At 56.7% G+C, this 54,927-nt stretch carries 59 protein-coding genes and 1 tRNA gene (1 of these 60 only partly in view); 21 read left to right on the top strand and 39 right to left on the bottom strand.

Features of this window, described 5'->3' with window-relative positions; all coding sequences use genetic code 11:
• The 5 genes from clpP to ACIQ3A_RS04065 all read right to left on the bottom strand — a co-directional run.
• Positions 1 to 220, bottom strand: partial view of an ATP-dependent Clp endopeptidase proteolytic subunit ClpP gene (gene clpP / locus ACIQ3A_RS04085; RefSeq protein WP_396430484.1) — the beginning only. It extends 389 nt beyond the left edge of the window; 220 of the gene's 609 nt are visible here — the first part of the coding sequence; it begins with the start codon at positions 218 to 220; its stop codon lies off the left edge, out of view.
• A 122-nt stretch (positions 221 to 342) separates the two neighbouring features.
• Positions 343 to 1,656, bottom strand: a complete 1,314-nt coding sequence (gene tig / locus ACIQ3A_RS04080; RefSeq protein WP_396430483.1) for a trigger factor — start codon at positions 1,654 to 1,656, stop codon at positions 343 to 345.
• 62 nt (positions 1,657 to 1,718) lie between these two features.
• Positions 1,719 to 1,805: transfer RNA gene (locus tag ACIQ3A_RS04075), tRNA-Leu, on the bottom strand.
• Positions 1,806 to 1,920: 115 nt separating this feature from the next.
• Complete coding sequence (locus ACIQ3A_RS04070; RefSeq protein WP_396430482.1) at positions 1,921 to 5,076, bottom strand: efflux RND transporter permease subunit; 3,156 nt, start codon at positions 5,074 to 5,076, stop codon at positions 1,921 to 1,923.
• Between the two features lie 4 nt (positions 5,077 to 5,080).
• The gene (locus tag ACIQ3A_RS04065) at positions 5,081 to 6,184 is read right to left on the bottom strand and encodes an efflux RND transporter periplasmic adaptor subunit (protein WP_396430481.1); all 1,104 of its coding nucleotides are present in this window, start codon (positions 6,182 to 6,184) and stop codon (positions 5,081 to 5,083) included.
• A 177-nt stretch (positions 6,185 to 6,361) separates the two neighbouring features.
• On the opposite strand from ACIQ3A_RS04065, the gene ACIQ3A_RS04060 reads away from it, so the two are divergent.
• Together ACIQ3A_RS04060 and hpnD are read left to right on the top strand one after the other, a co-directional pair.
• On the top strand, positions 6,362 to 7,414 hold the full coding sequence (locus ACIQ3A_RS04060) for a phytoene/squalene synthase family protein (protein WP_396430480.1): 1,053 nt from the start codon (positions 6,362 to 6,364) through the stop codon (positions 7,412 to 7,414).
• Between the two features lie 31 nt (positions 7,415 to 7,445).
• The gene (gene hpnD / locus ACIQ3A_RS04055) at positions 7,446 to 8,285 is read left to right on the top strand and encodes a presqualene diphosphate synthase HpnD (protein ID WP_396430479.1); all 840 of its coding nucleotides are present in this window, start codon (positions 7,446 to 7,448) and stop codon (positions 8,283 to 8,285) included.
• Between the two features lie 39 nt (positions 8,286 to 8,324).
• Here the strand turns inward: hpnD and ACIQ3A_RS04050 are convergent, their stop codons facing one another.
• Entirely contained in the window at positions 8,325 to 8,975 is a 651-nt protein-coding gene (locus tag ACIQ3A_RS04050) for a glutathione S-transferase family protein (RefSeq protein WP_396430478.1), read from the bottom strand.
• On the bottom strand, positions 8,972 to 9,715 hold the full coding sequence (locus ACIQ3A_RS04045; protein ID WP_396430477.1) for an HAD family hydrolase: 744 nt from the start codon (positions 9,713 to 9,715) through the stop codon (positions 8,972 to 8,974). Before ACIQ3A_RS04045 ends, ACIQ3A_RS04050 begins: the two co-directional genes overlap by 4 nt.
• Here ACIQ3A_RS04045 and hemH point away from each other — a divergent pair.
• Positions 9,714 to 10,802 (top strand): ferrochelatase, encoded by a 1,089-nt coding sequence (hemH, locus tag ACIQ3A_RS04040; protein ID WP_396430476.1) that lies wholly within the window; start codon positions 9,714 to 9,716, stop codon positions 10,800 to 10,802. The genes ACIQ3A_RS04045 and hemH overlap by 2 nt on opposite strands.
• A 35-nt stretch (positions 10,803 to 10,837) precedes the next feature.
• On the opposite strand, the gene ACIQ3A_RS04035 is transcribed toward hemH, so the two are convergent.
• The 13 genes from ACIQ3A_RS04035 to ACIQ3A_RS03975 form a co-directional block, all read right to left on the bottom strand.
• A complete protein-coding gene (locus ACIQ3A_RS04035) occupies positions 10,838 to 11,836 on the bottom strand; it encodes an MBL fold metallo-hydrolase (RefSeq protein ID WP_396430475.1) in 999 nt (332 codons plus the stop codon).
• A 102-nt stretch (positions 11,837 to 11,938) separates the two neighbouring features.
• The gene (soxB, locus tag ACIQ3A_RS04030; RefSeq protein ID WP_396430474.1) at positions 11,939 to 13,672 is read right to left on the bottom strand and encodes a thiosulfohydrolase SoxB; all 1,734 of its coding nucleotides are present in this window, start codon (positions 13,670 to 13,672) and stop codon (positions 11,939 to 11,941) included.
• A 60-nt stretch (positions 13,673 to 13,732) separates the two neighbouring features.
• Positions 13,733 to 14,389: a sulfur oxidation c-type cytochrome SoxX gene (gene soxX / locus ACIQ3A_RS04025; protein ID WP_396430473.1), complete on the bottom strand. Its 657-nt coding sequence runs from the start codon at positions 14,387 to 14,389 to the stop codon at positions 13,733 to 13,735.
• Positions 14,390 to 14,407: 18 nt separating this feature from the next.
• Complete coding sequence (soxA, locus tag ACIQ3A_RS04020) at positions 14,408 to 15,211, bottom strand: sulfur oxidation c-type cytochrome SoxA (protein WP_396430472.1); 804 nt, start codon at positions 15,209 to 15,211, stop codon at positions 14,408 to 14,410.
• A gap of 75 nt (positions 15,212 to 15,286) precedes the next feature.
• Positions 15,287 to 15,598, bottom strand: coding sequence for a thiosulfate oxidation carrier complex protein SoxZ (gene soxZ / locus ACIQ3A_RS04015; RefSeq protein WP_396430471.1), 312 nt, complete (start codon positions 15,596 to 15,598; stop codon positions 15,287 to 15,289).
• 56 nt (positions 15,599 to 15,654) lie between these two features.
• On the bottom strand, positions 15,655 to 16,110 hold the full coding sequence (soxY, locus tag ACIQ3A_RS04010; protein ID WP_396430470.1) for a thiosulfate oxidation carrier protein SoxY: 456 nt from the start codon (positions 16,108 to 16,110) through the stop codon (positions 15,655 to 15,657).
• 69 nt (positions 16,111 to 16,179) lie between these two features.
• Positions 16,180 to 17,253, bottom strand: coding sequence for a c-type cytochrome (locus ACIQ3A_RS04005; RefSeq protein ID WP_396430469.1), 1,074 nt, complete (start codon positions 17,251 to 17,253; stop codon positions 16,180 to 16,182).
• Entirely contained in the window at positions 17,237 to 18,601 is a 1,365-nt protein-coding gene (gene soxC, locus ACIQ3A_RS04000; protein ID WP_396430468.1) for a sulfite dehydrogenase, read from the bottom strand. Before soxC ends, ACIQ3A_RS04005 begins: the two co-directional genes overlap by 17 nt.
• Positions 18,602 to 18,623: 22 nt before the next feature.
• Positions 18,624 to 18,929, bottom strand: coding sequence for an ArsR/SmtB family transcription factor (locus ACIQ3A_RS03995; RefSeq protein ID WP_396430467.1), 306 nt, complete (start codon positions 18,927 to 18,929; stop codon positions 18,624 to 18,626).
• A gap of 118 nt (positions 18,930 to 19,047) precedes the next feature.
• Positions 19,048 to 20,370, bottom strand: a complete 1,323-nt coding sequence (locus tag ACIQ3A_RS03990; protein WP_396430466.1) for an OmpP1/FadL family transporter — start codon at positions 20,368 to 20,370, stop codon at positions 19,048 to 19,050.
• 23 nt (positions 20,371 to 20,393) lie between these two features.
• Positions 20,394 to 20,966 carry a DUF302 domain-containing protein gene (locus ACIQ3A_RS03985; RefSeq protein ID WP_396430465.1) on the bottom strand — a complete coding sequence of 191 codons (573 nt, stop codon included), beginning with the start codon at positions 20,964 to 20,966 and terminating at the stop codon, positions 20,394 to 20,396.
• 168 nt (positions 20,967 to 21,134) lie between these two features.
• Positions 21,135 to 21,458, bottom strand: coding sequence for a hypothetical protein (locus ACIQ3A_RS03980; protein WP_396430464.1), 324 nt, complete (start codon positions 21,456 to 21,458; stop codon positions 21,135 to 21,137).
• Positions 21,459 to 21,575: 117 nt separating this feature from the next.
• A complete protein-coding gene (locus ACIQ3A_RS03975; protein ID WP_396430463.1) occupies positions 21,576 to 21,884 on the bottom strand; it encodes a c-type cytochrome in 309 nt (102 codons plus the stop codon).
• A gap of 243 nt (positions 21,885 to 22,127) precedes the next feature.
• Here ACIQ3A_RS03975 and ACIQ3A_RS03970 point away from each other — a divergent pair, with 243 nt between their 5' ends.
• Complete coding sequence (locus ACIQ3A_RS03970; RefSeq protein WP_396430462.1) at positions 22,128 to 22,373, top strand: metal-sensitive transcriptional regulator; 246 nt, start codon at positions 22,128 to 22,130, stop codon at positions 22,371 to 22,373.
• A gap of 30 nt (positions 22,374 to 22,403) precedes the next feature.
• On the opposite strand, the gene ACIQ3A_RS03965 is transcribed toward ACIQ3A_RS03970, so the two are convergent.
• From ACIQ3A_RS03965 to ACIQ3A_RS03955, 3 genes are all read right to left on the bottom strand, one after another.
• A complete protein-coding gene (locus ACIQ3A_RS03965; RefSeq protein ID WP_396430461.1) occupies positions 22,404 to 23,360 on the bottom strand; it encodes an MBL fold metallo-hydrolase in 957 nt (318 codons plus the stop codon).
• Positions 23,360 to 23,809: an OsmC family protein gene (locus ACIQ3A_RS03960; RefSeq protein WP_396430460.1), complete on the bottom strand. Its 450-nt coding sequence runs from the start codon at positions 23,807 to 23,809 to the stop codon at positions 23,360 to 23,362. The genes ACIQ3A_RS03965 and ACIQ3A_RS03960 overlap by 1 nt, the downstream gene beginning before the upstream one ends.
• A gap of 268 nt (positions 23,810 to 24,077) precedes the next feature.
• Entirely contained in the window at positions 24,078 to 24,512 is a 435-nt protein-coding gene (locus ACIQ3A_RS03955; protein ID WP_396430459.1) for a rhodanese-like domain-containing protein, read from the bottom strand.
• Between the two features lie 235 nt (positions 24,513 to 24,747).
• Between ACIQ3A_RS03955 and ACIQ3A_RS03950 the strand changes: the two genes are divergently transcribed.
• From ACIQ3A_RS03950 to ACIQ3A_RS03940, 3 genes are all read left to right on the top strand, one after another.
• Positions 24,748 to 25,677, top strand: coding sequence for a ZIP family metal transporter (locus ACIQ3A_RS03950; protein WP_396430490.1), 930 nt, complete (start codon positions 24,748 to 24,750; stop codon positions 25,675 to 25,677).
• Between the two features lie 27 nt (positions 25,678 to 25,704).
• Positions 25,705 to 26,178 (top strand): Dps family protein, encoded by a 474-nt coding sequence (locus ACIQ3A_RS03945; RefSeq protein WP_396430458.1) that lies wholly within the window; start codon positions 25,705 to 25,707, stop codon positions 26,176 to 26,178.
• A gap of 270 nt (positions 26,179 to 26,448) precedes the next feature.
• A complete protein-coding gene (locus ACIQ3A_RS03940; protein ID WP_396430457.1) occupies positions 26,449 to 26,985 on the top strand; it encodes a class I SAM-dependent methyltransferase in 537 nt (178 codons plus the stop codon).
• Between the two features lie 103 nt (positions 26,986 to 27,088).
• Here the strand turns inward: ACIQ3A_RS03940 and ACIQ3A_RS03935 are convergent, their stop codons facing one another.
• From ACIQ3A_RS03935 to ACIQ3A_RS03925, 3 genes are all read right to left on the bottom strand, one after another.
• Positions 27,089 to 27,982 carry an MBL fold metallo-hydrolase gene (locus ACIQ3A_RS03935; RefSeq protein WP_396430456.1) on the bottom strand — a complete coding sequence of 298 codons (894 nt, stop codon included), beginning with the start codon at positions 27,980 to 27,982 and terminating at the stop codon, positions 27,089 to 27,091.
• A gap of 77 nt (positions 27,983 to 28,059) precedes the next feature.
• Complete coding sequence (locus ACIQ3A_RS03930) at positions 28,060 to 28,686, bottom strand: peroxiredoxin (protein ID WP_396430455.1); 627 nt, start codon at positions 28,684 to 28,686, stop codon at positions 28,060 to 28,062.
• Positions 28,687 to 28,938: 252 nt separating this feature from the next.
• The gene (locus ACIQ3A_RS03925; RefSeq protein WP_396430454.1) at positions 28,939 to 29,211 is read right to left on the bottom strand and encodes a rhodanese-like domain-containing protein; all 273 of its coding nucleotides are present in this window, start codon (positions 29,209 to 29,211) and stop codon (positions 28,939 to 28,941) included.
• 224 nt (positions 29,212 to 29,435) lie between these two features.
• Between ACIQ3A_RS03925 and ACIQ3A_RS03920 the strand changes: the two genes are divergently transcribed.
• Positions 29,436 to 30,287 (top strand): energy transducer TonB, encoded by an 852-nt coding sequence (locus ACIQ3A_RS03920; protein WP_396430453.1) that lies wholly within the window; start codon positions 29,436 to 29,438, stop codon positions 30,285 to 30,287.
• A 47-nt stretch (positions 30,288 to 30,334) separates the two neighbouring features.
• Here ACIQ3A_RS03920 and ACIQ3A_RS03915 read toward each other — a convergent pair whose 3' ends face one another.
• The 7 genes from ACIQ3A_RS03915 to ACIQ3A_RS03885 all read right to left on the bottom strand — a co-directional run bounded on the left by ACIQ3A_RS03915 (position 30,335) and on the right by ACIQ3A_RS03885 (position 34,868).
• Positions 30,335 to 31,087: a DUF4395 domain-containing protein gene (locus ACIQ3A_RS03915; RefSeq protein ID WP_396430452.1), complete on the bottom strand. Its 753-nt coding sequence runs from the start codon at positions 31,085 to 31,087 to the stop codon at positions 30,335 to 30,337.
• Positions 31,088 to 31,228: 141 nt separating this feature from the next.
• The gene (locus ACIQ3A_RS03910) at positions 31,229 to 31,552 is read right to left on the bottom strand and encodes a hypothetical protein (RefSeq protein WP_396430451.1); all 324 of its coding nucleotides are present in this window, start codon (positions 31,550 to 31,552) and stop codon (positions 31,229 to 31,231) included.
• A gap of 28 nt (positions 31,553 to 31,580) precedes the next feature.
• Positions 31,581 to 32,648, bottom strand: coding sequence for an NAD(P)/FAD-dependent oxidoreductase (locus ACIQ3A_RS03905; RefSeq protein ID WP_396430450.1), 1,068 nt, complete (start codon positions 32,646 to 32,648; stop codon positions 31,581 to 31,583).
• A 288-nt stretch (positions 32,649 to 32,936) separates the two neighbouring features.
• Positions 32,937 to 33,218, bottom strand: coding sequence for a hypothetical protein (locus tag ACIQ3A_RS03900; RefSeq protein ID WP_396430449.1), 282 nt, complete (start codon positions 33,216 to 33,218; stop codon positions 32,937 to 32,939).
• A 201-nt stretch (positions 33,219 to 33,419) separates the two neighbouring features.
• Positions 33,420 to 33,587: a hypothetical protein gene (locus ACIQ3A_RS03895; RefSeq protein ID WP_396430448.1), complete on the bottom strand. Its 168-nt coding sequence runs from the start codon at positions 33,585 to 33,587 to the stop codon at positions 33,420 to 33,422.
• A 30-nt stretch (positions 33,588 to 33,617) separates the two neighbouring features.
• A complete protein-coding gene (locus ACIQ3A_RS03890; RefSeq protein WP_396430447.1) occupies positions 33,618 to 34,319 on the bottom strand; it encodes a Crp/Fnr family transcriptional regulator in 702 nt (233 codons plus the stop codon).
• Positions 34,320 to 34,370: 51 nt separating this feature from the next.
• Complete coding sequence (locus ACIQ3A_RS03885) at positions 34,371 to 34,868, bottom strand: thioredoxin fold domain-containing protein (RefSeq protein ID WP_396430446.1); 498 nt, start codon at positions 34,866 to 34,868, stop codon at positions 34,371 to 34,373.
• A 103-nt stretch (positions 34,869 to 34,971) separates the two neighbouring features.
• Between ACIQ3A_RS03885 and ACIQ3A_RS03880 the strand changes: the two genes are divergently transcribed.
• Positions 34,972 to 36,036, top strand: coding sequence for a YeeE/YedE family protein (locus ACIQ3A_RS03880; RefSeq protein ID WP_396430445.1), 1,065 nt, complete (start codon positions 34,972 to 34,974; stop codon positions 36,034 to 36,036).
• Positions 36,037 to 36,148: 112 nt separating this feature from the next.
• On the opposite strand, the gene ACIQ3A_RS03875 is transcribed toward ACIQ3A_RS03880, so the two are convergent.
• The 5 genes from ACIQ3A_RS03875 to ACIQ3A_RS03855 form a co-directional block, all read right to left on the bottom strand.
• Positions 36,149 to 37,423 carry an FCSD flavin-binding domain-containing protein gene (locus ACIQ3A_RS03875; RefSeq protein ID WP_396430444.1) on the bottom strand — a complete coding sequence of 425 codons (1,275 nt, stop codon included), beginning with the start codon at positions 37,421 to 37,423 and terminating at the stop codon, positions 36,149 to 36,151.
• 12 nt (positions 37,424 to 37,435) lie between these two features.
• Positions 37,436 to 37,744, bottom strand: a complete 309-nt coding sequence (locus ACIQ3A_RS03870; protein WP_108405199.1) for a c-type cytochrome — start codon at positions 37,742 to 37,744, stop codon at positions 37,436 to 37,438.
• 49 nt (positions 37,745 to 37,793) lie between these two features.
• Entirely contained in the window at positions 37,794 to 38,204 is a 411-nt protein-coding gene (locus ACIQ3A_RS03865; RefSeq protein ID WP_396430443.1) for a DsrE family protein, read from the bottom strand.
• Positions 38,205 to 38,289: 85 nt separating this feature from the next.
• Positions 38,290 to 38,619 carry an ArsR/SmtB family transcription factor gene (locus ACIQ3A_RS03860; RefSeq protein WP_396430442.1) on the bottom strand — a complete coding sequence of 110 codons (330 nt, stop codon included), beginning with the start codon at positions 38,617 to 38,619 and terminating at the stop codon, positions 38,290 to 38,292.
• 165 nt (positions 38,620 to 38,784) lie between these two features.
• Entirely contained in the window at positions 38,785 to 39,711 is a 927-nt protein-coding gene (locus tag ACIQ3A_RS03855; RefSeq protein WP_396430441.1) for a LysR family transcriptional regulator, read from the bottom strand.
• A gap of 150 nt (positions 39,712 to 39,861) precedes the next feature.
• Between ACIQ3A_RS03855 and ACIQ3A_RS03850 the strand changes: the two genes are divergently transcribed.
• The 10 genes from ACIQ3A_RS03850 to ACIQ3A_RS03805 all read left to right on the top strand — a co-directional run bounded on the left by ACIQ3A_RS03850 (position 39,862) and on the right by ACIQ3A_RS03805 (position 51,138).
• Positions 39,862 to 42,030 (top strand): thiamine pyrophosphate-dependent enzyme, encoded by a 2,169-nt coding sequence (locus ACIQ3A_RS03850; protein ID WP_396430440.1) that lies wholly within the window; start codon positions 39,862 to 39,864, stop codon positions 42,028 to 42,030.
• Between the two features lie 5 nt (positions 42,031 to 42,035).
• Positions 42,036 to 43,601 (top strand): indolepyruvate oxidoreductase subunit beta family protein, encoded by a 1,566-nt coding sequence (locus ACIQ3A_RS03845; RefSeq protein ID WP_396430439.1) that lies wholly within the window; start codon positions 42,036 to 42,038, stop codon positions 43,599 to 43,601.
• Positions 43,602 to 43,662: 61 nt separating this feature from the next.
• Positions 43,663 to 44,631 carry a TRAP transporter substrate-binding protein DctP gene (dctP, locus tag ACIQ3A_RS03840; protein WP_396430438.1) on the top strand — a complete coding sequence of 323 codons (969 nt, stop codon included), beginning with the start codon at positions 43,663 to 43,665 and terminating at the stop codon, positions 44,629 to 44,631.
• Positions 44,628 to 45,158, top strand: coding sequence for a TRAP transporter small permease (locus ACIQ3A_RS03835; protein WP_396430437.1), 531 nt, complete (start codon positions 44,628 to 44,630; stop codon positions 45,156 to 45,158). The genes dctP and ACIQ3A_RS03835 overlap by 4 nt, the downstream gene beginning before the upstream one ends.
• Positions 45,155 to 46,474 (top strand): TRAP transporter large permease subunit, encoded by a 1,320-nt coding sequence (locus ACIQ3A_RS03830; protein WP_396430436.1) that lies wholly within the window; start codon positions 45,155 to 45,157, stop codon positions 46,472 to 46,474. The genes ACIQ3A_RS03835 and ACIQ3A_RS03830 overlap by 4 nt, the downstream gene beginning before the upstream one ends.
• Positions 46,475 to 46,589: 115 nt before the next feature.
• Positions 46,590 to 47,774 carry an ABC transporter substrate-binding protein gene (locus tag ACIQ3A_RS03825; RefSeq protein ID WP_396430435.1) on the top strand — a complete coding sequence of 395 codons (1,185 nt, stop codon included), beginning with the start codon at positions 46,590 to 46,592 and terminating at the stop codon, positions 47,772 to 47,774.
• A gap of 19 nt (positions 47,775 to 47,793) precedes the next feature.
• Positions 47,794 to 48,711 carry a branched-chain amino acid ABC transporter permease gene (locus ACIQ3A_RS03820; protein WP_396430434.1) on the top strand — a complete coding sequence of 306 codons (918 nt, stop codon included), beginning with the start codon at positions 47,794 to 47,796 and terminating at the stop codon, positions 48,709 to 48,711.
• Positions 48,712 to 48,722: 11 nt separating this feature from the next.
• Positions 48,723 to 49,682, top strand: coding sequence for a branched-chain amino acid ABC transporter permease (locus tag ACIQ3A_RS03815; RefSeq protein ID WP_396430433.1), 960 nt, complete (start codon positions 48,723 to 48,725; stop codon positions 49,680 to 49,682).
• Positions 49,679 to 50,434 (top strand): ABC transporter ATP-binding protein, encoded by a 756-nt coding sequence (locus ACIQ3A_RS03810; RefSeq protein WP_396430432.1) that lies wholly within the window; start codon positions 49,679 to 49,681, stop codon positions 50,432 to 50,434. The genes ACIQ3A_RS03815 and ACIQ3A_RS03810 overlap by 4 nt, the downstream gene beginning before the upstream one ends.
• Before the next feature lie 2 nt (positions 50,435 to 50,436).
• Positions 50,437 to 51,138, top strand: a complete 702-nt coding sequence (locus tag ACIQ3A_RS03805) for an ABC transporter ATP-binding protein (protein WP_396430489.1) — start codon at positions 50,437 to 50,439, stop codon at positions 51,136 to 51,138.
• Between the two features lie 2 nt (positions 51,139 to 51,140).
• On the opposite strand, the gene ACIQ3A_RS03800 is transcribed toward ACIQ3A_RS03805, so the two are convergent.
• Positions 51,141 to 52,040, bottom strand: coding sequence for a LysR family transcriptional regulator (locus tag ACIQ3A_RS03800; protein WP_396430431.1), 900 nt, complete (start codon positions 52,038 to 52,040; stop codon positions 51,141 to 51,143).
• Between the two features lie 189 nt (positions 52,041 to 52,229).
• On the opposite strand from ACIQ3A_RS03800, the gene ACIQ3A_RS03795 reads away from it, so the two are divergent.
• The gene (locus ACIQ3A_RS03795; protein ID WP_396430430.1) at positions 52,230 to 53,465 is read left to right on the top strand and encodes a Rieske 2Fe-2S domain-containing protein; all 1,236 of its coding nucleotides are present in this window, start codon (positions 52,230 to 52,232) and stop codon (positions 53,463 to 53,465) included.
• A gap of 16 nt (positions 53,466 to 53,481) precedes the next feature.
• Positions 53,482 to 54,108, top strand: coding sequence for an aromatic-ring-hydroxylating dioxygenase subunit beta (locus tag ACIQ3A_RS03790; RefSeq protein WP_396430429.1), 627 nt, complete (start codon positions 53,482 to 53,484; stop codon positions 54,106 to 54,108).
• Positions 54,109 to 54,927 lie beyond the last annotated feature (819 nt).

The raw sequence follows: 54,927 nt of genomic DNA, 5'->3' as shown, positions 1-54,927 counted from the left end.
AATTGATGTACAGCGAGATGTCCTTCTCAGGGTTTTCGCTCTCGAGAAACAGCAACTGGGCGACGATCAGGTTGGCCATCTGGTCATTGACCGGCCCCACCATGAAAATCACGCGTTCTTTTAACAAGCGCGAATAAATGTCGTAGGCGCGTTCGCCTCGACCCGACTGTTCGATGACCATGGGCACCATGCCCAAATTTGTGATGTCCAGTACGCTCATTCATTGCTCCAAGAATTTCAAGATGACTTTAACCAAATTTTCAAGTCCCCCAATGAGATGGGGCTTGTTCGCCGAACTGCAAGCCCGGCACAAGCCCCATTCTGAAGGGAATCAAAGAGCGATCAGGCTTGTTGGCCCATCAGTTCTTCAAAAGTGATGGCTTTTTCGACGACTTTGGCCTGGGCCAGGACGAAATCAGACACATTGCCCTCGATGACCATCGCTTCGACTTCGGCCAGACGCTGGTTGTCACTGTTGTACCAGCGCACCACGTCATCAGGACGCTCGTAGCTGGCGGCCAGCTCTTCGATGTGTGCCTTGATCTGTTCAGGCTTGGCATGCAGGGTGTTGCCACGAACAACTTCGGCCACCACCAGGCCCAGACGAACGCGTTGCTCAGCTTGCGGGCGAAAGATATCGTCTGGAATCGGTGCCTTGTCAGCGTCCTTGATGCCGCGCTGTTTCAGGTCGGCACGGGCGCCCTCTTTCAGGCGTTCGATTTCGGACTGAACAATGGACTGGGGCAAATCAAGCTCGGCCTTGGCCACCAAAACATCCATGGCAGCTTGTTTGTTGCGCGCCAACAAGCGGGACTTCACCTCGCGCTCGAGGTTTTTGCGGATATCGGCGCGAAGACCTTCCACGGTCGCATCGGCAATGCCCAGTGACTTGGCCAAGGCCTCATTCACATCAGGCAAGTTGGCTGCTTCGATTTTTTTGACAGTGACCAAAAAGTCAGCCGTTTTACCAGCGACATCTTGGCCGTGGTAATCAGCGGGAAATGCCACTGGGAAAGTCTTGCTTTCGCCAGATTTCATGCCGAGCACCGCGGCTTCAAATTCCTTGAGCATTTGGCCGTCGCCAAGAATGAACTGGAAATCAGCGGCTTTGCCCCCTGAGAAAACTTCGCCATCGATCTTGCCTTCGAAGTCGATGGTGGCACGGTCACCCTCTTGTGCTGCAGCGTCTTGGGCACGTTGGGCAAAGGTACGGCGCTGCTTGCGCAGGATGTCGACGGTTTTGTCAATGGCGGTATCGCTGACTTCGGCGGTGAGTTTTTCCACTTCGGTGTCGGCCAGGCTGCCCAACTTGACCTCAGGATAAACCTCGAAAATAGCCTCGAAGTTCAACTCGCCTTCGGGTGCGCCTTCTTTTTCAGAAATGCGCGGCTGACCGGCCACACGCACTTTGGCTTCGTTGGCGGCCAAAGAAAACGCTTCGCCCACCTTGTCATTCAAAACTTCGTACTGGACTGAGTAACCATAGCGCTGCGCCACCACATTCATGGGCACTTTGCCTGGACGGAAACCGTCCATCTTGACCGTACGGGCCATTTTTTTCAGGCGCGCATCGACTTCGTTCTGGATGGCCGTCACGGGCACAGTCAGGGTGATCTTGCGTTCCAGCTTTTCAAGGGTTTCAACAGTCACAGTCATCGTCGTTCTCGGTTAATTGAATGTCTCTTCTGTCCAGGGCTTTACCTTGGCCAAAAGTCAGTTGGTGCGCGGGGCGGGACTCGAACCCGCACAGTGTTGCCACCGTCAGGACCTAAACCTGGTGCGTCTACCAATTTCGCCACCCGCGCAGGTCCAAACAAAAAGGGCGTCAGGTTTGTCAATCAGCCCGAGGCTGCTTGGCATCCCTGACCGCCCGGTTGAAATCGGTCAACTTTCTATTTTAGCCACTTCGATTGGCCAAATTCAGGCACGGGGGTCATTTGGACGCGGAATCCTGAACCAGGCCGCGTACATGGCAGGCAGCGCCAGCAGCGTCAAGGCGGTAGCCACAATCAAGCCGCCCATGATGGCGACCGCCATCGGGCCCCAGAAGATACTGCGCGAAAGTGGAATCATGGCCAAAACAGCGGCAGCGGCCGTGAGCACGATAGGCCGCAGCCGCCGAACCGCCGACTCCACAATGGCCTGCCAAGGGGCCATGCCCGCAGCACGCTCTTTCTCGATCTGGTCAATCAGAATGACTGAGTTGCGCTGAATCATGCCCATGAGCGCGATCACGCCCAGCAAAGCCACAAAGCCGAAAGGCCTGTTCAGCACCAACAAGGCCCCCGCGACGCCAGCCATCCCCAGCGGTCCGGTCAGGAATACCAGCATGGCGCGACTGAAGCTTTGCAGCTGCAGCATCAGCAAGGTAAAGGTAATGAACAGCATCACCGGCAAACCCGCCGCAATCGAGGCTGAGCCCTTGGAGCTTTCCTCCACCGCGCCCGCCACTTCAATGCGATAGCCACTCAGGCCCTGCCCTTGCCATGTGGCTTCGGTCTTTTTCAGGGCTGGCAGCAATTGCGACGTGACCGTGGCCCCCTGCAAGCCCTCGGCAATATCAGCTTGCACCGTGATGGCGTATTGACGGCCTTCACGCCACATGACACCCGGCTCCCAAGCAAACACGGGGGTGGCCACCTGAAGCAAGGGAATGGATCGCCCAGATGCAGTGGGGACATAAGCTTGATGCAGATCGGACAAGGCATCGCGTTCGGCCAGGGGTTGGCGCAAAACGATGTCGATCAGCTTGTCGCCCTCGCGGAATTGGCCCACGCTCGAGCCACTGAGCAAGGTGCGCGAGGCCTGCGCAATCGACTGGCTGGTCACGCCCAAAGCACGGGCTTTGGCCTGGTCGACCTCCAGCCGCACCGACTTGACCGACTCGTTCCAGTTGTCGTTCACACCCCGGGTGTTGGTGTTTTGGCGCATCTCGGCCTTGATCTCGTCGGCCTTCAGACGCAAAACCTTGGGGTCTGGCCCAACCACGCGAAACTGCACTGGGTAAGGCACGGGCGGGCCGTTGGGCAGCAACTTCACTCGCCCACGCACCTCGGGGAAGTCTTGCGCCAGCAAAGCGGGCAACTTGGCGCGCAACACCTCGCGGGCTTTCAGATCATCAGGCAGCACGATGAGCTGCGACACGTTGCTCTGGGGAAAGACCTGGTCCAGCGGCAAGTAAAAGCGGGGCACGCCCGAACCCACCCAAGCCGTGACCGACTTGACGCCGTCTTCCTGGGCCAAGCGTTGCTCCACCCGCTTGGCCATGTCTTCGCTGGCCTTGAAGGGCGAACCCTCGGGCAGCCACAAGTCGACCATGATTTCAGGGCGACTGGAGTCCGGGAAGAACTGCTGCTGCACCTTGCCCATGCCGACAATGCCCATGGCAAACAAGAACACGGTGATGCCAATCGTCTTCCAGCGGTGCGTGACGCACCAGGTCACCCAGGTGCGAAAGTGGCGGTAAAACGGCGTGTCAAACATCTCGGCCGAATCCAGGTGCTCGGCCGACACAGCATGCACAGGCGGCTTGAGCAGCAAAGCGCCCAAGTAAGGCACAAAGTAAACCGACGCGACCCAGCTGACCAGCAAAGCCACCACGGTGACCGCGAAAATCGCAAAGGTGTATTCGCCCGTCATGGACTTGGCCATGCCGATCGGCAAGAAACCCGCCGCTGTGATCAAGGTGCCTGTGAGCATGGGCATCGCCGTGAGCTCGTAGGCAAAGGTGGCGGCACGCACTTTGTCGTAACCCTCTTCCATCTTGCGCACCATCATCTCCACCGCAATGATGGCGTCGTCCACCAGCAAACCCAGGGCAATGATGAGCGAACCCAGCGAAATTTTGTGCAAGCCAATGCCAAAGTAATGCATGGCCAAAAAGGTCACCGCCAGCACCAAGGGGATCGTGATGCCCACCACCAGACCGGGCCGGATGTCCAGCGTCCAACGTCGCCAGAAGGGGTTGTTGCCTGGCCGTTTGTGCAAACCCAGTGCCAAAAAGCTCACGGCCAGCACGATCACCACCGCCTCGATCAAGACCTTGATGAACTCGTTGACCGAATTGGACACCGCGCTCGGCTGGTCTTGTACTTGCGTCAGGATCATGCCCACAGGCAAGCTGGCCTCGATGCTGGCCACCGTTTGGCGCAATGATTTGCCCAAAGCGATGATGTCGCCGCCCTTGGCCATGGACACGCCCAGCGCGATCACCTCCTGGCCATCATGGCGCACCTTGACAGAAGGTGGGTCCACATAGCCTCGGGTCACAACGGCGATGTCTGACAAACGTATTTGCGCCCCCGAAGCGCCGCGAATCGGCATGGCCTGCAAGGCCTCCAGGCTCTGGAACTGCCCCGCCACGCGCACCTGCACCACATCGACTGGCGACTGCAAACTGCCCGCTGATTCCACCGCGTTTTGCTGACCCAGCTGTGCCAACACCGCGCCCATGTCCAAGCCCATTTGGGCCAGCTTCTTTTGCGACACTTCGACAAAAACTTTTTCGTCCTGGGCCCCAAACAGCTCGACCTTGGCCACATCAGGCACGCGCAAGAGCGACTGGCGCAGGTTGTCAGCCTGCATTTTGACCTCGGCCGCCGTGAAGCCCTGACCACTCAAGGAATAGATCACGCCATACACATCGCCAAATTCGTCATTGAAGAACGGCCCCACCACGCCGGGCGGCAAACTGCCGCGCATGTCACCGATCTTTTTGCGCACCGCATACCAAACCTGGGGCACATCGCCTGGCTTGGAGTTGTCCTTGATTTGGAAAATGATCTGCGCCTCGCCCGGCTTGGAATAGCTGCGGATCTTGTCGGCAAAAGGCACCTCTTGCAGCGTGCGCTCCAGCTTGTCGGTCACCTGCTCGGCCACTTGCTCGGCCGTTGCGCCCGGCCAATAGGCCCGCACCACCATCGCCCGAAAAGTGAAAGGCGGGTCTTCGTCCTGCCCCAACTGAAAATAAGACGCCATGCCCAGCACCATCAGCACCACCATCAGGTAGCGGGTCAGGGCCGGGTGCTCCAGCGCCCAGCGCGAGAGGTTGAATTGGGTGTTCTCGGTGCTGCTCATGCGATCACCGTTGGGCTGTAGATGCAGCAGGTGCAGCAGGTGCAGGTGCGACAGGTGCCACTGCTGGTGCCACGCCGCTGACAGCAGCGCCGTAGACCGTGACTTTCTGGCCAGGCCACAAAACATGCACCCCCGCAATCACCACCTTTTGACCCGGCTTCAAGCCAGCAGTGATCACCAGTTCGTTGCCATCGACCGGGCCCACCTGAACAACTTGGGTGTTCACCGTCATACTGGCTTCGTCCAGCACCCACACCACCGTGGCCTGGCCCTCTTGGCGCAATGCGCTGGTGGGCAGCTTGATCACCGCAGGCTGACTGCCGGGCAAACGGTCTGCATGAACGTTGATGGTGGCGCCCAAGGGCAGCCCCTCAGAAGCACCCAGTGCCAGCTTCACAGCAAAAGTGCGCGTGACCGGGTCAGCGCTGGCAGCCAACTCTCTGACTTTGCCCTGGAAGGACTGTCCCGTGCTGGTCAAAGTCGCTTGCATAGTCTGGCCGATTTTGAGGTTCAAGGCCATTTGCTCGGAAACGGCAAAAACCGCATCACGGGGGCCATCGTGCGCAAGACGCAGCACAGGCTGACCGGCAGAAACCACTTGACCCACTTCGGCATCAACGGCCGTGATCACGCCCGAATGGCTGGCCATCAAACGTGCGTAGCCGGCTTGGTTGCTCTGCGCCTGCGCCTGGGCCTTGGCCTGACTCAAGGCGGCATCGGCCGCTTTGAGGGTCGTCTCGCGCCGTTCCAGATCGGCACCACTGATGAAGTTTTGCGCCTTCAAGGCTTCAAAACGCTTGAACTCAGCCGCGGCCAGATCGCGCTGGCTTTGCGCCGCGCTCACCTGAGCCAAGGCCGCTTGCACGGCCAATTGGTAATCTTGCGCGTCAATGCGGGCAAGCAATTGCCCAGTCGCTACGCGCTGCCCCAACTCGGCAGACCGTTCCACCAGTTTGCCTGCGACCTGAAAGCCCAGACGCGACTCCACCCTGGCACGCACTTCTGCAGAATAATTGGCGGACAGGTTCAAATCCCCTCCAGCCACCGTCAGCAGCTTGACCGAACGCAAGGGTTCCACGGGTGCCTCGGTCTTGGAACATGCTACCATAGTGTTCAAAATGGCACCGAGCACGCACCAATGCAAAACTCGCCGAGCGGCGAGTAATTTCAAATAAGACATGAAAAATCCAGAAAATAATAATGACTGACTGGTTAGTAATCTATTCAAAGATGCGCTCACTGTCAAGCGACAATAAGGATTGACCATGCACGCAGCCGCAAAACCATGCATCCCAAACACCAGCGCTTGAGCCCAGAACACCGGCAACTGTTGCGTGGCGTATCGCGCTCATTTGACTTGTCCATCCGGCTACTGCCCGGTCTGTTGCAGGCACCTGTGGCCATCGGCTACCTGCTGGCCCGCGCCACAGATACCGTGGCAGACACCACATCCTTGCCCTTGGCAGAACGGCAAATTTTGCTCGAACTGATGACCCAGGTGATCGCATCGCCAGGCATCGAAGCGGCACAAACGCAGCAAATCAAGCACCTGACGCAGGCATTCGCGGCGCAACAAACCGACCCGAACGAACGCGCCCTGATGCAGGCACTGCCGCAATGCCTGCCCCTGCTGCAAACGCTCGACGAAGCCGATCAGGCCAGCGTGCGCCGGGTGCTCAGCCACATCACGCAAGGCCAACAGCAAGACATGGTTCGCTTTGGCCCCGGCCTGCACGCCCTCAACACGGAGACCGAGCTGGATCTCTACACATGGCAAGTGGCAGGAAGCGTCGGGGAGTTCTGGACCGAGCTGTGTGGTCGTCATCTGGCCGGCTACGCCCTGCTGCCTCAAGACGACATGATGCACCTCGGGCGCCAATACGGCATGGGTTTGCAGCGCCTGAACATCCTGCGCGATGCCGGGACCGACCTGGCCTCAGGGCGGTGTTACTGGCCCGCAGAAACTTTGGCTTCGGCGGGCTTGAACCCAGCTTTGCTGGCGGAAGCTGCGCAAACCGGCCGTTCTAATTTTTTGGAGTCCTTGGCCCCGCTCTACAAGCAATGGCTGGACCACACCCAGATGCAATTGGCCGATGGCATGCGTTATGCCCTGGCTTTGAAACCACGGCGCCTGAGACTGGCCAGCGCCCTGCCCGCACTCATCGGTGCCCGAACCCTGACACTGCTGCGCCAAGCCGGGCCTGCCGCCCTGACCCAACGCGTCAAAATGCCACGCCACGAAATTCGCAGCCTGATGTGGCGCATCGCCCTGGGCCTGGCATCACCCGCAGTGTTGGAACGTCAATTCCGCAAATTGTCTGGCGACGCACGGGCTTGAGCCCCCGATTTGAATGCGAAAATCAGCACCCATGAGCCCGCAAGACTACGTCCAACAAAAAGCCGCCGCCTCGGGCAGCAGCTTCTATTACGCCTTCCTGTTTTTGCCACCAGAACGGCGTGCTGCCATCACTGCCTTTTATGCCTTTTGCCGCGAAGTGGATGACGTGGTCGACGAAATCAGTGACCCCAGCGTGGCTGCGACCAAGCTGGCCTGGTGGCAAAAAGAAGTGCTGCAAGCCTATGCGGGCCAGCCCACGCACCCGGTCATGCAAGCCCTGATGCCACTGGCCCTCACCTATGGCATTGAAAGCCGCCATCTGATGGCCGTGATCGATGGCTGCCAGATGGACCTGAACCAGACCCGCTATCTGGACTTTGCGGGCCTCACAAAATACTGCCATCTGGTGGCCGGCGTGGTGGGCGAAGTCGCTGCACGCATCTTTGGCCAGACAGACGATGCCACCACCGCCTACGCCCACAAGCTGGGCCTGGCCTTTCAGATGACCAACATCATCCGGGACGTGGGCGAAGACGCCCTGCGCGGGCGAATCTACCTGCCGCTGGACGAGCAGCAACGCTTTGGCGTTAAAGCCAACGAACTGATGCTACGCACGTATTCAGAAAACTTCAAAGCCCTGATGAAGTTCCAGACCGACCGGGCTCATGCCCTCTACGATGAAGCCCTGGCCTTACTGCCGACTGCCGACCGCCGCGCCCAAAAGCCCGGCCTCATGATGGCCAGCATCTACCGCACCTTGCTGCGCGAAATCGAGTTGTCAGGTTTTCAGGTGCTCCACCAGCGCATTGCGCTCACACCACTGCGCAAGCTGTGGCTGGCTTGGAAGATGCAGGCCTTGGGGCAGTTCTAAGCCCCCTTCAATCAGGCGGCAAACAAGCCAGCTCAAACCTCACTTCATGCCCCTCGCCTGCTTGTGCGCATCGCGTTCCACACAGCCATGCAACCAACTTGACACTGCTGGATATTGCGCCAGCAAACACGCTGCCGGGCGAATCCAGCTGGCAACACTGGCTACACACACATCGGCCACGGTGAAACGATTGGCCGCAAGGTAAGCCTCGCCTTTCGCATGCTGCGCTTGCAGGTGCGCTTCCAGGACGGCCAGTGGCACTTTCAAGCGGCTTTCAGCGCGATCTGCCAGTTCGGGTTTTCGCAGCTCAGCAGGCATGGCCATGCGGTGCATGAGCACGGTGAGCGCGTCACTCTCCAGTTCAGTCACCGTCCAAAAGCTCCAGCGCAGGGCTTCGGCCTCTTCGCGAGGGGTGGCGGGCGTGATGGACTGGCCATCGGGCTGACCGTGCACGCGGGCGATGTACAAGGCGCAAGCCATGCTTTCCCACACCGTGACACTGCCCTCGGGGCGCTCGTCCACCACCGCCGGGATGTGGCCATTGGGGTTGATGGCCAGAAACTCGGGCGTGCGTGTAGCGCCACCGGCATAAGGCATGGCGATGTGCTCAAAAGGCACACCCAGTTCAAGCGCAGTCCACAGCGGACGCGCAGCTCGAGATGTGCCGATGCCGTAAATTTTCAATGTCATGTCGGTCTCCTGGTCGGTTCGTAGTCAGGCCAAAAAGCACACAGCGCGTGCAAATTCTGCACGTCCAGGTGCGGGCGAGTGTCGCCATGGGCCCAGCCGTGACCTTCACGGTTGAGCCAGGCGACTTGCATGCCTGCAGCCAAGGCCCCCACACAGTCGGCGTGGGCATCGTCGCCGATGTGCAGCACCTCGTGCAACTGCACGCCCGCCGCCTGGGCCCCTGCTGCAAAAATCCGCAGGTCAGGCTTGGCCACACCCAACGACTGCGCACTCACTGACGCATGAAAGTGCTGACCAATGCCCACACGGTGCACATCGGCGTTGCCGTTCGAAAGGGCGACCACCGGCAAGCGCTGGCTCCAAAAAGCCAGCGCGGGCAAGGCGTCGTCAAACAAATCCACGCGCTGGCGCTCGGCAAAAAACACCTCAAAAGCGGGTTCGGCCAGGTGCACAGGCTCCCCAGCTTGCTGCAACAAGGCGCGGATTGACGCCAGCCGCAAAAACGACAGGTCGTGCACCTTGTCGGCATGGCGGGCGTTGATCTCGGCACGCACCGCTTTTTTGACCTCGGGCTGGGCTGACAGGGCTGCCGTTGCCGGCGCGTTTTCACTCAGCCAGGCCTGCAAAGCGGCTTCGGCACGGCCAATCGTGGGCCAGACGGGCCACAAAGTGTCGTCCAGATCGAGGGTAATGGCTTTAATTCGGGATATATCAATCATGGTGGTGGGAGAATACCGCATGGCATTTCAACAAGAACCCTCCTTTCAACACGGTCAGCCTGCTCGGACAGCGATCCTGTATTGCAACCTGGGCACGCCCAGCGCCCCCACGGCACCGGCACTGCGCAAATACCTGGCCGAATTTTTGGGTGACAGCCGTGTGGTCGAAATCCCCAAACCCATTTGGTGGCTGATCCTGCACGGCATCATCTTGCGCGTTCGACCCGCCAAATCGGCGGCCAAATATGCCAGCATCTGGACCGAGCAGGGATCCCCTTTAAAAGCCAATACCGAGCAACAAGCGCTTTCTCTGGGCGCGGCCATGCAAAAAAGTGGCCACAGCGTGTCGGTGCGTTTTGCCATGCGCTACGGCCAGCCTTCCGTTCCTGCACAACTCGATGCGCTCAAGGCCGAAGGCGTGCAGCGCGTGCTGATCGTGACCGCCTACCCGCAATACAGCGGCACCACCACGGCGAGTGTGTTCGACGCAGTTTACCGATGGGGCCTGAGAACCCGATTGATCCCTGAAATGCGCTTTGTCAACCGCTACCACGACGACCCGCGCTACATCGCGGCCTTGGCGCAGACCGTGCGCGATCATTGGGCTGCGAACGGTCAAGCCGAGCAGTTGGTGATGAGCTTTCATGGCGTGCCAGAACGCACCCTGCAACTGGGTGACCCTTACCACTGCGAATGCATGAAAACCGGCCGTTTGCTGGCCGAGGCGCTGGGCCTGAGCAAAGAACAATACAAACTCACGTTCCAGTCGCGCTTTGGCAAAGCCAAATGGCTGGAGCCCTACACCGAACCCACGCTGATCGCCATGGCCGAACAAGGGGTGAAAAAGGTGGATGTGATCTGCCCAGGTTTTACCAGCGATTGTCTGGAGACGCTGGAAGAGATTCAACAAGAAGCACAAGAGGCCTTCTTGCATGCGGGCGGCGAGAAGTTCAGTTACATCCCCTGCCTGAACAACCACCCGGTCTGGATAGATGCCCTGACCGCCATCAGCCTGGACCACATGCAGGGCTGGGATTTGTCAGCACCCGACGAAAAGGCGCTGGCGGCCAGCCGTGCAAGGGCTTTAGCGCACGGTGCGAAGGCCTGAAGCAGGTCCAACAAAGGCCCCTTTAGTGGGGCACTTTAAAAAGCCACTTTTTCGGCCTCGATGTACGCCAGACTGACGTACTTGCCAATGTTGCCATCGAAACCCTGCATGGTCTTGGCCCGAGCGGCAACCCGCGGGTCTTTCAGCACGGCGGCTTTCGCCTCGGCTTCTGACTTGCCGTCTTCCACCATCTTCAGGCAAGGCTCCCAGATGCCCGCCATGAAATCGCCATAGGTCTTGAGCAGGTCTTTGCGGGCCTGGCCATGGCCTGGCGCCCACAACTGCTCACCCGTGGCTGCCATCAGGGCTGAATAGTATTTGAAAGTGCCTGGATAAGAGCCCTCGTCCATGTTGGCAATGCGGTTGGTCATGGCGATGTCGCCCACGGCCGTGAGTTTGTCTTGCACCACCTCGACACACAAATCCGAGGGGGTGTGCGCCGTGCCGTAGTGGTGCATGCGCAAAGTCACATCACCAAACTGCAAGACCTGGCCATGCTGCACGGCGGTGTTGGGCAAAACCACCTGGGTGCCCAACGTGGACTGGTTGGTCCACCGCTCCATCAGGCTGCGCCACAGGTTGCCTTCGGTGCCCTTGAGTTTTTCGATGGTGCTGGGCAATGCGTAAATGGGAAGCTTGTCGCCATAGGTCTTGACGAAAGCATGGTTGCCCAGCCAGTGGTCTCCGTGGTAATGGCTATTGAAGACGGCCACGACGGGCTTATCAGTCACCTTGCGGATCATGCGGATGGCCATCTGGCCAATTTGCAGCGAAGCCCCCGAGTCGAGCACCACCACACCCGCCGATGTGACCACAAAAATCACGTTGGACATCATGCCCCGGTTTTCAGGGGTGGGAAAGCCATCGGGTGAATAGACCATCCAGACATGCGGCGAAAGTTGTTGAGCGGGAATATCGGCCACAGGTGGGCCTTCGATGAATTCCTGCGCTTGCTGCGCCAGCAAGCGGGCTTCAGGCCACAGGGCAGCAACGCCCAGAGCGGCGCTGCCTAAGAGCCATTGTCTTCTTTTCATGATGCTGGACTCCTGCGCTGGGGCAACGCTTTCAGGGGGCTATGAGGAACTCTGAGGGACCTTGAAACGAGAGGAGGCACAACGAAGTGCCGCAAATTTCGATCAGACCACGTAACCCTTGTTGGGCAATGCACCCATGATTTTTGGGGCGTTGAGTTTGCGGGGCTTGACGCGCCCACCTTGGGCCTTGAGCCAGGTCTCCACCACGTCCCAGACCTGTTTGTTGCCCTGGTTACGGGCCTCTTCAGCCACAGGGGCCCAGCCCGCCACTTTGTACTTTTTGCCCGATTCGATCAGCTGCCCCTTCAAGCGCAAGTCACCAATGCGGCTGCCCGCGGCACCGACCGGATTGCAGCTGTAAGACAAGCCGCCCACACGCACCATGTCACCGCCTTGCTGGTAATAAGGGTCGGGGTTGAACAGGTTGTCGGCCACGTCTTCCAGCACGGTCTTGATGGTCTCGCCCGTCATCTCGGTCACCGTGGCATACGAGTAGGTGGTGGCTGTCATGTCCAGCAGCCACTCACGCGTGATGGCCTGTCCCGGCAGCAGCGTAGTCCCCCAACGAAAGCCAGGTGAGAAAGCGATTTCGGCACCTTGCACGTCCAGCAAAGCATCGACCAGCAATTGGTCGCCTGTGCCATTGAAGTTGCCACGGCGGTACAACATGCCATCGGTCACGGCCAATTTTTCTGCCAACTTGGATTCGTAAGGCGCACGGATCTTGGTGATCAAAGCGTCCATCTCGGGGTCGGCTGGCAGCATGTTGGAAAACACAGGCAGCAACTTGTAGCGGAAGTCGCTGACCTTTTTGTCTTTGACATCAAAGTCAAGCACGCCCAGGAACTTGCCATTGGAGCCCGCATTAGTGACCAACGTCTTGCCGCCTTTGTTGGCGATGATCGAGGCCACAGGCATGCCGTCGTGCGTGTGCCCCCCCATGATGGCGTCGATGCCACTCACGCGGCTGGCCATCTTCAAGTCCACGTCCATGCCGTTGTGGCTGATGACCACCACCACCTGCGCACCCTTGCCGCGGGCTTCATTCACCATCTTCTGCATGTTTTCGTCCTGGATACCGAACTCCCAGTCGGCCACCATGTAACGCGGATTGGCAATCGGCGTGTAAGGAAAAGCCTGGCCGATGATGGCGCAAGGCACGCCATTGATTTCTCGGATCACATAGGGCTTGAACACTGGATCACCAAAGTCACTGGTCTTGATGTTCTGGGCCACGAAGTCGACCTTGCCTGCAAAATCTTTTTCAACAATTTCTTTCACGCGTTCCATGCCCAGGGTGAATTCCCAATGGCCTGTCATCACATCCACGCCCAGCAGTTTGCAAGCGTCCACCATGTCTTGGCCGTTGGTCCACAGGCTGGTACCAGAGCCTTGCCAGGTGTCACCCCCATCGAGCAGCAAGGCACCGGGGCGACTGGCTTTCATGCGTTTGACCAGCGTGGCCAAGTGGGCGAAACCACCCACCTTGCCGTATCGTTTGGCCGCCTTTTCGAAATCCAAAAAAGTCAAGGCGTGAGCCTCAGCCGTACCTGGACGGATCTTGGCAACCTGGAGCAAATATTCCCCAACCAAATGCGGCAAATTGCCCTGCATGTTGCCAATGCCCATGTTGATGCTGGGCTCGCGAAAATAAATGGGTTTGAGCTGCGCATGGCAATCGGTCATGTGCAGAAAAGACACATTGCCGAACTTCGGGATGTCATAAAGACCATTGGCCGCGGTGGTGGCACTGGCTTGTGCATAAGCGCCCATGCTCATGCCCGCCATCGTGCCGGCACCCATGACCTGGATAAATTCGCGTTTGGACAGATTCATATTGGCATCCACTGATATATAACGGTCTAAAAAACCCGGACAAGCCGGGTTTTTCAGGATTTACTGGTTAACGGGGGATTTGGGGTCGAGCAACAAACCAACGATGTGACGAACCTGGGTTTCATTGAGGATGCCCATGTGTCCTGCGCGTGGCATGTTGGAACAGGCGTTGTAAGCCTTGGCATTCCAGATCTTGCCCCAGGTGTATTCCACAATGGCCTTGCTGGCCGGATCGCTCGGGTTGCTCACACCACGAATCTTGCCGTAGTTGTAAAGGCTGGGGCCGATGGTGCCGTAAGAAATTTCTTTCTTGTCCATCTGGTGGCAGTTGTAGCAATTGCCGCCATTGACAGCCGTCGCCGAATCGGTCCAGGTCAAGCCACGGCCACTTTGGGCGATTTTTTCGCCCTCTTTCCAGTCACCAATGAACTTGCCGTCCGATGGCCACTTGATGGCTTTGAGGTTGGCTTCTTCGATGCGTTTGGCGATTTTTTCGTCCAAGGGTTTGCCAGCCACATCGGCTTCGCTGCAGACGCGGTTGGTTTCGTCGGTGGCCGTGATGCGCTCCACCTTGACGTGACTTTGATCCCGGAAAGAGGCCTTGACGATTTTTTCGGTCAGGTCATTGATCTCGGCCACGGAGGGGCCAGATGCACAGCCTGCAGCCACCAAAGCGGCAGCCAAGCTGGCCAAAACAAGTTGGGTCTTTTTGTTCATGAATTTCTCCTGTTCAGATCAGCGCTTGATGGCCGGTGCAATCGATGCGGCACCCTTGGCGTTCACACCCAAATAAGTGGACAAGGCCACAGTGGCGTCACTGGCAAAACCAGGATACGGAAACCGCTGCTGGCGGTAGCAATCGTTCAGGCGCAACTGCATGCTCCACATCTGGCCATTCGATACGCGGTAGGCGGGCCAGGCGGCAAAGCCGACACCATCGCCAGGGTTCTTGGTCAGGATCGGCAGGTCTTGCAGACGAATGCGTTTTCCTTCTTCACCGTGGCAAGAGGCGCAAGAAAAATCGTGCGACCCGCCTCTTTGAAAAAACAGGCGCTTGCCCACTTCATAAAAGGTTTTCTCTTGCTGGTGCGATTGCGACAGGTTGAACTTGAGTCCCTTGGATTCGGCGGCGATCCAGGTCGCCACAGCAGTGACGTTGGCCATTTCACCTCGGCCAAAAGGCGTTTTGGAAATTTCGGCGGCATTGAAGCCTTGCAGGCTTTCCATGCAGGTGACCAGACGCGACTCCAAGTCCTGCATGCGCTGGGTATCGGCAAAGTAACGGGGCAACTCCACAAAAACGCCTTTGACAACGCCTGGACCTTTGCCCAGATCGCATTTTTCAAGGGACACGTTTTTAGGACCCCGGGGTTTTTTCCAGAGGTCTTCACCCTTGGCTTCAAACAAGTCGGCCGGGTTACCGTCCTGCAACATGGCACGGTATTCGTCGATGCCCTGACTGGCTGATTTTTGGGCCAATACAGGCATTGCGCTCATGGTCAATGCTGCAGCAAAGGCCAGGGTTGAAGTTTTTATCATGGTCACCTCTTTGAATTAATGGAACGCAAAAAGGGTGAAGCTTTGGCTCCACCCTTTTGCAAGCTCAACGGAAAGTCATGACACCGTGGCTTCGTCGGTGCGGCTGTCGCCCTTGTTGTCTTTCCAGGTCACAGCGATTTTGTCACCTGCTTTGGCACCTTTAACCGCGAACTGAAGGAACGGGTTTTTAGACACCGCCGGGCCCCATTCGGCTGCCAGCACAGGCTTGCCGTTGTGGGTGGCTGTGACCTCCTGGATGAACCAGGCAGGAACAGTTTTGCCAGCAGCGTCTTTGCGCTGACCAGACTCCATTTCGTGGCTCATGAGCACACGAACGGTCGCTTTGTCGCCAGAGGATTGGGCACGAATGCGCATTGGATCTGCCATTTTTTTCTCCTAAATCTTTCAATGAATCAATGTGTGTAAGAGTTGCGTGTCAGGGCTTAACCGCCACAACCACCCAAAGTGACTTTGACTTCTTTTTTAGCCCACAAGGCTTTGCCGTCGTTCATGATGGCCACAGCGTAGACATCCGAGGACTGGCCCATCTTGGCGCGGGTCGAAAAGTTGGCTTCTACCGAATCAGAAACGTGGAATAAGGCAACCAAGGCTGCAGGGTTCTTTTCGACCATGATGAGCAACTGCTTGACACCTGGCAGCGAAGTGCTGGCGCCCAAAGGCACTACGGCGCCGTTTTCAGCGATGTCCGGACCGGTGATGGTCACATCCTTGCTCTCGGCCATGCTGGTCGCACCGGCAGCTTTCGCGGAATCTTGCACTGACTTGGCATCGAATGCGGCTTTGTTAAAGGCTGCGTGGGCGAACTGGGGAAAACCAGCGGAGGCCAAAAGGCCAGCCACGACAGCGGTTTGTTTGAGTGTCTCGCGACGGGTTTGCATCTGATATCTCCTTGATGGTTGAGTGATGCTATTGAAACAGGCCTGGAAATGCAACGGTTATATCCCGTATTATTTGCTGGCCCCCTTAGAAATCCATTCGGCTATTTTCTTGGCATCAGCATCGGGCAGCGACTGTGGGGGCATCGGAATTTGCCCGTACACCCCAACGCCACCCGCCTTGATTTTGCCGACAAGATAGTCCAGTTTGCCCGCTTGCTTTTTTGCAATCTCATTGAAACCCGGACCGACAATTTTTTTGTCAACGCCGTGACAAGCTGTACAAGTGTGCTTGTTCAGCAGTGCAATCGCGGCCTTGGCCTCGTTGTTTTCGGGTTTCGCTGTTGCAACGGGTGCTGCAGCCGCCACAGGTATGCCTGCTTTGGGCTCAGGGCGGGTGGTGTCGGCACCACGTTGCTGCCCTACGATGCGGTTTTGCTCTTGCAAGTTGCCATGGGCATTGCGTGCAAAGTCTGGCAAGAATGAGGCTACTTTGATTTCAGGCGTGCAATCCTTCATGCAAATCTTGTTGGCCGTATCGGGTTTTTTGGTACCCCCAAACTCATTGCCAGGCCACATGTCGTGCGCCGTGGTCATGCCGTTGCGGTTCGGCAAACGCGCTTGCACCTCAGCCATATTTTTGTCAGACAAAACATAGTTGTCTGGCACGATGTTGGCAAGGTTCAGCATGAAAGCCGTGACCGCATACACCTCTTCCGTCGTCAATGTCTTGGGGTTGGTCCAAGGCATGGCCCGGTTGATGTAGTCCCAGAGAGTTGACACCGTCGACACCTTCATGAGGGTGGTGCGGCCAGGGTAGTCTGTACGTTGCAAATTGGCCACACGCCCAGTCTTGATGTCTTCGGCGGTGGTGCCACCAATCAGAGGGCTGAACACCTCGTTGGATTCACCAAAAACGCCGTGACAGTGGGCGCATTTGGCCTCCCACACATCTTGCCCCTTGGCCACCGAACCCGAGCCTGCAGGCAAGCCCTTGAAGTCGGGGCGCACGTCAATGTCCCACTTGGCCACTTCTGAAGGAGTGGCTGTACGGCCGATACCCACAAACGGGGTGGACTGCGCGGCAGTCACACCCGCCATGGCCAGCAAAGCCGCCGACATCACTGCATTACGAAACCTGGACATTTTTCACCTCACCGTTTTCCTGCACCAACCACGACTGGATGGCGTTGTTGTGATAAATGGATCGCGTGCCTCGCACTGCACGCAACTGCTGGTAAGTGGGCTGCACGTGTCCGGAATCGTCTTGCGCACGGCTTTGAATGATGGCCGGCTTGCCGTCCCACACCCAGTTGAGGTTAAAGCGCGACAGGGCTTTCGAAAGCACGGGCGTCTCCAGCCTGGCCTGACGCCAGTTACGCCCCCCATCGGTGGACACATCCACCCGTTTGATCTTGCCCTTGCCTGACCAGGCGAGGCCCGTGATGTTGTAAAAACCTTTGTCCAACAAAACCTGCCCACCCGAAGGCGTGGTCACCACACTCTTGACTTCCTGGAGGTTGGTGTATTGGCGATGCAAGCCACCTGGCTGCAAATCGATGTAGTGAATTGCTTCATCTTTGGCCGCATAGGGCTTGTCACCCACTTCGACACGGCGCAGGTACTTGACCCAACTGACACCCTGCACACCAGGCACCACCAGACGCAGCGGGTAGCCGTTTTCAGGGCGCAACATTTCGCCATTTTGACCATAGGCCACGATGACTTCACCAGAAGTAATCAGGCTCATCGGGATGGTTCGGGTCATGGAAGAACCATCACCCCCTTCGGCCAGCACAAATTTGCCATTTTTCAGGTCGGCACCAGCCAGTTCCAGCAGCGTGATCAGGGGCACACCCGTGAACTCGCTGCAAGACAGCATGCCATGGGTGTATTGGACCGTGGGCACGGCCACGTTGCCCCAATCGACCGCCGTGTTGGCGCCGCACTCAATGAAGTGAAAGCGTGACACCGATGGCAAACGCATGATCTCGTCCATGGTGAACACCATGTTCTTTTTGACCATGCCGTTGATCATGAAGCGGTGCTTGGACGGATCGATGTCCCACCAGCCCTGGTGATGCCGCTCAAAATGCAAGCCACTGGGCGTGACGATGCCGAACAAGGACTGCAGCGGGGCAAACGAGACCGAAGCTTGGGTGGTCTGTGTCAGACCCGGGCTTTGGCGACGTTGCAAATTGGCCTCGAACTTGGAGGGCTTGCCATAACCTTCAACGGCCACGCCCTGGCCCAGACCCGTGGCATGCTCGGGAAGGTTCAAAATATTGGGATCTCCGCCCTCAACGGGTACGGGGTTGCCCTGGGCCACGGCCATGGGCGCAGCAGCACCTGCCGCAGCGGCAGCGAATGCACTGCGAATGAAATCACGGCGCCCCTTTTTGCCTTCTGCAAACACAGCCTTGATGCCGCCATGGGTCAGGAAGTTTTCAGGTGCTTTTTGCACCCTTCCTGAATGGATGTTGTCTTCTTTCACACACACTCCTCGTTTTGAAATGTCAATTCACGGCTGAATCGATAGTCATCTGCGTACATACGGCCCGACAAACCATCGCGGCCTTTTCGTCCGCAATCCGATAAAACATCTGAGCGCCCTGTCGCCGCTTGCCCAAAATGCCCGACCTGTACATGATGTTCAGATGCTGAGACATATTGGGTTGAGCCGCTTCAATGTGCGCCAGCAACTGCCCTACATTTTTTTCACCGTGGCACAGCTCGCTGATGATGCGCAATCGAATGGGGGTGGACAGTACGGCAAACAACTCAGCCGCCCTGCCAAACACCTCGTCAATTTCATCGCTCATGCGTTCTGTGCCATTAGGTTCTTATATTCGGATGTGCGAATATATACGTTAAACGATGTATCTGAATCAGGGATTACACCGAGGGCACTTCCTGATCAGGAAGGCCTCGTGTTGTTCTTCAAAACTTCCAGCCGTACTGCACGCCCAAGGATTGTTGGGACATGCGAATGGTTTCGGTGATGGTCGTCGTACCCATCATGCCGTTGTACATTGACGGACCTGTGACCGTATGTTTGGGCGCATACATGTAAGCCCAAGTGAACTCCGAGTCTTTAGACAGGGCATAGGTGCCACCGAAGGTGTAATGCTGGGTGATCACACCGGGCGCCAGGATATTGAAGGTCACGTTTTCAGACTTGACCGGGTTGGTTGACTGGTTGTACCCAGCTCGCAACAGCATGGTGGATGTGGCTTGCCATTGAACACCCAACTTCAGGACATTGACGTCGGACCAACCAAAACCGGGTCCGTTGGCAGAACCCATCGGATTTCCAGCTGCGAGGTTGCTCATCGGGTTGCCAATGGCTGACACTCCGCTGTAGTTGATGCGGCTGTAATCAGCAGCCACAGACACGGCTGGCGTGACTTGCACGTTGATGCCCAATGCAAAGTTTTCAGGAATGTCAAACGAGCCCTCGCCCGCAAACAACCCCGAGTACTTGTCGAATTTGCCCATCTTGATTTTGGGCGAATAGGTCGCACCGAATTTCAATGTATCTGACAACTGGCCCAAATAGCCCAACCGGACACCAACGCCTGTCGAACGATCCGCGCCCTTATCAGTGACGTTGCTTGGGTTCATTGACATTTGCTGACCAGGCGCTGTCGACGTAAAAGCATGAAGCCCTGTGGCTTTGAACTGCTGCATCACCAACAGCGGAGACATGCCCACTGAATGCTGTTCGTTGAGTTTGTAAGCCAGCGTGGGGGCAATGATCAATTGCATCAAATCAACGCCCAGCTTGCCCTGACCACACAACAAATTACCCTGATAGGTCGTCATACCGCCGTCTGCTGAACACGTCACATTGCCACCCGGATATTCGGTGTTCATGCCGCCGTTGCCGTAGACCGTGACACCCCAGCTCATACGGTCATCTATTTTTCTGTTGTAGGCAAATTCTGGCACTATAAATGCGCTGCCATCGCTCTGCACATCACCTTCTAGCAAAGGGGATGTATTTGGTGACACACGCGCGGCACTGCGCTTGGGCATGAAAATATCCACGCCGATCTCAGCACGGTTACCTGCCCAGACCGAAGCTGCCGGGTTGTTGATGCCTGCAAATGCGTTGTCGGTGACAGCAACTGCAGCCCCGCCCATGCCTTTTGACTTCATGCCATAGCCATGCGGAAAGTACCCATCGGTCGCCCAAGCTGCGGAACCCGTAGCCAATAAAGCAGCCACCACAGTGGCACGTAAAGTAATGATTTTTTTCATTGTTGTCTCCAGATTTTTACGGATCAAAACTCACCCTTGCTGCCGCGTTCCATCATTTCCCAGATGGTGTCGCGCACGGCTTGGGCTTCCTCTTTCAGGGGTGATGGCAGCTTGCGGCCCATCTTGACCATCATGTCCATGTTGAGGGTGTAGAGCCACAAGCCGTCTTCTTTTTCAACCATGGACACACGGCAAGGCAAGTAAGCGGCCATGTGCGGGCTGAAATCGACCATGCGGCGGGCTGTAGCGGGCGTACAAAACGAGTACACCGTCAGCAGCTTTTCTTTTTTGCCCGAACGCGCCTCCAACTCTTTGGACAGCGGCAAAGTGCCCACATCGCGCATGTTGCGTTCCACCGCCACTTGTTTGAGGACTTGTTCAACCTCGTTGGCGGTCACGCCGGCTTTGACTTTGCGCTCCCAGGTAGTAGCGATCGCAATGTCACCGTTGCCGTCAACCCAACGGTCCCACATGCGGCTGGCTTCTGCGCCAGCGCCGGATTCAAGTTTGCCGAGGGTGCTGATGGTGCCGCAGCCGGTCAACCAGATCGAGCTGGCCAACACGGCCCATTTCATCCACGTGAAAGATTTGCGCATTCCTGTTCTCCTGTTGTCATGCATTGATGTACTCCGGCAAGACACACCATGTGTCTTGCCAGATTGACATTGATCATCCATGACCTGGAGAAAACAGAGTATTGGCAGATACCCTATACCCTATGGGGTAAGGTATTTTTAGACGCCTGCAAATGAGCGCCTAAGGATTCACTTGAATTTGTAGTGGTCTCTGTTGAGCACTGCAGCAACCGAGTTCACGTCTTCAGGAAACATGCCCAGATTCAACTCGGTGTTGCATTGCTCCACCATGCCGCGCAAAAAAGCAGCGGTGTTGATGCGGCCTTGCGGTTTGTAGATGGCACTGCCGTCACCACCCACCTTGGAGACGTGACAGGCCACGCATTTGCTTTCGGCGATCAGTTTTTCGCCCAACTTGTAATCAGCATCCTTGAAGATGGCAGGCTGAGCGTGGGCGGCAAGAGACAACAGCACAGTGGCCAATGCAAGGCCATGCGTTTTTCGGAATTTCATTTTCGGCTCCAAATAAAAAGCCGCTTGAGGACAAGCCCCTGAGCGCCAACCAAAAGCCACCGGCAACCACCAAGCTTGTCAAACTTTCCGGATTTGACAAGCTTCGAAGGCTTGGCTTTATTTCGCGCCAGCCAGAATCCAGTTCGCCAAAACCAAGGCATCGGCCTCGCTCAAAGCAGCTTGCGCGGGCATGGGCACAGGGCCCCACTTGCCTGCACCACCCGCCTTGATACTTTTAGCCAAGGTCGCAGCGGCGTCTTTTTGAGCACCATATTTTTTGGCGACGTCTTGGTAGGAGGGACCTACCAACTTCTTGTCCACCGCATGGCATGCCATACAAGCGTTTTTCTTGGCCAAGTCCATGCTTGCAAAAGCGGGGAAGGCCATCACTGAGGACACGGCAACAGCGGCAAAAATCAATTTCATGAGAACTCCAAATGAGGGGGGGTGAATATAACCAGACGCTAATTTAACCCAAATCAACTCGGCTTTGTGCACACCGGTTAAAGCCCAAGGTCAGGGATTTTACTGAGACCAAGCGGTTCAACCGTGCAAAACCAGGCCAAAAAACAGGGCGTAGGCTGCACCTCCTACCCCTCCCCTATCGAAAAAGATATCATCAGCAACATCCGCCCCGACCCTTTAGCAGGGGCCATTCTGGAGACCAGCATGAGCCGAATTGTGAACGCCGAAAAGAAGAAAAACCTGTGTGCCCGCCTTGCCCGCATTGAAGGTCAGCTGCGCGGCTTGCAAAAGTTGATAGAAGCCGACGCCGATTGCGAAAAAATCGCGCAACAAATGGCCGCTGCACGCAAGGCACTCGACAAGTCGTTTTTTTCGATGGTTGGCTGCATGATCGAGCAAGGCGACCAGTCCCCAGAGCACGTGGCTGCAATGCTGACCAAGTTCGCCTGATTCTGACCTCAAAAGCCCATTTCTAAAGCTTCAAGGGTTGGCCTCAAAATCCACAAAAACCCGGTTCATATTTAGTCGGTGCAATTCATCAAAATTTTGCAAATGTCTGAACTGCGTTGGCATGGCCAGCTTGTTTAAGGTCTCGCTGATCGACTCCATGTTGCGGGCAGCAACGCCAACCTGTTCAATCAAAAACGCGTAATAGTCACCCGTCTCCCGTGTGGCCTTGGTCATATCCGTTACACGGCCATGGCCGGGCACTACATGCACTGGCTTCAAAGCCTGGAGCCTGCCAAATGCAACTTGCGCCAAGCGCACGCTCGACTGCGGCAAAACCCCCAGCAAACGGTCCACATACACCAAGTCGCCCGTGAAAGTAACTGCATGTTCAGGCAGGTGAATCATGGTGTCGCCCGGGTAGTGGGCGTTCGTGGTGATCCATTCAAGCCGCAAACCATCAATATCAAGTTTTTTTTCGGGCCCGTCGTGCACCTTGCTGGCAAGACGTGGCTCGGTACCCTGCAATTGCTCAGCCAAAAATGGCAACAAGTTTGCCATCTGTTGCGCCGCGAATCCTTGCTGGGTCTTGACAGTGCCTGCCAAGGCGTGAATTTCGGCCCCTTGGCCTGCAAAATAACCATTACCCAGCCATCGGTGGTCTTGCGAGCCGGTGTTCAGAACCCAGCGGATCGGCTTGGGTGTGACCATCTTTACCGCCTGGGCCAGCAAGGCCGCGCTGAAGGCGCTGGCCCCACTGTCGATCAGGATCACGCCATTGGCGGTGAGCACGAAGCCGTAATTGGCGTTCAGCCCGGCGTTGGCCTGGCTACGCTGGCCCAAAGGCCCGACGATGGCGTAGACCGGACCCGTGACCTGAACGGCACGAGGCAAATACACCACTTCAGCCTGGGACGCGCCCACCCCAATGAATGTAACCAAGCTCAGTGCCAGCGCCTGGAGGATCTTGGACAGGCTGAGAGCTACCATCAAGACTTGAGCAAGAGGCCATCGGCATCAAACACCCGGACCTGGATCGGGATGCCCTGCCCCACGCTTTGGGTCACGGTACAAAAACCCTCGAACTGACCCAGCACGCGCTCAAGCTGCTCCAACTTGGCGGCGCTCACCCCCAGGTGCAAAGTGGCCACCATCTCCAGCACGCGCATGCGGCCATCGGCATTGCGGCCCACCTGGGCCTGCACTTCACAGCGCAAGGGCTCTGGCGCTTGCTTGAATTTGCGCAAGGCAAACAGCAGCGAATCGCTCAGGCAATTGCCCACCGATGCACACAAGAGCTGCACGGGCGACGGCCCCAAGCCCGTGCCTAAAGGCGCAGGCTCGTCGCTGGTCAGCACCGGCATGTTGTCGTCAAAGCGTATGTCGAACCGGTAGTCCTGTTGCTGGGTCAGCGTGACCGAAATCAGTTTTTCGCTCATGGTCAGCCCTGCGGCGCTTGCAAAGCATCCCAGGCCTTGACGGCTTCTGCTGCATTCGTCAAGTATGGGGTGGTCAAAAGTTCAGGCATTTCATCTTTCATGACGTGGCTAAAAAATTGAACTCAGACCGGGGTGCTCGCGTGCCCAACTGAGTTCTTGTACAAGCTTCAGTTTATTTCTACGGGTCAAACCTGGACTTGCCTTGGATCAAGACAAACACAAGTGCAGCGCTTCTCTTGGTCAACCCGCACCCTTGGGATGCTGGGGCTCAAGGTTTATTCGGGCCCACCAAGTCTTGCGGTTTGACCATCGGCCAGCCGCGCTTGGCCCACTCGCTCATGCCGCCATGAACATAACGAATGTTGGTGAAGCCCTGCTCTTGCAGCGCCTCAGTCACGGCCCGTGAGCGGTTTTGGGTGTTGCAGATCAGCAAAACAGGCTGATCGGCTTGCTTGGGAATCTCAGCCACACGCTGCGCCACTTGGCTCATGGGCAGCAAAACAACGCCTTGTGCCACGCCTGTGGCGTGCTCTTGCGGCTCACGGATATCGATCATCAAGACCTTGCCAGCCTCGTGCTCGGCGCGGGCTTGCTCCAGTGACACATTGGGCAGCACTGCCTCTGGGCTACAAGCTTGCAACAACAAAGACGACACACCCAATGCGATCAACATCCCGAACCGACGCAACAAGGAATTAAACATATGGGGCCCTTAAATATCAGCATTCAATTATATTAGAGCACCGCTTGATGCAGTGCGATGCCCAAGTGTCCCACCCCCGACACCCAAGGCGGGCCATCGAACAGCCAAAGGCTCAGCCAACGGCCTGAATGGCATCAAGTGGTCATAGCCCAAGGCTAACAATAAATTAAATAAAACAAAATTGTATTTCGATTTGTAAATACTATCATTAGCCCCTTGAATGAACCACACAATCATGACCGCCCATCCACGCCACCCCCTGCCCTGGCCCCACTTGCTGGCCCAACACGCTCGCCAACGTCCCCAGGTCTTGTTGGGTCTAGGCATCGCATTGATGGGCGTGCTGGTCTTGCTGCTGCAAGGCCAGGTTTGGTTGAACGAGGCCACACAACACGAGGTGGTGCGCTGGGCTTTGTGGGGCGGCAGCGCGGGCCTGGCCGCCACCACGCTCGGGGCTTTGCCTGCGATTTTCCTGAAAAATTTAAAAGCTCAGCACGAAGACGCCATGCTGGGCATCGCTGCCGGCATGATGTTGGCAGCTGCGACTTTTTCACTGCTGCTGCCCGGGATCGAAGCAGGTACCCAATTGACGGGTCATGCACTCACGGGGGCTGGCCTGGTAGTGCTGGGCATGGGCTTGGGCGTCTTGCTCATGCTGGGGCTGGACGCGTTCACGCCCCATGAACACGACAAAACTGGCCCCTGTGGCCCCGGCCATGACCGCTGCCAGCGCGTGTGGTTGTTCGTCATGGCGGTGGCCATCCACAACCTGCCCGAAGGCATGGCCGTGGGGGTCGGGTTTGCGCAAGGCGACCTGTCTGTGGGCCTGCCCTTAGCCACGGCCATCGCCTTGCAAGACATCCCCGAAGGGCTGGCTGTGGCGATGACCTTACGGGCCATCGGCACCCCGGCCTGGAAGGCCGTGGGCATTGCCGCCCTGGGCGGCTTGCTCGAACCCCTAGGCGCCCTCATCGGGGTCAGCCTGGTGGGCAACTCGGCACTAGCCTACCCCGTGGGTTTGGGCTTGGCCGCCGGGGCCATGCTGTTTGTGGTCTCGCACGAAGTGATTCCCGAGACCCACCGCAACGGCCACCAAACTACCGCCACCCTGGGCCTGATGGCAGGCTTCGCGCTCATGATGGTGCTCGACACCAGCTTGGGCTGACCATTTTTTTAACCACAAGGAAACACCATGAAAATCGACATCGGCATCTCTGAATCGCACCGCCTGGCCATCACCGAGGGCTTGAGCCACTTGTTGGCCGACACCTACACGCTGTACATGACCACTCACAATTTCCACTGGAACGTGACCGGCCCCATGTTCAACAGCCTGCACGACATGTTCATGCTCCAGTACACCGAGCTGTGGAACGCGGTGGACCCGATTGCCGAGCGCATCCGCTCGCTGGGCTACCCGGCGCCGGGCTCGTATGCACAGTTTGCCAAGCTCAGCTCGCTGCCCGACGCGCCCACCCTGCCCCCCAAAGCCATGCAAATGGTCGCGATCCTGGCGCAAGGCCACGAAGCCGTGGCCCGCACCGCACGCGGTTTGTATGAGGTGGTGGAACAAGCCAAAGACGAACCCAGTGCCGACTTGCTGACCCAACGCATTGCTGTGCACGAACAGACCGCCTGGATGCTGCGCAGCTTGCTCGAAGAGTGAAGCGTTCTGCGCGAAGCAGCCAGCACCGACCTTCAAGCCATACAGCCGGGTAGTGTGTCTGTGGTGCGCCGAGGTTGGCTCTGGCTCTGGCTCTGGCTCTGGCTCTGGCTCAGCCGCAGCCGTGATGCTGGCGCGGCGCCTTTGACTGTTCTCCCCTTTCCTGTAGATTGAAAAGATTTCACCATGAGCACATTCAACAATCCCCAATAGACCTGGAACCAGCGCTTTGCCGCCGAGCACTATGTATTTGGCGAGGCTCCCAACGCGTATTTGCAATCACAAGCTGCCCATCTGACACCTGGAACTGCGCTGGCTGTGGCCGATGGTGAGGGCCGCAATGGCGTGTGGCTGGCCCAGCAAGGCCTGCAGGTCGATGCCTTTGATTTTTCGGACAATGCCATTCGCAAAGCTCGTGCCCTGGCCCAAATCCGAAAAGTCAACGTGAATTTTGTCTGCAGCGACTGGCAGTCCTATGACTGGCAGCCTTCGCATTACGACAACGTGGTGGGCATCTTTTTCCAATTCGCTGCGCCTGAAGAGCGCAGCCTCTTGTTTGCACGCATGCTGGACAGCCTCAAGCCTGGCGGCACCCTGATCATTCAAGGCTACACCCACCGTCAACTGGACTTCAACACCGGCGGTCCCGGCAAGCTCGCGCACCTTTACGACGAGGCACTGATGCTGGACGCCTTCGGCCAACTGGACATCCTGGACCTGCGCACCTACGAAGCCGAGATTGCCGAGGGCACAGGCCACCAGGGCATGTCGGGCCTGCTGGGCCTGACGGCACGTAAGCCCAAAGACTAAACCTGGCCTTGCCCCTAACAGGGACAAAAGTGCGCTGAAAAGTGCGCTTGCAGCGCCCTCCCCTCCCATCCGACATCCGAAAGCAGCGCTGGCCCTGCAGGCTTCAGAGAACGTCCACTGGGATCTTCAGGTAACGCTGGCCGTTGTCTTCGGGCTGCGGCATTTGACCGGCGCGCATGTTCACCTGTACCGAAGGCAGGATCAGCACGGGCATGGACAAGGTGGCATCGCGCTTATCGCGCATGGCCACAAACTCAGCCTCGCTCACGCCTTGGTGCACATGCACATTGGCCTTTTTCTGCTCAGCCACGGTGGTCAAGCATTGGGGCTGACGGGTCTCGGGCGGGTAGTCATGGCAAAGAAACAGCTCGGTGCTGTCAGGCAAGCTGAGCACTTTCTGAATGGACTGAAACAGCACGCTGGCACTGCCGCCGGGAAAGTCGCAGCGTGCTGTACCGTAGTCGGGCATGAACAAGGTGTCACCCACAAAGGCCACCTGCCGTGCAGGTTCGACACTGGCATCCGTCACCACATAGGTCATGCAGGCCGGGGTGTGGCCGGGGGTGTGCAGGGCCTTAGCCTGCAAAGTACCAATCTGAAAACCCTCGCCGTCTCCCAGCAAACGGTCGAACTGGCTGCCGTCGCGGGCAAATTCGGTGCCCGCGTTGAACAGCTTGCCAAAGACGTTTTGCACCGTGGTGATGTGCGAACCAATGGCCAATTGACCGCCCAGCTGCTTTTGCAAATAGGGGGCTGCCGACAAATGGTCAGCGTGCACATGCGTCTCCAAAATCCACTGCACGCGCAAGTTCAAGGCCTTCACACGGTCCACCAGGAGGGCGGCGCTGCGGGTTTCGGTGCGGCCGGATTTGGGGTCATAGTCCAGCACACTGTCGATCAAGGCGCACTGCTGGGTGGACAAGTCCGCCAGGATGTGGCTGAAGGTGAACGTGGCCGGATCAAAAAACGATTCGATGTGCATGTGGGCTGAACTCATGTTGGCTTCCTTAGCGGTTGAGCAACAAAGATCCTGACACCCCTTGCTACTTGGCAGCCAGGGGGTAAGCCTGAAACTTACAGGGACTTGGTCGCAAAATACCAGTCTTTCATGGCATATCCTTCGCCTTTGCGCTTGGCAATGGCTTCTGGCGTTTTGGGTGGCGGCACAATCACGTCGCAACCGGGCGTCCAGCCCTCGGGGGTGGCGATCTTGTGGGCATCGCTGGTTTGCATGGCTTGCAGCAAACGCACAAACTCTTCAATCGAGCGGCCATTGCTCATGGGGTAATACACCATGGCGCGCAGTTTGCCTTCGGGGTCAATGAAGAAGGTGGCACGCACGGCTTGGGTGTCTGCAGCGCCGGGGTGGATCATGCCGTAGGCTTGGGCCACTTCCATCTTGATGTCGTCGATGATGGGGAAAGGAATCTCCACACCAAAGTTGTTCTGAATGCTTTGCATCCAGGCCAAGTGCGAGTAGATGCTGTCGATCGACAAGCCGAGCAATTCGCAGTTCATGCTCTTGAACAACTCGGCACGCTTGGCAAAGCCGATGAATTCGGTGGTGCAAACAGGTGTGAAGTCGGCAGGGTGCGAGAACAAGATGAGCCACTTGCCTTTGTAATCGGCCAGGCTTCGGGGACCGTGGGTGGTGTTGGCGCTGAAGGCGGGAGCGGCTTCGTTGATGAGGGGCATGGACATGGCGGGTTTCCTTTGAGGTTGACTATCGGTTTTGTAAATCGAGAGATTTATTCAATCGACAGGATCAACTGTACATACCCCTGAAGGTATTGGGTATGATTTATCGCAATGAATGACATAGCAATAATTTCAGCCACCAAATTCTTAGAATTGATGCATCGCAAGCCATCAATGCCCTGACCATGTATACAAACACCATCAATCCTTCGCAGGCCCTGCAGCTTTGCTTGCCGCGTCAAAGCCGCCTTTGGCCTACCACTCAGCCATGCCGCCTTGCAAGATGCGCACGTTCCCCCAGCCTGCTAAGCGCAGCGCAAAACCGGCTTGGGCCGACAGCGATCCGGTGTTGCAATAAATGAGCACGGGCTTGTTTTTGGAAATCATGTTGCGCTTGGCCAGCACCTGACGCCAGTCCATGTTGATGGCGCCAGGAATGTGCCATTTGACAAATATCGCCGTGTCACGCGCATCGATCACCAACATCTTGGGCCACTCGTCTTTGGTAATTTGTTCGGCAAAAATCACGCCGCGCCGTAGTCCACAAACTCCAGATACGCCTACATCTCTTCGGTTGCAATGGCTTTGTTGTCGGCGTGAGCGGTCGTGGCCAGCAGCAAGCTGCCTGCGGTTGCCGCAGCAAGGGCGAGGGTTCGCAAGGTCGTGAGGACTCCACTTCGTCGGGTAATATCAGTCGAAACGAATATTTTCGCTGAATGGCTGTAAGACCTCCAACAAAAGCCTCGGCATCCATGTCCAGAGACAAAAATTTCTTCGCGCTTTTTCTCACGCTGGCCTTACACGCGGGTCTCTGGCTGCTGATGAGTGAGTTCCGTTTCAAATACAACAGCCCACCCGAAGTACCCAAAACGGCTGAAAATATCGTCTTTCTGGAACTGATCCCGCCGCCGCGCCGGCCGCTGCCTGAACCGCCATCTGCTCCCCCCACCACCACTCCCATCACTGCGCCCCCGCCCGACACGCCTTTGGCGACTCCCGCCACGTCGCCCTCACCTGATCGCCCCCGCGCGAGCATGGCAGCACCCCCGCCGCCCACGACTGAAGAATGGTCCTTTGCCGCCAACTACACCAAAAAAAACAGCAAGAGCTACCGATACAGCTGGGGCCAGCAAGTGCGCAGCATGATGGGCACCGCCGTGGAAGGCCCTGACCAAGGTGTAGTGCGCTTTCGCATCGAGATCGCGCCCGACGGCAGCTTGACGCAGCTGCAAACACTGTGGACCACATCGGCCAAGGCCGAACAACTCGCGCGCCAAGCCATCCAAAACATGCCACCGCTGCCGCCCACCCCAACGGGCAAGCCGCTGATTTTTGACAAGACGATCACGTTTTCGCCTTTTGCCAACGATGGGCCGCCCCTGTACAGAGACGACTGCCTGCCCGACCCGCCCGTGTTTCGCAACCCATTTGCCTGGGACGGAAAATCTCCCCAGATGGTGGCCGCGCCTACGCCGACAGCCAAACTGGACCCACAAGCCCTGGCCGACTGCCTGCGCCAGCTGCCCCAAGACAGCGTCGAAGCCGAAAGCGCCAGCGACCAGCGCCTGATGGACCAATGGGGCTCCAGCAAAACAGGCCGCTGAACGGCTCGCGGGGCCAGGTCCCACTTGAAAACCCGGTCAGCAGCCCATCAGCGGCAGTTGTTGTGCAGCTTCCATTTGTCTTCGTGGCCCATGGCTTTGGCGAAATCGGGCACCTTGCAGCGCTCGATTTCGGCCGGGTCCAGCGCTGCTGGCTGGCCTGGAGTATTGGCAACAGGCAAGCCTGCAGACACAGCGCGGCTCTTTTCGTGCGACACCGCCAGCGCCACGACAAAAGCCAGCAGCACCAAGGGCACGGCATGGCCCCAGCCCAAGCGATCCGTCGGCGGGGCCACGTATTCACAAGCGCCACCCGGGCACAAACGGGCCTGCTCGGCATTGAATTTGTTGTACACCCAGCAACCGATGCAGATGCCGAAAGCGCTCTCAAAAAACAAGAGCATCAAACACACGCCACACACCAGCAGATTGACCGGACCGATGACTCCCTGCACCACCACCAGGACAAACATGGTCAGCGCCAGCACCAATCCAATGGCCCAGGCAAAGCGCTTTTGGGGGGCACCCGTCCATTCGGGCTGCTGGCGTCGCACCAGCAATTGGCCGATCACCAAGCTGGGGGCATAGGCCGGGTTGACGAAGAGCCGCACCACAAAGTCAAACAGGAAAGCCAGCACAAACACGCGCGTGGGCGCAAAGTTGCCGCTCAACCAGGCGTTCATGAACGCCACCATCGCAAAGAAAAACAACAGGCCTGCGCCGGCACGAACGGCCCGCTCATTGAGCACGGGCACCGCGAATTCAGGCTTGACCTGACCAAAAACAAACCATTGAAATGACATGCAAAAAATCCCTTAATCCACCCACATCAGCACAAGAAAGTCTGAAGCATATGGCCATTTTCAGGGATCCACAGCGCGAACAGGCCAAAACCCGCCCCAGGCTGAAATTGCAAGCCTTGCGTTTGATCGAGCTTGAACACCTCAGCGCTGCCGCATGGCCAGCACGGGCCACATCAGCAGCGCCGCCGCCACGCCCACACCTGCACCCATGGCCAGCAAACCGGCCCAGTCCACCCAATAGCCCATGTCGGCCATTGTTGACCTGGACAAGGGTGGCAAAGCCAGCACCGCCACCAGCGACACCAGAACAGCCACAGCTGCCAGTGCTGCGCCGCTGACCTGCGCCAGCTTCTTGCGATTAATTCCCATCACCACGGCCCACACCACGGCCAAGGGCAACAACGCAGGCCACAGGCCCAGCGCGATTTCGTAGGCAATGTTCATCGCCAGCCAGATTTCATACATGTGCGTCTCCTGATGTTTTGAGTGGGCTTCAGACCCGGCCCTTGAGTGTCGCCATGTAGGCGGGCTTGAGCATGCGGTATTTCATCAGCCAAGCAAAGTAACCCGCCTGCAGCGGCTCGATCATGGGCAGCGACGGCGTGAGCTTGCCCTCGTAGTCAAACTCGATCAGCATGGCCGAGCCCTCTTTCACGATCAGCGGGCACGAGGTGTAGCCATCAAACTTCTGACCGGGCGCACGGCCCGCGATCACATCCACCAGATGCTGCGCCACGATGGGTGCGCTCTTTTTGATGGTGGCTGCCGTCTTGCCGCGTGGCGTGCCGTTGACATCGCCTACGCCAAACACATTGGGGTAGCGGCGGTGCTGCAAGGTGGCCTTGTCCACCTCCAGCCAGCCGCCTGCGGAAAAGGGGCCCTCTTTCCAGGCCAGGTCGGAGTTTTTGACGGCATCAGGCGCACGCATGGGCGGTACCACATGGATAAAGTCGTAAGCCACTTCGGTGCTGGCGCCTTCGGGCGAAACAAAACGCGCCCGCTGCGCACCGATGTCGATGCCCTGCAGCTTTTGCGTGGTCTCGACCGCGATGCCCAGATCGGTCCAGCGCGCGAGCACATTGTCATTGACCACCTTGACGCCAAACACATTGCCCAGCGCCGAATAAAACGTGACCTTCGACTTGTCGAGCGTGCCCGACTGCGCCAGGCGGTCGCGCAGCATGAAGGTCATCTTCAGCGGCGCACCCGCGCACTTGAGCGGCGTGGCGGGCAGCGTCAGCACCGCGTTGCCGCCCTTTTGCCGAAACGCGTCCATGCTGGCCCAAGTGGCCTGCGCCGCTTCGGGGCTGGGGTAGACGCTGGTCAGGCCCTTTTGGCCAATCGCGTTCACATCCATACCCTCGATCAGCGACCAGTCCTGGTGCGTGCCCATAGCCACCACGAGGTAGTCGTACTTAACGCGCTGACCCAAAGCCGTGACCACCGTGTTGCTGGCCGGGTCCAACTCGCTGACCATCTCCTTGATCCAACTGACCTGCGGCGGGTGAAAGTCGGCATTGCGGTCGCGCACCTTGCTCACCGGCCACACGCCCGTGGCCACCAGGGTCTAGCCGGGCTGGTAGTTGTGTTCTTCCTTGCGGTCGATCAGGGTGATCTTGGCCCCGTCGAGCAAGGCATGGAGACGGTTGGCCACGGCTATGCCGCCCAGACCACTGCCCAAAATCACGATGTGCGCCTGTGTTTTGGTTTTGGCAGCCTAGGCAGCAGGCGTAGCACTGGCCAAAACCGCAGCGCCTGCCGAACCCAGTAACCACTGGCGGCGGCTCAGCGCGGTGAATCTGTTTTTTGGGGTTTCCATGGTGTCTCCTTTGGCAAGGGGACTATCTTCTCAGCGTGTTGGCCCATCAATTTGAGATGGATCAATTTCGGGCTTAACGGGCCTTTTTACAGAGATTTTTGACGATGCAAAACTGCCAAGGCAGAAGGCCAAGCCGCCACCATCGCCGTGGGTGAGATTGAAATCCTCGAAGTCCTGAGCGACCGCAAAGCCATGACCCGCGTTGGCTTCCCCGCCAACAAGATTTACAAGGGTCAGTCGGGCAGCTGCGGCGTCCAGCGGGAAGATGCGGTCAGCGTAAGCAGCCAGCAAACCATCGAGCCAACCGTCCAAGCGGTCGGCCCTCTCGACCCCACCCGCTCTGCGCAACTTGCCAATGCCTTGCGCCATTTCAGCCACCGCGATGGCGGGCAAAAAAATTGTGCGTGGTGGGCCTGCAGCCATTGGCCAAAGGGACTGGGGACAAAAGCCTCACGGCCAGGAGCCAAGGCGGACACGACGCTGGTGGCCAGCAGGTAAGCCTGACCTGTGGCCTTAGTCAAAGTCGATGCCCCGCAGCGGCGTGGTGTCGCGCTCAGTCTCAAAAGGCTCGGGCTGTGCCAAAAGATAGTTGGCGAGGTTGGGCATCTCCAACGGGTAAAGACGAGCACCGTCTGCGATGGGCACGATCATGGCGCAGGGTTGGCCATGACGACTGACCAAGGTGGGGCGACCTTTCAGCGCATTCTCCACTCAGCGCATCAGCGATGCCTCATCCAGAATTTCATAACGCCGGCCCTGTTTGTCGCAAGGCTTCAGGGCGCCGTCGCGCACCAGGGCGCTGATTTCGCGGCTCACCGTTTCGAGTTGCATGTCGAGCATGGCGCCCATGTCGTCTCGCGCAAAGAAGGTGGTGATGCCGGGTTGGTCGGGGTCGCGCATTTTCAGCGCCAGGGCGGCCACGCGTTGCCGGGCAGAGCCGAAGTTCAGGTCAGCCAGCCAGTCGTCGGCGTCTTTCAGGGCTTGTTGCCACTTTTGCATCAAGCGTTTGTGCAGGCGTGGCGAGTTGGCTGACAAGTGGTGCAGCACCGACAGGGGGATGCGGCAGACTTGGGCTTCGACCAGTGCAACCGCTTCGCTGTCGTAGCGGGCCGTAGCCAGCGCTTCAAGACCGATCACGTCGCCCGGGCGCAGCACGCGCACGATGCGTTCGCGGCCATCGGCGGTAGCCCGCACCAGCTTGACCATGCCTTTGCGCAGAGTGAACACGCCTAAAGCGGTTTCGCCTTCGTTGTAAAGCGCCGCTTCAGCACCAAACACCATGTCGTCGATGGGGGTGTGGATTTCGCCAAAGTCTTGTTCGTTCAGGTCAGCAAACAACACCATGTCGCGTATGCCGCAGCTGCGGCAGTCCGATGTGCCTTTCCAGGCCGAGTCAATCTTGATGGGGATCATGTTTTGAATTTAGCACGTCCATCGTGCCCCCAACTGACGCAGGGACTGGTTTTACAGGGCCTTGCGCCCCTGGGCCAATCTATCTTCCAGATAGGGCCCATAGAAGTCGGGCAGGTAGGCCCCCTCCATGCGCTCGGCCACTTCTTTCCCGCCGGGCCCAAAAAATAGCAGCGTGGGCGTGATGGAGACTTTCCACTGGCGGGTCAGCTGGTCGTGCGTGGTGAGCTTGCCTGCAAAGTCGAGCACGGGTTGGTTGTTGCGCATGTCCACCTGCACGATGGCCGTGCCTGCGCGGTGCATGGGCGAGAGGTGGCTTTGCCGAGCTTGGCGGCAAAAAACGCACCCCTCGAGGCTGACCATCACGATCAGGGGCTGTTTGTTTTGAAGGGCGCGGGCCAGTTCGTCGGGCAGCGATTGAGCGGCGGGCAAAGTGGCAGCGCCGCCAGACTGCGCCAGCACGGGTGTCGCGCAAAGTGATGCCCCCACCCGTAAAAGCCAGTCACGGCGACGCCAAACAGACGAATGAAAGAGGGTTGTGTAAGAAGCCATGGGTTGCAGAACGTGGACAATAGCGGGTTTTGCGTGGCGGGGTGAAGCCTTTCACAACCGCCTTGTTTGAATATAAGAAACCAATGAATTATTGGAGAAATCCATGAATCTCGCAAGCTTGCTCGAAAGCTGGGGCGACTCGAATGTACTGGCCATGGCGGGTGCATTGGTCGGCTTCATCTTCGGTTTGGCGGCCCAGCGCAGCCGGTTTTGCGCCCGTGCGGCCGTGATCGAATGCTGCGAAGGCCAGGCCGGCGACCGCTTCAGTGTGTGGTGGTTGGCTTTTGGTGCAGCCCTGGTGGGTGTACAGGCGCTGGTGATGGCGGGCTGGCTCAAGCCCGCAGACGCCCGCTACATTGCCCAGCCCGGCAGCATTTCGGGGGCAGTGCTGGGCGGCCTGCTGTTCGGGGCAGGCATGATTTTGACGCGCGGTTGCGCCAGCCGTTTATTGATTTTGTCGGCCAATGGCAATTTGCGCGCCCTGCTGGCGGGTCTGGTGTTTGCCGTCACTGTTCAAGCCAGCATTGCGGGTTGGCTCGCACCTGCCCGCCAAACCTTGGCCGCTTGGTGGCCTATTGACGGCGGGCCTTCACGTGACTTGCTGCACCTCTCCGGCTTCAGCCCAGTGAGCGGTTTGGTTCTGGCGCTGTTGGCCCTGGCCACAGGCTTTTACTTTTTCTTCAAAACCCACCAACACCGCTGGGGCCTGGCACTGGGTGCCATCGTCACCGGTTTGAGCATCGCGCTGGGCTGGGGCCTGACCCAGGCCATTGCCTCGCAGTCCTTTGAGGCGGTACAAATTCAGAGCCTGAGTTTCAGCAGCGCATCGGCCGAAATGTTGATGCGGGTGCTGTCCAGTGCCACCTCACCCAGCCTGGGTTTCGATGCGGGCTTGCTGCCAGCGACATTTCTGGGTTCTTTGCTGGGGGCGCTGGTCGGGGGGGATTTCAAACTGGAAGGCTTTAAAACAGAAAACAAGCTGGGCCATTACCTAATTGGTGCGGTTTTCATGGGCTTTGGTGCCGTGCTGGCAGGGGGATGCACCGTGGGCGCAGGCATGACTGGCGGCTCAGTCTTCTCACTCACGGCTTGGCTGACTCTGATCGCCATTTGGCTGGGTGCGGGCATGGCCTGGCGCATCAACCGCAGCATGGGCTGGCCTGTCTGAGTGCTTTTTCAAAGCATTCACATCGCACGCTCGTCGAGGAAAAAAAACGCCATCAGTCTTGAGGACTGCGGCGTTTTTTGACGGCGTGGCCTAAGCCACGCGCTAGGTGGCATCAAGCCAATGTGTCGGCCCAGATGTTTTGAGCCCAAGACCAAGCGTAAACGCCCTCCAGCTCATTGGCTGCACTGGATACGCCACCCGAACCAGGCACGGTCAACATGGTCTTCTTCTCCGCGTCGTACTTGTGGACACTGGCCACATGCACAACATCTTTACTGCTGACATAGCTGTAACAAGTGTTGTTGTAGATGGGCATAGGGTTGACTTCTTTGCCCATCAGCAAGGCGATCACTGCAGCAGCGCAAGTTTTACCGTGCTGGTTGGCCATGTGTCCCGACTTGGGCATGCCTGGGGCGATCTGGATCGAGTCACCCAACACGTGCACATTCTTGGCCGCTTTGGACTCAAAGGTAAGGAAGTCCACCTCGCACCAACGCTTGTTGGCCGTGGCCAATCCGGCGTTGACTGCGATGTCTCCTGCACGCATGCTGGGAATGACGTTAAGCACATTGGCCTTGAGGTCATCGTTGAACTCGAACTTCAAGGTATTCGAAGATGCATCGACATCAGTCACACGGTGCTTGCCGCGGTACTCGACGATGCCTGTGTAACGCTCTGCCCATGCTTTTTTGAACAGCGGGCCTTTGGAGGTCACGTCGTCGTTGGCATCCAAAATCAGCACTTTGCTCTTGGGCTTGGCTCTGCTGAAGTATTCAGCTGCCTGACAGGCCCGCTCGTAAGGGCCGGGAGGGCAGCGGTAAGGCGCCAACGGGATCGACATGGCAAACACCCCGCCATCGGGCATGGCTTCGAGTTGCTTGCGCAGCGTGACAGTCTGCTCTCCCGCTTTCCAGGCATGCATGACTTTTTCTTTGGCACCCGCCTTGTTCATGCCTGGCAGGGTTTCCCACATGAAGTCGACACCGGGCGAAACGATCAGGCGGTCATACGCCAACTCGGTGCCACCCGCCAGCTTGACGATGCGCTTGTCGGCATCGATGCTGTTCACGCGGTCCTTGACGACCTTGACGCCATGGCGTTTGGTCAGGTTGTCGTAGGGCGTGGTGATCTCAGTGATGGTTTTGCTGCCGCCAATCACCAGGTTGGACATCGGGCACGAAATGAAGGCATCGTTGGGCTCGACCAGGGTGACCTGGATCTTTTGCTCAGACCACATGCGAAGGTATTTAGCCGCAGTAGCACCAGAGTAGCCCCCTCCGATCACCACCACCTTGGGTCCGGTGCCACCACCCACGGTGGCACAGCCCGATACAAGCCCCATGGCACCCAAAGCGGAGCCGGTCTGCAAAAAATGACGACGTTGCATGACAGTTCTTCCTTATTTCTTTTGAGCGGCAAAATAGCCTGCAATGGCGACGATCTGCTCGTCAGAGTAGCCCTTCGACAGTTGATGCATGATGGTAGCTGCGGGTACGCGACCGGCTTTGTAATCAAGCATTTTTTGAATCGTGACTTCTTTGGGCACACCTGCCAAAGAGATCATGCCCGGCTGGGCACGGCCATCGGTGCCGTGGCAGGCCGCGCACGATGCAGCCCAGCTGCGCACGTGCAAAGGGTCAACCTGGGCTTGCACCAGGCCGGACACAGCGACCAGAGCGGCCGCTGACAAAACTTGTTGAATCTTCATGGCTTTTCCTCGAAAAAAATAGACTTGACTTTGCTGCAACCCCATGCGATCAGGGGCGCAAATACACAAATTTTTCATTGGCTTGCAGCTTGGCCACTTCGGCCACGCCAGATGGAACCACTTTGGTTTCCATCAGCAGTTTATCGGCTGAAATCTTACGCGCTACCAATGTGTTGTTGCACACACGGAACTCCACGCCTTTGCTGACCAGATCACTGACGCTGCCCGAAAAAGGCTGGTCCATTTGATTGGTGGCACCTTCCAGCAAAAAGTCGATGCCCAACCCGTGAGTGACCACCACAATTTTGGCTGTCGGGTCGGCTGCCAAGTGGTTGCGGATATTACCTATGGCACGTGAAGCCTGGGGAACGCCCTCGCTCAAGTGGTAAACCACCTTGATCTCAGCCCATGACAAGGCACAGGTCAGCAACCCGACCCCTAAAAAAAGACTTTGTTTCATTCGTGACTCCTTATGGATGGATGTTAGCCTGAGCAAGCTCAATGAGATGTCCGTGAAAACCCGGCTCAAAACTGACGCAGATCTTTCATGCCGCGTCGCTTGCGATCTGCACGCACACTGCACGACACAGCGACACCACACGCTCATTGACGATGCAGTAGTAAATTTGTACGCCATCACGGCGCTTGCCCAGCACCCCCGCCTGATAGAGGGTGTTCAGGTGCTGGGACATGTTGGGCTGCGTGGTGTTGATCTCGGCCAATAACTCACCCACGTTTTTTTCGCCATTGCACAAGGCACTGATGATGCGAAGGCGCATGGGGGCGGACATGACGCGAAAAATTTCAGCAGCCTTTTCAAAGACTTCCTCGGATTCTGTCAAAGCGTTGTCTTGAACGGGTGATTTTTGGACCATGGCGGGGGTTCCATTGTTTATCGGATGGCAGGGGGATTGTCCAACAAAAAAGGGATCCTGCGCATTAAGACGAACACTGACCCCAGGCGAGTGACTTATGCAAACAGTCTTGAGTGAACTTCAAGTTGGCCGCCCCTGTATCGAAATACCTTCGACTGTCTTCATTCAGAGTTTTTTCTCATACCGCTGAAACAACCTGCAAACCAGATTTCTCATCCATTGGTGGCGCGAGTCGTTGTCGGTGCTTTTGTGCCAGACCATCCGGACTTCGTAAACAGGCGCATCGGTGATGTCCCAAATCCGAAGGTCTTGGCGCCATTGCAATTCACGCACGTACATCTCAGGAATGATGGCCACCAAATCGGTTTGACGAGCGATGTCGGGCATGGCACTGAAGTGCCTTGACCGCAACACAATGCGGTCTTCCAACTTCATGCGCGACAACATTTTCTCCACACTGCCATGAAAAGTGGCTGTGGGTGAAGCCACGGCAAAGCCAGACTGACGCAACTGATCTGCGCTCAAGGTTTTTCCTGCTCGCCCAATGGGCGGCTTCCAATCCAGGGATGTCACGGCCATATAGCGCTCATGAAACAACAGCTCGGATCGAATACCACGATGCTCGGGTGCCAAGATGCCGATCGCCATGTCAATATCGCGCGACTCGAGGGCTGCGGTCACCTGGTCGGCGTTGACTGAAATATTGGACAAACGTGAATGCGGCGCCTCGGTCCGCAAAGTTGACGCCAACTTGGGCAGAAACATCATCTCGCCCAGATCGGACAAGGATATTTTCCAATGCACTTCACTGTTGGCGGGGACATACTCTTGGCGCCCGACCAGTTGGGTCTCCAGGGCCAACAATTGCTCATGCACATCGGTGGCCAATTGCTCGCCCAAACGGGTGGGCTTGAGGCCAGAGGGTGCTCGGACAAACAACTCGTCCTCAAAATAGTCTCGCAAACGCGCCAAAGCATTGCTGGTGGCTGGCTGTGACAAGGCCAGCGACTTCCCCGCCAAGGTGACCGAGCCTGTTCTGTGAATGGCCACCAACACGCGCAAAAGGTTGAGATCAAGTTGCCGAAAATTCATGCCAAGTTCCTTCTCAGGGTTTAACCCAATTATTCATCAACCAGATGGACACTATTTAATTTATCCATTTGTCGAATGAAGAAAACTGCCCTAAATTGATCCTGATTCAAAAATTTTCAACAGAATTTGCACACAAAGGACATCGCGCAAATGGCAGAACGTTCATTCCTTGCGGAAGTCGAAAAACTCAAGCTGGGTGCCGGCGAAGAGTTTCACGGCGAAGGCATATTGGCGGTCACCAAAGCCTTGCTGCAGTCCGGTGTGTCCTATGTGGCGGGCTACCAAGGGGCACCCATTTCGCATTTGATGGATGTGCTGACCGATGCCAACGACATTCTGTCTGAGCTGGGCGTTCATTTTGAACACAGCGCCTCGGAAGCCACCGCCACGGCCACGCTGGCTGCTTCTGTCAACTACCCGCTTCGGGGCGCGGTCACCTTCAAATCAACAGTGGGCACCAATGTGGCGTCTGACGCTTTGGCCAACTTAGCCTCTGGCGGTGTGATTGGCGGGGCCATGATCATTGTGGGCGAGGACTACGGCGAGGGCTCCAGCATCATGCAAGAGCGCTCGCATGCATTCGCCATGAAATCTCAGGTCTGGCTGCTCGACCCCAGACCCAATTTGCCAAGCATCGTGAAAGCCGTTGAAAAAGGCTTTGAGTTGTCAGAGGCCAGCAACACGCCTGTCATGCTGGAACTGCGCATTCGGGCATGTCATGTGCACGGGCAATTTGCCACCAAAGACAATGTGCGCCCCAAGTTCACACTCAAAGATGCCATCGAGCATCCCAAACGGGATGTGAACCGCATTGTGTTGCCCCCATCGAGCTATTTGCACGAGCAAGAAAAGGTGAAAGAGCGCTGGCCCGCAGCCGTCAAATTCATTCAAGACCACGGCATCAATGAATTCTTTGCGCCAACAGCCCAAGATTTTGGCATCGTCATGCAAGGCGGCTTGTACAACGGCGTGCTGCGTGCCCTGGAGGTATTGGGTTTGGCGAATGCTTTCGGTGAGTCGCAAATTCCCCTGTATGTTTTGAATGTGACCTACCCGCTGGTGGACGAAGAATTCAAAACCTTTTGCGCCGGCAAACGCGGGCTGCTGATTGTGGAAGAAGGACAGCCCGACTTCATTGAACAAAACATCCACGCCATTTTGCGCAAAGCCGATGTGCCAACACGTGTTCATGGCAAAGAATTTCTACCCATGGCAGGCGAATACACCGGCGGGGTGCTCTTGCAAGGCATCCGAAGTTTCGTGGAGTTGTATGCGCCTGAGAGCTTGGGCAATGGGGCCGCAGCGGCGCCGGCGGTGCCAGCCAATGCGTTGGTGACACAGGCCATCGCAGACGCGACGGCACAAGTGCTGCCCAGACCGCCCTCCTTTTGCACGGGTTGTCCGGAGCGCCCCATTTTCACGGCGATGAAACTCATTGAACGGGAACTGGGGCCGCGTCACATCAGCTGCGACATTGGTTGCCACCTGTTTTCCATTTTGCCGCCGTTCAACATTGGCGCCACCACCATGGGTTACGGCTTGGGCTGGGCGGGTGCGTCGGCATTCAATACCCCCGAAACAGAACACCGCACCATGGCCATCATGGGCGATGGCGGCTTTTGGCACAACGGACTGACCAGTGGCGTGGGCAATGCTGTTTTCAACCAAACAGACAACGTGCTGCTGGTGGTGGACAACGGCTACTCTGCAGCGACTGGCGGCCAGGATGTTTTGTCATCCAAAGCCATCAACCCCATTCGCAGCACCAACAACCCGATCGAAAAAGCCGTCAAGGGCGTCGGGGTGGACTGGGTCAAAACAGTCACCCACACCTACAGCCTCGATCAAATGAAGGGTGCACTGCGCGAGGCACTGACCACCCCGATAAAGGGCCCCAAAGTCATCGTGGCGCAAAGCGAATGCATGCTCAATCGACAGCGTCGCGTGAAACCACAAATCAAGCTGCGTATCCAACAAGGCGAACGCGTGGTGCGGGAAAAATTCGGCATTGATCCCGACACATGCACCGGAGACCACTCGTGCATTCGTTTGTCGGGCTGCCCTTCCCTGAGCATCAAAACCAATCCTGACCCCTTGAGAACCGATCCGGTCGCGGCCGTTGACGACAGTTGTGTCGGTTGCGGTTTGTGTGGCGAAGTGGCGCACGCGGCCGTTTTGTGCCCTTCGTTTTACCGCGCTGAAATCATCAACAACCCCAGCGGCTGGGACCAGTTCAAAGAAAAAATCCGCACCTGGGTCATTGGCCGTTTGCAAAATCGCATTGAACGTCGCCTGGCGGGCATCACCGCCTCAGCCTGAGTGACATGGACATGACCACAACATCTACAACGACCCAAACCCGGGCCATCACCATCGCCATCTTGGCCATGGGCGGTGAAGGCGGCGGCGTGCTGGCCGACTGGCTGGTGGATTTGGCCGAACACAATGGTTTTCTGGCCCAAGCCACCTCGGTGCCCGGTGTGGCCCAACGCACTGGCGCCACCATCTATTACCTTGAGATGTTTGCCAAAGCGAGCATTCCAGACGCACGCCAACCTGTCTTTGCACTCAGCCCATTTCCCGGCCATGTCGACATAGTGCTGGCTTCGGAGTTGATGGAAGCAGGCCGGGCACTTCAGCGCGGATTGGTCAACCCCCAGCGCACCACCCTGATTACTTCGTCGCACCGCGTCTACGCCATGACCGAGCGCATTGCGATGGGTGATGGCCGAATGGACTCGGACAAATTGATGGCGGGCGCCCAAGCCGCTGCGCACCAATTCATTGCGGCCGATTTCTCTGCCATTGCCAACCAGTCTGGCAGCCTGATAGGCCCAGCTTTGTATGGCGCCCTGGCTGCATCTTGCCAACTGCCCTTCACACGCCAGCAGTTCGAAGACACCATTCGACGCGGTGGCATTGGTGTTGCGTCAAGCCTTCAGGCTTTTGGTGCCGGTTACCAAGCGGCCCAACAACAACTATTGCCCCACAACGCAGCTTCAGCAGCGGCAGCAAAGCCAGTGCATGAGCCTGCTGTGCCGCAACTACCGGCCGTGGGCCCTCGGCTCCATGCGATGGCACAAAGAATTCAGCGAGACTTCAGGCCTGCAGCGCAAGCCAATCTGATGGCAGGCATTACACGCTTGACGGATTATCAAAGTGAAAAATACGCCACGCTGTATCTGGACCGACTGACCCAGCTGAACCAAAAGGCAGCGGCAAGTGCACTGGGCGACGAGATTGTGACTGAGGCAGCGCGGCATTTGGCGCTGTGGATGAGTTACGAAGACACGGTGCGTGTGGCAGATCTGAAAATAAGACGCTCACGTTTTGACCGCGTGCGTGGCGAAGTGAAAAAGAGTTCTGAGCAACTGCTGGACATCAACGAATTTTTACATCCTCGTCTGGAAGAAATTGCCGACACTTTGCCAGCGCCAATGGGTCGATGGCTTCTAAAAACCAACTGGGCCCGCAAGTTGTTGGGTCGATTCACGCAACAGGGCCGGATTGTGAAAACAACCTCGCTCAGAGGCTATTTGTTGCTTTATGGAATTGCTGAACTGCGTGCCACCCGCCCTTACTCATTGCGCTACGCCCATGAACAAGAGCGGATCAGCGATTGGTTGAAAACAGTTGAGCGTCTGCTACAGACCCACGACAACTTGGCGCTCCAAGTGGTCAAGGCACAACAATTGGTCAAAGGTTATGGCGACACCCACAGCCGAGGCTGGCGCAACTTCCAACGCCTGATGACCGCCTTGCCCAAACTTCAAAACGAAGCAGATGCCGCAGCCCAACTCCAGAAGCTCCAGAAAATCGCGCTCAGCGACGACTCCGAACAAGAACTGTTGACAAGCCTGAAGGCGCAAGGTTTACTGCAACAGCACTGAACGCCACAGAACTTTTGCCTCACCACTTTTTAACTGCCCCATCCAAATAAGGAGACACCCCATGAAAACAAGAGTCATCACATCGGCCCTGCTATTGGTCTTTGCAGCTTCAGCCACGGTCAACGTGCTGGCCCAAGAGGTCACACTGCGACTGGTCAGTGCCTTTGCAGAAAACGGCATTTATGTTCAACGCCTGCAACCTTGGATCAACAAAGTCAATGCCGAAGGCAAGGGCGTACTTCAAATCAATTTCATCGGTGGCCCCAAAGCCATTCCCACTTTCGAAGTGGGCAATGCGGTGAAAACTGGCGTGGTGGACATGGCCCTGAATACTGGTGCTTTTTACACCAACGTAATGCCCGAGGCCGACTTTTTGAAGCTCACCCAAATGACCGTGGCAGAGCAGCGCAAAAACGGCGCCTTTGATGCCATCAACAAAGTGTGGAACGAAAAAGGCAACATGCAATATTTGGCCCGCATCGTTGAAAACCAACCTTTCCACATCTACACCAACAAAAAAGTCGACAAACCCGACTTGAGTGGTCAGAAAATTCGCATCACCCCCGTCTATCGCGATTTCTTCCAATCTTTGAATGCCAATGTGATCACCACGCCGCCTGGCGAGGTCTACACGGCGCTAGAGCGTGGTGTGGTGGACGGCTATGGCTGGCCAATTGGTGGCATTTTTGACCTGAACTGGCACGAGAAAACCAAGTTCCGCATTGACCCCGGTTTTTACGATGCCGAAGTGTCCTTGGTCATGAACCTGCCGGCCTTCAAAAAGCTCACCGATGCACAACGCGTTTATTTGCAAAAACAACTGCTGGCCTTGGAAGCAGAAAATACGTTCTGGGTTCGTTATGCCGCAGAAGAAACGGCACGCCAAGCCAAAGCTGGCATCCAAACCATTGCCTTTGATGCAGCCACCAGCAAGGCCTTCAAAGACAAGGCTTACGACATTGCCTGGACATCTGCATTGAAGCAAAGCCCAGAAATCGCAGCCAAATTCAAATCGTTATTCTCTAAATGATTGCCAAACTTTCTGAGGCCTATGGGCGCTTCATTGCCGCCCTGGCACTGTTTGGATGCCTGATGTTGTTGGTCATGATGCTCATCATCGTAACCGACGTGGCACTGCGCAACTTCGCTTTCAGCGGCGGCCCCCAGGGCATTGGCTGGAGCAACGAGGTCTCAGAATTCATTTTGTATGGTGTCACCTTGTGTGTTTCACCTTGGCTGCTGCGCCAAGGTCAACACATTCGCGTTGACATTGTTCTTCAGGCCATTCCGGCCAAATTGGCCTGGGGACTTGAATGGGTGGGCGATCTGCTGGGACTGGCCTGCTGCCTGATCATGACCTTTTATGGTGTCCAAGCCACCTGGGCCAGCTACACCGCCAACTCGCTCAACATCAAAACACTGGTCACGCCTGAATGGTGGTCACTGTTTCCCCTGCCCTTTGTCTTTACATTGCTCAGCCTTGAAATGCTTTTTCGCATGCACCGCCTTTGGTTGGCTGAACGAGGCCCACGCAATGATGCGGTGAGCGCCGCATGAGCAGCTGGCAATTTGCAGCCTGCCTCATGCTCGGAGGCTCAACGGTTTTGCTCTTCATTGGCATGCCTGTTGCACTGACCTTCATTGCGGTCAATATTGTGGGGGCGTGGCTCTATATGGGCGGTGAACCTGGCTTGGTGCAACTGGTTCGCAGCAGTGTCAGTTCGGTCATGGCGTTCTCCCTGACGCCCATTCCGCTGTTTGTGCTCATGGGCGAAATTCTGTTTCACACAGGCCTGGCCTTCAAGGTCATCGAAGGCGTCGAGCGACTCATCATGCGTGTTCCGGGCCGATTGGCCGTAGTGGCCGTGGTGGCGGGCACTGTGTTCTCTGCCATCTCAGGTTCAACCATTGCCACCACCGCCATGCTCGGGGCACTCATGCTGCCCGTCATGTTGGCCAGGGGCTATCACCCCACCATCGCCACGGGCCCCATCATGGCCATTGGCGCAGTGGACATGCTCATTCCACCCTCCGCCTTGACGGTGCTGTTGGGTTCCCTGTCGGGCATTTCCATTTCAAAATTGCTGATTGGTGGTGTCTTGCCAGGCGTATTGCTGTCCATTTCTTTTGTGGCCTGGATCATCATTCGCGTTCGAATCAGCCCACACTTGGCGCCCACTGAATCCGATGTGGTGCATCACACAGGCTGGGCGCGCTGGCAGCCCTTCTTTGGCTATGTCTTGCCCACACTGTCGATTTTTGGCGTGGTGGTAGGGGCCTTGGCAGCAGGTTGGGCCACCCCCACCGAATGTGCCGCATTGGGGGCTTTTGCCACCATGGTGTTGGCGGCGTTTTACAAAGCCCTGAAGTGGCAGGCTGTGTTGAAAGCCCTCAAGGGCACAGCAGGCATCTCGGGCATGATTTTGTTCATCATTTTGGGTGCCACCACATTTGCCCAAATACTTTCCTTTTCGGGTGCCAGCACAGGCTTGGTGCAGTTCATCACGGGCCAAGGTTTGTCCACCACCTGGATCGTGGTCGGCATGATGCTGATGCTCATTTTCCTGGGCATCTTTGTCGACCAGGTGAGCATGATGATGATCACCTTGCCGATCTTCATGCCCATCGTGAACACTTTGGGCGTGGACCCCATCTGGTTTGGCGTGATGTTCCTCATTTGCATGCAACTGGGTTTGCTGCTGCCGCCCCATGGCCTGCTGCTGATGACCATGCGCGGTGTCGCCCCCCCCTCTGTCACGATGGGTCACATTTTCCTGGCTGTGGTCCCCTATGTGGTCATGAGTTTGATGATGTTGCTGGCGGTCTTTTTCATACCCGGCATTGCCACATGGCTGCCCGGCTGGATTGGGTGAGCACTTCACCTGTAAAACGGGAAAACACTGATTTCAAAGGGTCAATTTTTGGCCAAGAATATAGGGTGCCCTAGGGCAAGTGCTTTTTTATCATCGGTCTCACCAGGAGTTCATCATGTCTTTTCCGCTCGTTAAAAGTCTTGTTGCCCTCACCGCGGCAGCCACCTTGTCGATGCAACCCGCGCTGGCAGCCGACAAAGTGAAAGTGGGCTTTGTCAGCACACTGTCTGGCCCCTCGGCCGCTTTGGGGGTGGACATTCGCGATGCCTTCATGCTGGCGGTGAAACTCAATGGCGGGAAACTGGGCGGATTGCCCGCAGATGTTTCCATTTCTGACGACCAATTCAAACCCGACGTGGGCAAACAATTGTTCGAACGTTATGTCAAACGCGACAAAGTTGATTTTTTAACAGGCGTGGTCTTCTCCAACATCATGCTGGCAGGTCTGCCCGAAGCGGTCGAGGGCAAAACCATTTACCTCAGCCCCAATGCCGCACCTTCGCCCATTGCCGGCGCACAGTGCACACCCTACTTCTTTGCGGTGTCGTGGCCCAACGATGCTTACCATGAGGCTGCAGGCCAACACGCCACCAACCTCAAAGTCAAATCTGCTTATTTGCTGGCACCCAACTACCAGGCCGGAAAAGATTCTTTGGCGGGTTTCAAACGCTTTTACAAAGGCAACGTCAACGGTGAGGTTTACACCAAGTTGGGGCAGCTCGACTATTCGGCAGAACTGGCTGAGATTCGGGCCGCCAAACCCGAAGTGGTCTACACCTTTTTACCGGGTGGCATGGGCATCAACTTCATCAAGCAGTTCATGGCCGCAGGCTTGAACAAAGACATCCGACTGATTCAGCCTGGCTTCGGCGCTGACCAAGACGTGATTCGTGCAGTGGGCAATGACATGCTCGGTATTTTTGACACAGCACACTGGGGCATGGATTTGCCCAACGAAGCCAACAAGAAATTTGTGGCCGAGTTTGAAAAAGAATACAAGCGCCTGCCGACTTTGTACGCGGCTCAGGGCTATGACACAGCGCTCTTGATTGATGCTGCGGTGCGGGCGGCAAACGGCAAGGTCGAGGACAAAGACCTGATGATCAAAACGCTCAAGACGGTGAAGTTCAATTCCGTGCGTGGCGACTTCCGCTTCAACACCAACCAGTACCCGATTCAAAACTACTACCTGCGCGAGATTCAGAAAGACGCGCAAGGTCGACTGGTCAACCGCATTGTGGGTCAACCGGTCTTGACCAACCATGGTGACGCTTATGTCAAAGACTGCCCCATGAAATAACGAGGGCTAAGATCTCCTCATGAGCAGTATTTTGATGTTGGAGCAGGCCTTGAACGGCCTGCAGTTTGGTTTGATGTTGTTTTTGCTGGCGTCTGGTTTGACGCTGGTGTTCGGCATCATGGACATGATCAACCTGGCCCACGGCGCGCTCTACATGGTGGGGGCCTTCCTGGCAGCCTGGCTGGTTCAGTTGACCCAGTCATTCTTGCTGGGTGTGATCTTGGCCGTTGTGCTCACTGCCGTGGTGGGCATGGTCTTGGAAGCCACGCTGCTGCGAACGCTTTATGCCAGAGACCACTTGTCCCAAGTCCTGGCCACGTTTGCGCTCATCCTCATCATCAATGAATCAGTTCGCATGATTTGGGGGTCCGACCTCCCCCTTTCTGCACCCCAAGCCTTGTCAGGCCCCGTCGAATTATTGCCAGGCTTGATGTACTCCAGTTATCGCCTGGTCATCATCGGCGTCGGTTTGACCATTGCCTTACTGTTGTTTTTGTTGGTCACCAAAACCCGCATGGGGGCCTGGGTTCGCGCAGGCGCCTCCAACCGTGAGATGGCCATGGCCATGGGGATCAACATCAGGACGCTGTTCACCGGCGTGTTTGGCATTGGTGCTGCGCTTTGCGCTGTCGCGGGTGCCATGTTGGGCCCCTTGCTGGCGGTTCAGGTGGGCATGGGTGAAAACATCCTCATTTTGGCCTTTGTGGTGATTGTGATTGGCGGCATCGGTTCGGTCTGGGGCGCCTTTGTGGGAGCTATCTTGGTGGGCTTTGTCGACACGCTGGGACGGACCCTGCTGCCGCATCTGTTTCGAGAAATATTCTCACCCCAATTTGCCAGTGCTGCCGGCCCTGCCGTCGCCTCAATTTCGGTTTATCTCTTGATGGCCCTGGTTCTTTTTGTTCGGCCGCAAGGCTTGTTTTCAGGTCGCTCTTAAGCCAGTTCAAGATGAAACGCGAAACACCTCCCTGGCTCTGGGCCTTGTTGTTGATATTGGCCATTGCATTGCCGTTGGCGCTTCATTTCGGCGGCCAGGATTTTTACATCAGCATGCTCAGCCGCATGATGATTTACGGCATTGCGGCTTGCAGCCTCAACCTCATATTGGGCTTTGGCGGATTGGTCTCATTTGGGCACGCTGCATTTGTGGGCATTGGCGCCTACACCGTGGGCATCATGATCACAGAGGGTGTAACCAATGGCTGGGTGAACTTTGCTGTGGCCATGGCCGTCTCTGCTTTGGCTGCCGCTGTGATTGGCGCCATCTCCTTGAGAACGCGTGGTGTTTACTTCATCATGATCACGCTGGCTTTTGCGCAAATGATTTACTACTTGGTGAACTCCATCAAGGCTTACGGGGGCGATGAAGGCTTGAACATCAAGTTCAGATCCAACTTTGGCATGGGGCTCAATTTAAAAAACGATCTGACGTTTTACTTTGTGGTCCTGTTTGTACTGGTCATCACCCTGATCCTGATTTCGCGCATGATGAAGTCACGCTTTGGCCGAGTCATTTTGGCCATCCGTGACGATGACACACGCGTAGAAGCCATCGGGTTTCCAGCCTACACCTACAAATGGGTTTTGTTCACCGTTGCCGGTACTTTGGGTGGCTTGGCGGGGGCCTTGATGGTTAACCACCAAAACTATGTCAGCCCCAATTTGATGCACTGGACGCAATCGGGCATCTTGATGGTGATGGTTATTTTGGGGGGCGTAGGAACCCTCTCAGGCGGCTTGTGGGGCGCCTTGGTCTTGCTCATTTTGGAAGATTTGATTGCTGAACACACGGTGTATTGGCAGTTCTATATCGGGTGGTTCTTGCTGGCGGTGGTGCTGTTGGCACCCAAGGGGCTTTCGAGCTTCTTTAACCGCCCACCCAAAGTCAAGGTCAAGGGGCATTCATGAGCCAAGCACCTTTGCTCGACGTTCAAAATTTGGTGAAGAAGTTTGGCGCCGTGTTGGCAACGGACCACGTGAGCCTCCAAGTCCAACCGCATGAAATTCATGCCCTGATTGGACCCAATGGCGCGGGCAAGACCAGTTTGGTGGCACAGTTGTCTGGCTTGCTGCCCAGTGACAGTGGGCAAATTTTCTTCCAGGGTCAGGACATCACCGGGATGTCAACTCACGAACGCGTTCGCTCAGGTCTGGCGCGCTCGTTTCAAATCACCCGCCTCTTCAAATCCTTCACGACCTTGGAAAATGTGGCTTTGTCCGTCCAGGCGCGCATGGGAAATAGTTTTTCATTTTGGAAGCCCGTGAGCCAAGATTCGGCGCTGACAGACCAAGCCATGCGCCTGCTCAGTGACCTGGGTCTGGCACATCGCGCCAACGACCCCGCCAGCGAACTGTCCCATGGTGAGCAACGCATCTTGGAACTGGGTCTGGCTGTCGCTACGCAACCCAAGTTACTGCTGCTGGATGAGCCCATGGCAGGCGCAGGCCCGGTGGAGTCTGAGCGTATCTTGAACCTCATTCTTAAGTTGCGCGAACAATCGGCCATCTTGCTCATTGAGCACGACATGGACGCTGTGTTCAGACTGGCCGACAGAATTTCTGTGTTGGTGAGTGGCGCGGTCATTGCCACGGGCACGCCCACAGAAATCAGGCACCACCCGCAAGTCATTGCAGCCTACTTGGGCGAGGAGAACGCATGAGCTTGCTGCAAGTACGCAATGTGGAATCGGCTTACCAAGAGAGTCAGGTCTTGTTTGGCATTGACTTCAGCCTTAAGGCGGGCGAATCGATGGGCTTGCTTGGCCGCAACGGCATGGGCAAAACCACGCTGATCCGAAGCATTCTGGGTCTCAAATCCGTTCAGGCCGGCCAGGTTATTTTTGATGGCCATGACATCACCAACCAAAGCACCGACAAAATTGCGCGGCTAGGCATCGCCGTGGTGCCTGAGGGAAGACAGGTTTTCCCCAATTTAACGGTGGACGAACACCTCACAGCCTTTGTCAGTAACCGACACAAAAGCTCAAGGCTTTGGACACCCGCCCGTGTGTATGAATTGTTCCCCCGCTTGGCTGAACGCAAATCGAACCTGGGCTCTCAGCTTTCGGGGGGGGAACAGCAAATGCTGGCCATTGGCCGTGCTTTGGTCACCAACCCCCGCTTGATCATTCTGGACGAAGCCACCGAAGGCTTGGCACCGCTCATTCGCGAAGAAATCTGGAAATGCCTGCGACTGCTCAGCGAGGAAGGGCAGACCTTGATCGTGGTCGACAAGTACGTCAACCGATTGGTGGACATTGCATCGCATCACCTCATCATGGAGCGCGGTCAAGTGGCCTGGGCAGGCAGCTCGCAGGCGCTGCGAGATGACCGCCAGTTGTGGACGCGCTATTTGGGCGTTTGAGCTTAAAACGACTGCGCCACCGATTTCACCGCTTGCATGAGCAGCTTGCTGGCAGGACTTAAAGTGCCTTTGCGGCGCCGCGTGATGCCCACCCTTCTCACCCATTGGTGGCCTGTGGCTTCCAGCGCCTTGAGTTGTCCTGCGCGCACTTCCCAATAAATCAATTCTTTTGGAATGAAGGTCAAGGCATCGCTTTGCATGACCATGGACTTCATCAAAACGGTCGAAGTTGTTTCGACTTGGGCCACAGGTGGCTCCAGATCATGTGCCACGAAATAATCGTCAAATGCCAGCCGTTCCAACTCACGTTGCCTGGGCAAAATCCAAGGGTATTTCAGCAACATCTGGGGGGTGACCACTTTGTGTTTTGAAAGAGGATGGTCTGCGCGGGCCACCACGCTGGCATGTTCAGTCGACAAAAAGTCGTGAACCAGCTCTGCATCTGTCGATCTAGCAGGCACTGACGACAGCGCAAAATCAACCTCCCCTTGCTTGACCCAAGGCATCAAAGCTTCGTTCAAGCCATACAACACCGTGACGTGGACTTCGGGGTTTTGATCGGCCAACACTTTGAGGGCCAATGGCAAAAGCCGTGTGGCTTCTGTGGGGCCACAGCCCACCATCACGTGCCCACGTTGAGCCCCTCGCATGGATTGAATTTCACCCACGGCATTGCGCATCTCTGCCTCAATGACCCGCCCATGCTCCATGAGGGCCTGCCCAAAAGGCGTGAGACTGACGCCAAAACGGCCCCTTTCGAGCAGTCGCACCCCAAGATTTTTTTCGAGGGCCTTGATGCTCTTGGACAGCGCTGGTTGAGAGATTTCCATCGACGCCGCAGCTTCGGTGAGATTGCCGTAGCGAGCGGCCGCCAGGAAGAGTTGAACTTTTCTGTAATCCATAACCTATGGTAATGGAAAAAGCATGAATTGTTGTAGATCAATTTTCCGACCTGCGTTAAGTTATGGGTTCGTGTTCATCTCAAGCCCTGAAATGGAGTTTTCATGCAATCGATAGATTTAGATCACCTGGTTCAACCAGACCGCGTTCACAAGAGCGTCTACACAGATCAAAAACTTTTTGATCTTGAGATGGAGCACATTTTTGAAAAGGCTTGGGTCTATTGCGGTCACGAGTCACAGGTCAAAGAGGTCGGCGATTACTTCACCATGCAAATCGGGCGTCAGCCCATGGTGATGGTGCGCGACATCGACAAAAGCGTGAAAGTGCTTTACAACCGCTGCCCCCATCGCGGCGTGGAACTGTGTGGCAATCAAAGTGGCAACACAGGCAAAGGCTTTGTCTGCTCTTACCATGCCTGGAGCTTTCATCTGAATGGCAAAGTCAAAGCCATCCCCTTGGTCAAAGGCTATGACGGCACCCGCTTGAACACCAAGGATGCAGATTGCAGCATGGTGGCGGCCGCGCGCGTCGACAACTACCGTGGTTTCGTGTTTGCCAGCTTGTCCAAAGAAGGCCCCACATTGGTGGAATTTTTAGGTGAAGCCAAAGTGGCCTTTGATGACATGTGCGACCGGTCACCCGTGGGTGAAGTGGAAGCCGTCCCTGTGTGCCACCGCGTGATTCAGAAGTCCAATTGGAAATTCTTCATGGAGAACCAACTGGATGCCTTGCACCCTTCCGTCACGCACCAGTCGACGGGGGTGTCTGCGCGCAAAGTGGAGCAGCGCCTGAAAAAGGAAAAAGGCGATGCGCCTTTGTTCTTCCATTACCTGTCCACCTTTGCCTCCAGCTTTGACCAGTGGGACTCTGTGCAAACGGTGAACTTCAAATACGGCCATGGTATTTTGAAAGCTTATATGGGCTTGCGCCCCACCGACCCCGACACCGTCGAATACGAGGCTTTGATCAAGAAGGCGTATGGCGAAGAAAAGGGTGAAGAATATTTGGCACGCAGCATTCACCACGTCCTCATTTACCCGTATTTGTCGGTTCAGTCGCCCTTGCAACAAGTGCGGGTCTTGAGGCCCATTGCTCCGAATAAAACGCTGTCCGAGATTTGGCACTTCCGACTCAAAGGTGTGTCAGAGGCCATCTACGAACGTGCACTGTGGTATTTCAACTTGGTGAACTCGCCCGCCACCATGATCAATGCCGACGACCTGGAAAACTGGACCAAGGGCCAACTGGGACTGGAATCCAATGGTGGCGAATGGGTGAGCTTGCACCGCAACTACGGTGGAGACACCGAAAAAGATGGTGTTTTGTACTCCAACAACGGCACCAGCGAAGTCGTGATGCGCAATCAGTTCAAGGCCTGGGAATCGTATATCCGCGCCGCCATTCAACCTTCGGCCAAAGCCTGAACAGGAGTCAAATCACATGAAAACCAATGAAGTCAAAGATGCACTGGGCACCGGTGTTGTGATTGAAGGCATTCAATCGATGTCTGGCGCGGACTCCATCGAACCCGATCACATGGGCCGTGGCCGAAAGCCGAGCCAAGGTTACATCCCAAAAGCCATCCCAGTCGATGCCGCATTGCAGCGACAAGTTGAAGAACTGCTGTTCCATCAAGCCGCTTTGCTGGACAACAAAGCCTGGGGTGATTGGACCCATCTGTTCAGTGAAGATGGTGTTTACTGGATGCCCTCCACGCCGACCCAAACCGATTGGCGCCGCGAAGCCTCTATCTTTGCTGAAGACCAATTGCTGATGGAAGTTCGCATGAGCCGCTTGCAACACCCCAACGCCTGGTCACAAGCCGCGCAGTGGGGCACTAATCACATGGTGGGCAACATCGTAATTGAAGCCGTCAGTGCCACCACGGTGGAGGTTTATTCACGTTTTCAGATGATGGAAATGCGTCGCGACGACATTCGCCATTTCGGCGGGAGCTACCGTCACACCCTGGTCAAACAAGGCGATGACTTGAAAATCAAATTGCAACGCGTGGACATGACCAACGGCCAAGCGGCCTACGACTACGTGCTGCAAGCTTGGGTTTGAGCACCTGACGATCAAGCCCACGCCGTAGAGCCCGACTAGGGCATGAAATCATGGCCTTGCAGTGATGCAAGGCCAATTTTATTGGGCGTGTCATTTCTACGACCCCCCGCTTATTTCACATGGATGATGGCATTCGCCCAAACCTATAGACAGTTTTCTCAGCGCAGATCGACGCAGTCGTTGGAACGCAGACAAAAGTGGGTTAGTGAATTCTGTGATGGGAGTTTCGATATTCCTCCAGTGCTATCGATTTCCGCACTAGAGCAACGCCAAAATAAAAAACCCTAAGTAAATCAATTACTTAGGGTTTTTAACTGGCGGAAACGGAGTCCGTATTACCCCTTGTTAAATGGGATTTCTAGAAGGTTTTTCCTATAGTTCCCCCAAAAGAACCCCCATAAAAACATTTGGCACTTTTTGCGGGAAAACATAGCGAGATACAACTTGCCCATAAAGTCAAAGACGCCAACGGTAACGCATACAACCGCACGTCATTTTGGGAGGCACGGGTCAAAAGATGCAGTCATGGGCCGATTACCTTGACCTTCTAAAAAATTGGAGGAAAAGTCATCCCATTAACCAATTCAGCATGAAGCTAAATCGTCGAACATTTCTAGCGCCATTCACCCAAGAAACTGCTGTCAGTTCCGCGGAGCTGCGCAAGCAGTGAGCATGGGCATATGCGCCCATGTCATGAGTGCCTGAGCCTCTTCTAGCGTCGCACCTAGCCAGTGCTGATGCAACTCGGGTCCAATGATCACTGGGGTACGTTTTTCATCGCCGGGCTTGTGGAACTGGTTCATGACCGGATGCTCATCT

Origin of the sequence: Limnohabitans sp. (assembly GCF_044361985.1) — a bacterium.
GTDB lineage: Bacteria > Pseudomonadota > Gammaproteobacteria > Burkholderiales > Burkholderiaceae_C > Limnohabitans_A.
The sequence above is the reverse complement of the archived record's forward strand: the minus strand, read 5'-3'. Positions and strand labels throughout refer to the sequence as shown.

Excerpts from the sequence above, each read along its gene's own strand:
- tig (WP_396430483.1), bottom strand. The coding sequence starts at position 1,656 with ATGACTGTGACTGTTGAAACCCTTGAAAAGCTGGAACGCAAGATCACC.
- ACIQ3A_RS04070 (WP_396430482.1), bottom strand. The coding sequence starts at position 5,076 with ATGAGCAGCACCGAGAACACCCAATTCAACCTCTCGCGCTGGGCGCTG.
- ACIQ3A_RS04065 (WP_396430481.1), bottom strand. The coding sequence starts at position 6,184 with ATGGTAGCATGTTCCAAGACCGAGGCACCCGTGGAACCCTTGCGTTCG.
- ACIQ3A_RS04060 (WP_396430480.1), top strand. The coding sequence starts at position 6,362 with ATGCATCCCAAACACCAGCGCTTGAGCCCAGAACACCGGCAACTGTTG.
- hpnD (WP_396430479.1), top strand. The coding sequence starts at position 7,446 with ATGAGCCCGCAAGACTACGTCCAACAAAAAGCCGCCGCCTCGGGCAGC.
- ACIQ3A_RS04050 (WP_396430478.1), bottom strand. The coding sequence starts at position 8,975 with ATGACATTGAAAATTTACGGCATCGGCACATCTCGAGCTGCGCGTCCG.
- hemH (WP_396430476.1), top strand. The coding sequence starts at position 9,714 with ATGGCATTTCAACAAGAACCCTCCTTTCAACACGGTCAGCCTGCTCGG.
- ACIQ3A_RS04045 (WP_396430477.1), bottom strand. The coding sequence starts at position 9,715 with ATGCGGTATTCTCCCACCACCATGATTGATATATCCCGAATTAAAGCC.
- ACIQ3A_RS04035 (WP_396430475.1), bottom strand. The coding sequence starts at position 11,836 with ATGAAAAGAAGACAATGGCTCTTAGGCAGCGCCGCTCTGGGCGTTGCT.
- soxB (WP_396430474.1), bottom strand. The coding sequence starts at position 13,672 with ATGAATCTGTCCAAACGCGAATTTATCCAGGTCATGGGTGCCGGCACG.
- soxX (WP_396430473.1), bottom strand. The coding sequence starts at position 14,389 with ATGAACAAAAAGACCCAACTTGTTTTGGCCAGCTTGGCTGCCGCTTTG.
- soxA (WP_396430472.1), bottom strand. The coding sequence starts at position 15,211 with ATGATAAAAACTTCAACCCTGGCCTTTGCTGCAGCATTGACCATGAGC.
- soxZ (WP_396430471.1), bottom strand. The coding sequence starts at position 15,598 with ATGGCAGATCCAATGCGCATTCGTGCCCAATCCTCTGGCGACAAAGCG.
- soxY (WP_396430470.1), bottom strand. The coding sequence starts at position 16,110 with ATGCAAACCCGTCGCGAGACACTCAAACAAACCGCTGTCGTGGCTGGC.
- ACIQ3A_RS04005 (WP_396430469.1), bottom strand. The coding sequence starts at position 17,253 with ATGTCCAGGTTTCGTAATGCAGTGATGTCGGCGGCTTTGCTGGCCATG.
- ACIQ3A_RS03995 (WP_396430467.1), bottom strand. The coding sequence starts at position 18,929 with ATGAGCGATGAAATTGACGAGGTGTTTGGCAGGGCGGCTGAGTTGTTT.
- ACIQ3A_RS03990 (WP_396430466.1), bottom strand. The coding sequence starts at position 20,370 with ATGAAAAAAATCATTACTTTACGTGCCACTGTGGTGGCTGCTTTATTG.
- ACIQ3A_RS03985 (WP_396430465.1), bottom strand. The coding sequence starts at position 20,966 with ATGCGCAAATCTTTCACGTGGATGAAATGGGCCGTGTTGGCCAGCTCG.
- ACIQ3A_RS03980 (WP_396430464.1), bottom strand. The coding sequence starts at position 21,458 with ATGAAATTCCGAAAAACGCATGGCCTTGCATTGGCCACTGTGCTGTTG.
- ACIQ3A_RS03975 (WP_396430463.1), bottom strand. The coding sequence starts at position 21,884 with ATGAAATTGATTTTTGCCGCTGTTGCCGTGTCCTCAGTGATGGCCTTC.
- ACIQ3A_RS03970 (WP_396430462.1), top strand. The coding sequence starts at position 22,128 with ATGAGCCGAATTGTGAACGCCGAAAAGAAGAAAAACCTGTGTGCCCGC.
- ACIQ3A_RS03965 (WP_396430461.1), bottom strand. The coding sequence starts at position 23,360 with ATGGTAGCTCTCAGCCTGTCCAAGATCCTCCAGGCGCTGGCACTGAGC.
- ACIQ3A_RS03960 (WP_396430460.1), bottom strand. The coding sequence starts at position 23,809 with ATGAGCGAAAAACTGATTTCGGTCACGCTGACCCAGCAACAGGACTAC.
- ACIQ3A_RS03955 (WP_396430459.1), bottom strand. The coding sequence starts at position 24,512 with ATGTTTAATTCCTTGTTGCGTCGGTTCGGGATGTTGATCGCATTGGGT.
- ACIQ3A_RS03950 (WP_396430490.1), top strand. The coding sequence starts at position 24,748 with ATGACCGCCCATCCACGCCACCCCCTGCCCTGGCCCCACTTGCTGGCC.
- ACIQ3A_RS03945 (WP_396430458.1), top strand. The coding sequence starts at position 25,705 with ATGAAAATCGACATCGGCATCTCTGAATCGCACCGCCTGGCCATCACC.
- ACIQ3A_RS03935 (WP_396430456.1), bottom strand. The coding sequence starts at position 27,982 with ATGAGTTCAGCCCACATGCACATCGAATCGTTTTTTGATCCGGCCACG.
- ACIQ3A_RS03930 (WP_396430455.1), bottom strand. The coding sequence starts at position 28,686 with ATGTCCATGCCCCTCATCAACGAAGCCGCTCCCGCCTTCAGCGCCAAC.
- ACIQ3A_RS03920 (WP_396430453.1), top strand. The coding sequence starts at position 29,436 with ATGTCCAGAGACAAAAATTTCTTCGCGCTTTTTCTCACGCTGGCCTTA.
- ACIQ3A_RS03915 (WP_396430452.1), bottom strand. The coding sequence starts at position 31,087 with ATGTCATTTCAATGGTTTGTTTTTGGTCAGGTCAAGCCTGAATTCGCG.
- ACIQ3A_RS03910 (WP_396430451.1), bottom strand. The coding sequence starts at position 31,552 with ATGTATGAAATCTGGCTGGCGATGAACATTGCCTACGAAATCGCGCTG.
- ACIQ3A_RS03890 (WP_396430447.1), bottom strand. The coding sequence starts at position 34,319 with ATGATCCCCATCAAGATTGACTCGGCCTGGAAAGGCACATCGGACTGC.
- ACIQ3A_RS03885 (WP_396430446.1), bottom strand. The coding sequence starts at position 34,868 with ATGGCTTCTTACACAACCCTCTTTCATTCGTCTGTTTGGCGTCGCCGT.
- ACIQ3A_RS03880 (WP_396430445.1), top strand. The coding sequence starts at position 34,972 with ATGAATCTCGCAAGCTTGCTCGAAAGCTGGGGCGACTCGAATGTACTG.
- ACIQ3A_RS03875 (WP_396430444.1), bottom strand. The coding sequence starts at position 37,423 with ATGCAACGTCGTCATTTTTTGCAGACCGGCTCCGCTTTGGGTGCCATG.
- ACIQ3A_RS03870 (WP_108405199.1), bottom strand. The coding sequence starts at position 37,744 with ATGAAGATTCAACAAGTTTTGTCAGCGGCCGCTCTGGTCGCTGTGTCC.
- ACIQ3A_RS03865 (WP_396430443.1), bottom strand. The coding sequence starts at position 38,204 with ATGAAACAAAGTCTTTTTTTAGGGGTCGGGTTGCTGACCTGTGCCTTG.
- ACIQ3A_RS03860 (WP_396430442.1), bottom strand. The coding sequence starts at position 38,619 with ATGGTCCAAAAATCACCCGTTCAAGACAACGCTTTGACAGAATCCGAG.
- ACIQ3A_RS03855 (WP_396430441.1), bottom strand. The coding sequence starts at position 39,711 with ATGAATTTTCGGCAACTTGATCTCAACCTTTTGCGCGTGTTGGTGGCC.
- ACIQ3A_RS03850 (WP_396430440.1), top strand. The coding sequence starts at position 39,862 with ATGGCAGAACGTTCATTCCTTGCGGAAGTCGAAAAACTCAAGCTGGGT.
- ACIQ3A_RS03845 (WP_396430439.1), top strand. The coding sequence starts at position 42,036 with ATGGACATGACCACAACATCTACAACGACCCAAACCCGGGCCATCACC.
- dctP (WP_396430438.1), top strand. The coding sequence starts at position 43,663 with ATGAAAACAAGAGTCATCACATCGGCCCTGCTATTGGTCTTTGCAGCT.
- ACIQ3A_RS03835 (WP_396430437.1), top strand. The coding sequence starts at position 44,628 with ATGATTGCCAAACTTTCTGAGGCCTATGGGCGCTTCATTGCCGCCCTG.
- ACIQ3A_RS03830 (WP_396430436.1), top strand. The coding sequence starts at position 45,155 with ATGAGCAGCTGGCAATTTGCAGCCTGCCTCATGCTCGGAGGCTCAACG.
- ACIQ3A_RS03825 (WP_396430435.1), top strand. The coding sequence starts at position 46,590 with ATGTCTTTTCCGCTCGTTAAAAGTCTTGTTGCCCTCACCGCGGCAGCC.
- ACIQ3A_RS03820 (WP_396430434.1), top strand. The coding sequence starts at position 47,794 with ATGAGCAGTATTTTGATGTTGGAGCAGGCCTTGAACGGCCTGCAGTTT.
- ACIQ3A_RS03815 (WP_396430433.1), top strand. The coding sequence starts at position 48,723 with ATGAAACGCGAAACACCTCCCTGGCTCTGGGCCTTGTTGTTGATATTG.
- ACIQ3A_RS03810 (WP_396430432.1), top strand. The coding sequence starts at position 49,679 with ATGAGCCAAGCACCTTTGCTCGACGTTCAAAATTTGGTGAAGAAGTTT.
- ACIQ3A_RS03800 (WP_396430431.1), bottom strand. The coding sequence starts at position 52,040 with ATGGATTACAGAAAAGTTCAACTCTTCCTGGCGGCCGCTCGCTACGGC.
- ACIQ3A_RS03795 (WP_396430430.1), top strand. The coding sequence starts at position 52,230 with ATGGAGCACATTTTTGAAAAGGCTTGGGTCTATTGCGGTCACGAGTCA.
- ACIQ3A_RS03790 (WP_396430429.1), top strand. The coding sequence starts at position 53,482 with ATGAAAACCAATGAAGTCAAAGATGCACTGGGCACCGGTGTTGTGATT.